The 55,733-nt window shown below is 70.6% G+C and carries 47 protein-coding genes and 1 pseudogene (2 of these 48 cut by a window edge); 27 read left to right on the top strand and 21 right to left on the bottom strand.

Annotated elements, in window-relative coordinates:
• A protein-coding gene (locus tag I7X39_RS08125) for a type 1 glutamine amidotransferase domain-containing protein (RefSeq protein ID WP_198110477.1) crosses the window boundary here: on the bottom strand, nucleotides 1-1,054 show its 5' portion. Its footprint begins 68 nt before the window's first position; only the first 1,054 of its 1,122 coding nucleotides appear in the window; the start codon lies at nucleotides 1,052-1,054; the stop codon falls past the left edge of the window.
• 127 nt (nucleotides 1,055-1,181) lie between these two features.
• On the opposite strand from I7X39_RS08125, the gene I7X39_RS08120 reads away from it, so the two are divergent.
• From I7X39_RS08120 to I7X39_RS08080, 9 genes are all read left to right on the top strand, one after another.
• Nucleotides 1,182-1,700 carry a DUF1697 domain-containing protein gene (locus tag I7X39_RS08120; protein ID WP_198110476.1) on the top strand — a complete coding sequence of 173 codons (519 nt, stop codon included), beginning with the start codon at nucleotides 1,182-1,184 and terminating at the stop codon, nucleotides 1,698-1,700.
• Between the two features lie 17 nt (nucleotides 1,701-1,717).
• A complete protein-coding gene (locus I7X39_RS08115) occupies nucleotides 1,718-2,068 on the top strand; it encodes a DUF2200 domain-containing protein (RefSeq protein ID WP_198110475.1) in 351 nt (116 codons plus the stop codon).
• 100 nt (nucleotides 2,069-2,168) lie between these two features.
• On the top strand, nucleotides 2,169-2,759 hold the full coding sequence (locus I7X39_RS08110) for a DUF6151 family protein (RefSeq protein ID WP_198110474.1): 591 nt from the start codon (nucleotides 2,169-2,171) through the stop codon (nucleotides 2,757-2,759).
• Nucleotides 2,752-3,285, top strand: a complete 534-nt coding sequence (locus I7X39_RS08105) for a DUF4256 domain-containing protein (protein WP_232351812.1) — start codon at nucleotides 2,752-2,754, stop codon at nucleotides 3,283-3,285. Before I7X39_RS08110 ends, I7X39_RS08105 begins: the two co-directional genes overlap by 8 nt.
• A gap of 70 nt (nucleotides 3,286-3,355) precedes the next feature.
• Nucleotides 3,356-3,682 carry a hypothetical protein gene (locus I7X39_RS08100; protein ID WP_198110472.1) on the top strand — a complete coding sequence of 109 codons (327 nt, stop codon included), beginning with the start codon at nucleotides 3,356-3,358 and terminating at the stop codon, nucleotides 3,680-3,682.
• A gap of 58 nt (nucleotides 3,683-3,740) precedes the next feature.
• Complete coding sequence (locus tag I7X39_RS08095; protein ID WP_198110471.1) at nucleotides 3,741-4,889, top strand: methionine aminotransferase; 1,149 nt, start codon at nucleotides 3,741-3,743, stop codon at nucleotides 4,887-4,889.
• A 64-nt stretch (nucleotides 4,890-4,953) separates the two neighbouring features.
• Nucleotides 4,954-6,267, top strand: a complete 1,314-nt coding sequence (locus I7X39_RS08090) for an Hsp70 family protein (protein ID WP_198110470.1) — start codon at nucleotides 4,954-4,956, stop codon at nucleotides 6,265-6,267.
• Nucleotides 6,268-6,392: 125 nt separating this feature from the next.
• Complete coding sequence (locus I7X39_RS08085; protein ID WP_198110469.1) at nucleotides 6,393-6,926, top strand: hypothetical protein; 534 nt, start codon at nucleotides 6,393-6,395, stop codon at nucleotides 6,924-6,926.
• Nucleotides 6,927-7,000: 74 nt separating this feature from the next.
• Nucleotides 7,001-8,146 (top strand): serine hydrolase domain-containing protein, encoded by a 1,146-nt coding sequence (locus I7X39_RS08080; RefSeq protein ID WP_198110468.1) that lies wholly within the window; start codon nucleotides 7,001-7,003, stop codon nucleotides 8,144-8,146.
• Nucleotides 8,147-8,184: 38 nt separating this feature from the next.
• Here I7X39_RS08080 and I7X39_RS08075 read toward each other — a convergent pair whose 3' ends face one another.
• Both I7X39_RS08075 and I7X39_RS08070 read right to left on the bottom strand, forming a co-directional pair.
• Entirely contained in the window at nucleotides 8,185-8,892 is a 708-nt protein-coding gene (locus I7X39_RS08075; RefSeq protein ID WP_198110467.1) for a YecA/YgfB family protein, read from the bottom strand.
• Entirely contained in the window at nucleotides 8,876-9,829 is a 954-nt protein-coding gene (locus tag I7X39_RS08070; RefSeq protein WP_198110466.1) for a hypothetical protein, read from the bottom strand. The genes I7X39_RS08075 and I7X39_RS08070 overlap by 17 nt, the downstream gene beginning before the upstream one ends.
• 157 nt (nucleotides 9,830-9,986) lie before the next feature.
• Here I7X39_RS08070 and I7X39_RS08065 point away from each other — a divergent pair, with 157 nt between their 5' ends.
• The 6 genes from I7X39_RS08065 (at nucleotide 9,987) to I7X39_RS08040 (ending at nucleotide 18,045) form a co-directional block, all read left to right on the top strand.
• A complete protein-coding gene (locus tag I7X39_RS08065; RefSeq protein WP_198110465.1) occupies nucleotides 9,987-13,322 on the top strand; it encodes a S41 family peptidase in 3,336 nt (1,111 codons plus the stop codon).
• Nucleotides 13,323-13,371: 49 nt separating this feature from the next.
• Nucleotides 13,372-14,109, top strand: coding sequence for a substrate-binding periplasmic protein (locus I7X39_RS08060; protein WP_198110464.1), 738 nt, complete (start codon nucleotides 13,372-13,374; stop codon nucleotides 14,107-14,109).
• A gap of 72 nt (nucleotides 14,110-14,181) precedes the next feature.
• Nucleotides 14,182-14,787 carry an outer membrane beta-barrel protein gene (locus I7X39_RS08055; RefSeq protein WP_198110463.1) on the top strand — a complete coding sequence of 202 codons (606 nt, stop codon included), beginning with the start codon at nucleotides 14,182-14,184 and terminating at the stop codon, nucleotides 14,785-14,787.
• A gap of 70 nt (nucleotides 14,788-14,857) precedes the next feature.
• A complete protein-coding gene (gene mmsA / locus I7X39_RS08050) occupies nucleotides 14,858-16,366 on the top strand; it encodes a CoA-acylating methylmalonate-semialdehyde dehydrogenase (protein WP_310739896.1) in 1,509 nt (502 codons plus the stop codon).
• Between the two features lie 60 nt (nucleotides 16,367-16,426).
• A complete protein-coding gene (locus tag I7X39_RS08045; RefSeq protein ID WP_198110461.1) occupies nucleotides 16,427-17,185 on the top strand; it encodes a substrate-binding periplasmic protein in 759 nt (252 codons plus the stop codon).
• Nucleotides 17,182-18,045, top strand: a complete 864-nt coding sequence (locus I7X39_RS08040) for a transporter substrate-binding domain-containing protein (protein ID WP_198110460.1) — start codon at nucleotides 17,182-17,184, stop codon at nucleotides 18,043-18,045. Before I7X39_RS08045 ends, I7X39_RS08040 begins: the two co-directional genes overlap by 4 nt.
• Here I7X39_RS08040 and I7X39_RS08035 read toward each other — a convergent pair.
• Complete coding sequence (locus I7X39_RS08035) at nucleotides 18,042-18,962, bottom strand: DUF6929 family protein (RefSeq protein WP_198110459.1); 921 nt, start codon at nucleotides 18,960-18,962, stop codon at nucleotides 18,042-18,044. The two genes, I7X39_RS08040 and I7X39_RS08035, sit on opposite strands and share 4 nt — an antisense overlap.
• Complete coding sequence (locus I7X39_RS08030) at nucleotides 18,959-19,834, bottom strand: septal ring lytic transglycosylase RlpA family protein (RefSeq protein ID WP_198110458.1); 876 nt, start codon at nucleotides 19,832-19,834, stop codon at nucleotides 18,959-18,961. The genes I7X39_RS08035 and I7X39_RS08030 overlap by 4 nt, the downstream gene beginning before the upstream one ends.
• Nucleotides 19,835-19,935: 101 nt before the next feature.
• On the opposite strand from I7X39_RS08030, the gene I7X39_RS08025 reads away from it, so the two are divergent.
• Both I7X39_RS08025 and I7X39_RS08020 read left to right on the top strand, forming a co-directional pair.
• Nucleotides 19,936-21,006, top strand: coding sequence for an acyltransferase family protein (locus tag I7X39_RS08025; RefSeq protein ID WP_198110457.1), 1,071 nt, complete (start codon nucleotides 19,936-19,938; stop codon nucleotides 21,004-21,006).
• A gap of 1 nt (nucleotide 21,007) precedes the next feature.
• Complete coding sequence (locus I7X39_RS08020) at nucleotides 21,008-21,712, top strand: DUF6445 family protein (RefSeq protein WP_198110456.1); 705 nt, start codon at nucleotides 21,008-21,010, stop codon at nucleotides 21,710-21,712.
• Between the two features lie 136 nt (nucleotides 21,713-21,848).
• On the opposite strand, the gene I7X39_RS08015 is transcribed toward I7X39_RS08020, so the two are convergent.
• Both I7X39_RS08015 and I7X39_RS08010 read right to left on the bottom strand, forming a co-directional pair.
• Nucleotides 21,849-22,352 carry an ankyrin repeat domain-containing protein gene (locus I7X39_RS08015; RefSeq protein WP_198110455.1) on the bottom strand — a complete coding sequence of 168 codons (504 nt, stop codon included), beginning with the start codon at nucleotides 22,350-22,352 and terminating at the stop codon, nucleotides 21,849-21,851.
• Between the two features lie 800 nt (nucleotides 22,353-23,152).
• Complete coding sequence (locus I7X39_RS08010) at nucleotides 23,153-25,780, bottom strand: TonB-dependent receptor (protein WP_198110454.1); 2,628 nt, start codon at nucleotides 25,778-25,780, stop codon at nucleotides 23,153-23,155.
• 289 nt (nucleotides 25,781-26,069) lie between these two features.
• Here I7X39_RS08010 and I7X39_RS08005 point away from each other — a divergent pair, with 289 nt between their 5' ends.
• Nucleotides 26,070-27,209, top strand: a complete 1,140-nt coding sequence (locus I7X39_RS08005) for a glycoside hydrolase family 18 protein (RefSeq protein WP_198110453.1) — start codon at nucleotides 26,070-26,072, stop codon at nucleotides 27,207-27,209.
• Nucleotides 27,210-27,375: 166 nt separating this feature from the next.
• Here the strand turns inward: I7X39_RS08005 and I7X39_RS08000 are convergent, their stop codons facing one another.
• Nucleotides 27,376-28,395: a helix-turn-helix domain-containing protein gene (locus tag I7X39_RS08000; protein ID WP_198110452.1), complete on the bottom strand. Its 1,020-nt coding sequence runs from the start codon at nucleotides 28,393-28,395 to the stop codon at nucleotides 27,376-27,378.
• Nucleotides 28,396-28,512: 117 nt separating this feature from the next.
• On the opposite strand from I7X39_RS08000, the gene I7X39_RS07995 reads away from it, so the two are divergent.
• The 3 genes and pseudogenes from I7X39_RS07995 (at nucleotide 28,513) to I7X39_RS07990 (ending at nucleotide 31,204) form a co-directional block, all read left to right on the top strand.
• Nucleotides 28,513-29,064 carry a cysteine hydrolase family protein gene (locus I7X39_RS07995; RefSeq protein WP_198110451.1) on the top strand — a complete coding sequence of 184 codons (552 nt, stop codon included), beginning with the start codon at nucleotides 28,513-28,515 and terminating at the stop codon, nucleotides 29,062-29,064.
• 152 nt (nucleotides 29,065-29,216) lie between these two features.
• A pseudogene (locus I7X39_RS23175) lies at nucleotides 29,217-29,561 on the top strand (transposase family protein); the annotation flags it as partial.
• 107 nt (nucleotides 29,562-29,668) lie between these two features.
• Entirely contained in the window at nucleotides 29,669-31,204 is a 1,536-nt protein-coding gene (locus tag I7X39_RS07990; protein ID WP_198110450.1) for a sensor histidine kinase, read from the top strand.
• Between the two features lie 95 nt (nucleotides 31,205-31,299).
• On the opposite strand, the gene I7X39_RS07985 is transcribed toward I7X39_RS07990, so the two are convergent.
• The 4 genes from I7X39_RS07985 to I7X39_RS07970 are packed head-to-tail and all read right to left on the bottom strand — an operon-like array spanning nucleotide 31,300 to nucleotide 34,949.
• Nucleotides 31,300-31,971, bottom strand: coding sequence for a potassium channel family protein (locus I7X39_RS07985; RefSeq protein WP_198110449.1), 672 nt, complete (start codon nucleotides 31,969-31,971; stop codon nucleotides 31,300-31,302).
• Entirely contained in the window at nucleotides 31,961-33,310 is a 1,350-nt protein-coding gene (locus I7X39_RS07980) for a TrkH family potassium uptake protein (protein ID WP_198110448.1), read from the bottom strand. Before I7X39_RS07980 ends, I7X39_RS07985 begins: the two co-directional genes overlap by 11 nt.
• Nucleotides 33,307-34,044 (bottom strand): hypothetical protein, encoded by a 738-nt coding sequence (locus I7X39_RS07975; protein WP_198110447.1) that lies wholly within the window; start codon nucleotides 34,042-34,044, stop codon nucleotides 33,307-33,309. Before I7X39_RS07975 ends, I7X39_RS07980 begins: the two co-directional genes overlap by 4 nt.
• Nucleotides 34,041-34,949 (bottom strand): DMT family transporter, encoded by a 909-nt coding sequence (locus I7X39_RS07970; protein ID WP_232351811.1) that lies wholly within the window; start codon nucleotides 34,947-34,949, stop codon nucleotides 34,041-34,043. The genes I7X39_RS07975 and I7X39_RS07970 overlap by 4 nt, the downstream gene beginning before the upstream one ends.
• 55 nt (nucleotides 34,950-35,004) lie before the next feature.
• On the opposite strand from I7X39_RS07970, the gene I7X39_RS07965 reads away from it, so the two are divergent.
• A complete protein-coding gene (locus I7X39_RS07965) occupies nucleotides 35,005-35,601 on the top strand; it encodes a helix-turn-helix domain-containing protein (RefSeq protein WP_198110445.1) in 597 nt (198 codons plus the stop codon).
• Entirely contained in the window at nucleotides 35,598-36,545 is a 948-nt protein-coding gene (locus I7X39_RS07960; protein ID WP_198110444.1) for a GNAT family N-acetyltransferase, read from the top strand. Before I7X39_RS07965 ends, I7X39_RS07960 begins: the two co-directional genes overlap by 4 nt.
• Nucleotides 36,546-36,558: 13 nt before the next feature.
• On the opposite strand, the gene I7X39_RS07955 is transcribed toward I7X39_RS07960, so the two are convergent.
• The gene (locus I7X39_RS07955; RefSeq protein WP_198110443.1) at nucleotides 36,559-39,315 is read right to left on the bottom strand and encodes a site-2 protease family protein; all 2,757 of its coding nucleotides are present in this window, start codon (nucleotides 39,313-39,315) and stop codon (nucleotides 36,559-36,561) included.
• A 4-nt stretch (nucleotides 39,316-39,319) separates the two neighbouring features.
• Nucleotides 39,320-39,880 carry a DinB family protein gene (locus I7X39_RS07950; protein ID WP_198110442.1) on the bottom strand — a complete coding sequence of 187 codons (561 nt, stop codon included), beginning with the start codon at nucleotides 39,878-39,880 and terminating at the stop codon, nucleotides 39,320-39,322.
• A 361-nt stretch (nucleotides 39,881-40,241) separates the two neighbouring features.
• On the opposite strand from I7X39_RS07950, the gene I7X39_RS07945 reads away from it, so the two are divergent.
• Nucleotides 40,242-41,201 carry a hypothetical protein gene (locus tag I7X39_RS07945; protein ID WP_198110441.1) on the top strand — a complete coding sequence of 320 codons (960 nt, stop codon included), beginning with the start codon at nucleotides 40,242-40,244 and terminating at the stop codon, nucleotides 41,199-41,201.
• Here I7X39_RS07945 and I7X39_RS07940 read toward each other — a convergent pair.
• From I7X39_RS07940 to I7X39_RS07930, 3 genes are all read right to left on the bottom strand, one after another.
• The gene (locus tag I7X39_RS07940) at nucleotides 41,187-42,272 is read right to left on the bottom strand and encodes a hypothetical protein (protein ID WP_198110440.1); all 1,086 of its coding nucleotides are present in this window, start codon (nucleotides 42,270-42,272) and stop codon (nucleotides 41,187-41,189) included. The two genes, I7X39_RS07945 and I7X39_RS07940, sit on opposite strands and share 15 nt — an antisense overlap.
• Nucleotides 42,273-42,470: 198 nt before the next feature.
• The gene (locus I7X39_RS07935; protein ID WP_198110439.1) at nucleotides 42,471-43,619 is read right to left on the bottom strand and encodes a phosphatase PAP2 family protein; all 1,149 of its coding nucleotides are present in this window, start codon (nucleotides 43,617-43,619) and stop codon (nucleotides 42,471-42,473) included.
• Between the two features lie 21 nt (nucleotides 43,620-43,640).
• Nucleotides 43,641-45,344 (bottom strand): tetratricopeptide repeat protein, encoded by a 1,704-nt coding sequence (locus tag I7X39_RS07930; protein ID WP_198110438.1) that lies wholly within the window; start codon nucleotides 45,342-45,344, stop codon nucleotides 43,641-43,643.
• Nucleotides 45,345-45,502: 158 nt separating this feature from the next.
• On the opposite strand from I7X39_RS07930, the gene I7X39_RS07925 reads away from it, so the two are divergent.
• Nucleotides 45,503-47,554 (top strand): NADPH-dependent 2,4-dienoyl-CoA reductase, encoded by a 2,052-nt coding sequence (locus I7X39_RS07925; protein ID WP_198110437.1) that lies wholly within the window; start codon nucleotides 45,503-45,505, stop codon nucleotides 47,552-47,554.
• Here I7X39_RS07925 and I7X39_RS07920 read toward each other — a convergent pair.
• On the bottom strand, nucleotides 47,551-50,607 hold the full coding sequence (locus I7X39_RS07920) for a ligand-binding sensor domain-containing diguanylate cyclase (RefSeq protein ID WP_198110436.1): 3,057 nt from the start codon (nucleotides 50,605-50,607) through the stop codon (nucleotides 47,551-47,553). The genes I7X39_RS07925 and I7X39_RS07920 overlap by 4 nt on opposite strands.
• Nucleotides 50,608-50,757: 150 nt before the next feature.
• On the opposite strand from I7X39_RS07920, the gene lepB reads away from it, so the two are divergent.
• Together lepB and I7X39_RS07910 are read left to right on the top strand one after the other, a co-directional pair.
• Entirely contained in the window at nucleotides 50,758-51,411 is a 654-nt protein-coding gene (gene lepB, locus I7X39_RS07915; protein ID WP_198110435.1) for a signal peptidase I, read from the top strand.
• Between the two features lie 10 nt (nucleotides 51,412-51,421).
• Nucleotides 51,422-52,021 (top strand): DUF938 domain-containing protein, encoded by a 600-nt coding sequence (locus I7X39_RS07910; protein ID WP_198110434.1) that lies wholly within the window; start codon nucleotides 51,422-51,424, stop codon nucleotides 52,019-52,021.
• On the opposite strand, the gene I7X39_RS07905 is transcribed toward I7X39_RS07910, so the two are convergent.
• From I7X39_RS07905 to I7X39_RS07895, 3 genes are all read right to left on the bottom strand, one after another.
• Entirely contained in the window at nucleotides 52,002-52,634 is a 633-nt protein-coding gene (locus I7X39_RS07905; protein ID WP_198110433.1) for a class I SAM-dependent methyltransferase, read from the bottom strand. The two genes, I7X39_RS07910 and I7X39_RS07905, sit on opposite strands and share 20 nt — an antisense overlap.
• A 38-nt stretch (nucleotides 52,635-52,672) precedes the next feature.
• Nucleotides 52,673-55,183 (bottom strand): hypothetical protein, encoded by a 2,511-nt coding sequence (locus I7X39_RS07900; protein ID WP_198110432.1) that lies wholly within the window; start codon nucleotides 55,181-55,183, stop codon nucleotides 52,673-52,675.
• Between the two features lie 79 nt (nucleotides 55,184-55,262).
• Nucleotides 55,263-55,733, bottom strand: the 3' portion of a protein-coding gene (locus I7X39_RS07895; RefSeq protein WP_310739895.1) for a nucleotidyltransferase family protein. It continues 120 nt past the right edge of the window; only the last 471 of its 591 coding nucleotides appear in the window; its start codon lies off the right edge, out of view; its stop codon occupies nucleotides 55,263-55,265.

Here is a 55,733-nt window from a genome sequence, read left to right as displayed (position 1 = left end):
CCAGCAGGGCTTGCAGCAGCGCGCGGGCGCGCGCCGGCTCGCCCAGCGCGGCATGGGCCTGCGCCAGCGTCAGGCGCAGCTGCGGGTGCTCGAAATGAGGTTGGGCCAGTTCCATCACGGCAAGGGCCTGGCGGCGGGCGGCGTCATTGGGGGCCGATTTGAACTGGAACACGCCCAGCATCGCGATCAGGTCCGCCTTGTATTTCTGCGGCTCGGCCTGCAGTGCGGCGCGCACGGCTTGGCGCTCGCCCGGTGCGCCGCCCAGCCAGCGCGTCACCAGGCCCATGCTGGCCTCTTCCTTGAAGGGCGTGCGCGCCACCGGCTGGCGGCCCAGCAGGCGCACCAGCTCCTCGGCCGCCTGGGCGGTGGAGAAGGGGTTCTGGCCGGTGACCAGGCGGCCATCCACCACCACCTTGGGCATCATCAGCGCCGCTTCTTCCCAGCGCGCGCCCTGTTCGCGCAGCCGCGTCTCCAGCCAGAACGGGTACTCCTTGGCCCAGCGCTTGCCGAACACGGCCTCCTCCTCGTCCGTGAAACCGGTGAGGCGCCGGCCCTGCACCAGGGGCTTGCCCTCGATCTGCACCGCGGCCAGCGCCGCCGGGCCATGGCAGACCGCCGCCAGCACCCCGCCCTGCTGCAAATGCGCGGCCAGCAGCGCGGCCAGCGCGGGGTCGCGCGGCAGATCGAACATCGCGCCCTTGCCGCCGACGATGAAGACCGCGGCATGCTCGCCGGCCTGCAGATCGGCGGTGCGCCGCGTCGCCTGCAGCAGTTCATGGGCCTCGGGCGGCAGGGCCTGTATCTGGTCCTCGGCGGGGTTGAATTTGTCGGCCACCACCGCACCACCGGCCGGGCTGGCGACCTCGATCTGCAGGCCATTGGCGCGCAGCACCTGGTAGGCCAGCGCGTACTCGTCCATCTCGAAGCCGGGCCGGGTCTTGCCGGCATCGCGGCCTTCGCTGCTGACGATGAGCAGGACCTTGGGCGGGGCGGCGCTGGCGCTGGCGGCAAGGGCCAGCAGCAGGGCGGCCAGGCTGGGTTTGAGCAGGGGCATGGTGGGCTCCTTGGTTGGGTTGAGGGCCGCGATGCTGAGCCTGGAAGATCAAGAAAGGATCAAGCGCTTGCGCTCTACTGCGGGCTGGCCAGCCCCCGCCCCTGCTCTGCCCCCTTGCCTTGCGACGATGAAGCGCTATATCGCCCTGCTGCGTGGTGTCAGCCCGATGAACTGCCGGATGCCCGAGCTCAAGCTCTGTTTCGAGGCGGCTGGCTTCCAGGACGTCAGGACCCTGCTGTCCAGCGGCAACGTGGCCTTCACGGCCCGGCCGGCTGAGGTGCCGGTGCTGGAGCGGGCGGCCGAGCAGGCCATGCAGGCGCACTGGGGGCGGGCCTTCAAGACCATCGTGCGGCCGGCCAGCTTTCTGCAGGCCCTGGTGGAGGCCGAGCCCTTCGCCGCCTTCGCACTGCCGGCCGAGGCCAAGCCCATCGTGGCCTTTCTGCGCCGACCCTATGCGGGCGAGGCGCTCGAACTGCCGATCCGCCAGGCCCAGGCGGCCATCCTGGCCCTGGCCGGCACCGAAGTGCTGGCGGCCTATGTGCCGAACGCGAAGGCGCCGGCCTTCATGGCCTTGCTGGAGCGCCGCTTCGGCAAGGAGATCACGACCCGGACCTGGGACACGGTTCGGAAATGCGCGTTTGCCTAGGCACCCCAGGAGCTCTCATGCGCCTCGAAAAAGTCTTCGCCATCAAGTTCGCCAGCCTCTACCCGATGTACCTGAAGAAGGCCGAGTGCAAGGGGCGCACGCAGGCCGAGCTCGACCGGGTGATTGCCTGGCTCACGGGTTACAGCGCCGAAGGCCTGCGGGCGCAGATCGGCTCGGAGCACGATCTGGAATGCTTCTTCGCCCAGGCGCCGGCCTTCAACCCGAATGCGGTCTTGATCAAGGGCGTGGTCTGCGGGGTGCGGGTGGAGGAAGTCGAGCACCCCTTGATGCGCAAGATCCGCCAGCTGGACAAGCTGGTCGACGAGCTGGCCAAGGGCAAGGCGTTGGAGAAGATCATGCGGCAATGAAGCGCCAGCAGGCCGCCCACTTCCTGCCTCTGACGGAAGCCAGGCCGCGCGTGCTTCGCTACCCTGCGCGCTTCGCCAACACGCCCGGATGCGGGAGAGCATGCCCAGTCTTCAATGCCAATGCAGCGCCCTGCAAGGCGAGCTGCAACCGACCGGGCTCGCCAACCGCCTGCTCTGCTACTGCACGGACTGCCGTGCCTTCGCGCGCTTACTGCAGCGGCCGGAGGTGCTGGACGCGCAAGGCGGCAGCGAGATCGTGCAGCTGACGCAATCGCGCCTGCGCTGGACCCGCGGCAGCGAACACCTGGCCGCCCTGCGCCTGAGCGAGCGCGGCATGCTGCGCTGGTATGCCGGCTGCTGCCGCACGCCGATCGGCAATACCTTGATGAACCCCAAGCTCGGGTTCATCGGCCTGCTGCACAGCTGTCTGGACCGGCAGCAGCTGAATGCGGCCTTCGGCACCGCCGTGGCCGTGGTGAACACCGACACCGCGCTGGGCCAGCCCAAGCCGCGCCAGCGCAGCCTGGGTGGCGCGATCCTGCGCTCGCTGCGCCTGATGGCGGGTGAACGCCTGGCGGGTCGCTACAAGGGCTCGCCGCTGTTCACCGCCGAGGGTGCCCCGGTGGCCCGTCCGCAGGTGCTGGCGCCCGCCGAGCTGGCCCGTCTCAAACAAGAGGATGCCCATGTCTGAACCCGATGCCGCGCTGCTGCGCCAGCTGCAGACCCGTTTTGAACAGCACCCGCAGCGCCACCCCGGCCTGGCCTGGGTGGCGGTGGCCGAGCGCCTGCAGGCCCGCCCGGCGCTGCTGCAAACCCTGCAAGCCATGGAGGCCAGCGGCGGCGAGCCGGACCTGGTGGTGCTGAACGGTGCGCTGGGCGTTTGCGACTGCGCGGCCGAGAGCCCGAGCGGCCGCCGCTCGCTCTGCTACGACCGCGCCGCGCGCGAAGGCCGCAAGCAGAACCCGCCGGCCGGCAGCGCGCTCGAGCAGGCCGAGGCCCTGGGCGCGACCCTGCTCGACGAGTCGCAGTACCGCGCGCTGCAGCAGCTGGGCGCGTTCGACCGCAAGACTTCGAGCTGGCTGCTGACCCCGCCCGAGCTGCGTGCCCTGGGCGGCGCACTGTTTGGCGACCGGCGCTACGAGCGCGTGTTCACGTACCACAACGGAGCTGACGCCTACTACGCCGCGCGGGGCTTCCGCGCCTGGGTCCCGCTCTGAGCGCGAGACCATCCCTTCTGCCGACGCCAATCGCCTCACCATGCCAGCCCGTCTACGGACCCGGTTGCTCATGGCCCTGCCAGCTTTGCCAATCCTGCTGGCCGCGCTGGGGCCTGGCCCCGCGCAAGCCGCCGAACCCGAGTGGCGCCTGATGGCCCGCCATGGCGAATGCGCCCCCTTGGCCGTGCTGGAACGCAAGCTGCCCGGCGCCGCCAGCTTGCGCACGCCGGCGCAGCTGGCCGAGCTGCTGAAGCGCCAGGGCCTGGCCTTCACGCAGAAGGAGATGCCGGCCCAAGGCCAGGAGCGCGGTGTGGCCTTCGAAGTGCCGGCCAAGGAGCTGCACATCCTGCTGGTGACGGCGGGCCTGTGCGAGCCAGCCGGCACGTCGACGCGCTGACCCGTTCCGGAAGCCTGCCTTCTTCCGCCCGGGAGCCGCGCCAGCCCAGAATCGCCCCATGCCCACGCTCCCCGACAAGCTGCCGGCCATCGGCGCCACCATCTTTTCCCGCATGTCCCAGTTGGCGGCCCAGCATGGCGCCATCAATCTGGGCCAGGGCTTTCCGGATTTCGATTGCGACCCCGCGCTGCTCGAAGCCGTGAACCGCGCCCTGCACGCCGGCCACAACCAGTACCCGCCGATGCCCGGCATCCCGCTGCTGCGCCAGCGCGTGGCCGCGCAGCTGCTGGGCGGCCATGGCCGGGCCTATGACGCCGAGGCCGAGATCACCATCACCGCCGGCGCCACGCAGGCCCTGTTCACCGCCATCCAGTGCAGCGTGGGCGCGGGCGATGAAGTGATCCTGATCGAGCCGGCTTACGACAGCTACATCCCGGCCATCCGCCTGGCCGGCGCCACGCCGGTGGGCGTGCCGATGACGGCCGACTACCGCATCGATTGGGACGCGGTGCGCGCCGCGCTGACGCCGCGCACGCGCGCGCTGATCCTCAACACCCCGCACAACCCCAGCGGCCGCGTGGCGTCCGAGGACGATCTGCGCACCCTCGCCGCGCTGGCCGAGCAGCACGACCTGATCGTCATTAGCGACGAGGTCTACGAGCACATGGTGTTCGATGGCCAGGCGCACCAGTCGGTCGCCAAGCACCCGGCGCTGGCGGCGCGCAGCTTCCTGATCTCCTCCTTCGGCAAGACCTTCCATGTCACCGGCTGGAAGGTCGGCTTCGTGGCCGCGCCTCAGGCTTTGAGTGCGGCCTTTCGCAAGCTGCACCAGTACACGGTCTTCACCGTCAACACCCCGGCCCAATGGGGCCTGGCCGACTACATGGCCGACCCGGCACCCTGGCAGGGCCTGGCGGATTTCTACCAGGCCAAGCGCGATGCCTTCCGCGCCGGCCTGGCCGCCACGCCGTTGAAGCTGCTGCCTTGCGAGGGCACTTATTTCCAGACCGTGGACTACAGCGCCGTGTCGGATGTACCCGAGCTGGCATTCGCCGAATGGCTGACCACGCAGATCGGCGTGGCGGCGATTCCGCTCTCGGTCTTCTATTCCAGGCCGCAGGAACGCCGCCAGGTGCGCTTCTGCTTTGCCAAGAAGGCGGCCACGCTGGAGGCGGCGTTGGGGCGGCTGCAGGCGCTGCGGCCCTGAGCTTGCGGCCCTGCAGGGCCGGCCGGGCACAATCCCGGCCCCTTTGAATTCCAGGAGCCCGGTCATGGCCACCCCTTCGTTCTGCGCCATCGACTTCGGCACCTCCAATTCCGCCGTCGCCCTTCCCCAGGGCGATGCCATGGCCCTGGTGCCGCTGGAAGGCGCGGCGCGCACCATGCCCACCGCCGTCTACTACTACGCCGAGGGTGCGCACGATGCCGACGGCCCGCCGCGCGCCTTTGGCCGCGCCGCGCTGGCGGCCTATGTGGACGGGCATGACGGGCGCCTGATGCGCTCGATGAAGTCCATCCTCGGCAGCGACCTGCTGGACCGCCACACCGATGTCGGCGGCGGCCGCTCGGTGAAGTACGCCGACGTGGTGTCCGGCTATCTGAAGCGGCTCAAGCGCGTGGCCGAAGGCGCGCAGGGCGGCCGGGCGCTGACGCATGCCGTGCTGGGCCGGCCGGTCTACTTCGTCGACGAGGACCCGGCGCGCGACGCCCAGGCCCAGGCCGCGCTGGAGGTCTGCGCGCGCGCGGTGGGCTTCGAGGAGCTGAGCTTCCAGTTCGAACCGATCGCCGCGGCCTTCGACTACGAGCGCCAGGCCCGCTGCGAGCAGACCGTGCTGGTGGCCGACATCGGCGGCGGCACCTCGGACTTCTCGGTCGTGCGCGTGGGCCCGCAGCGCCTGCGCCTGGCCGACCGTCGCGCCGACATCCTGGGCCACCACGGCATCCATATCGCGGGTACCGACTTCGACCGCCGCGTCGCCCTGGCCGGGCCGATGCGCGCGCTCGGCCATGGCAGCCTGGGCCCGGCACGCGCCGACGGCCCGGCGCGCGAGGTGCCCAGCGGCATCACCTTCGACCTTGCGACCTGGCACCTGATCAACACCTGCTACACCCCGGCCGTGGTGGCCGAGATGCGCTTGCGCAAGGCCGACTACGCCGACCCAGCCGAGCACCGCCGCCTGATGACGGTGCTGGAAGACCATCTGGGCCACCATCTGGCCGATCTGGCCGAGCAGGGCAAGATCGACCTGAGCGGCTCCGATGGCCGCCGCGCCGCCGAGGACCAGCACGACTTCGACCTCGGCCTGATCGAGACCGGCCTGCACTGGCCGATGCAGCGCGGCGAGGCCCAGGCCGCGCTGGCCGAGGACGTGGCCGCGATTGCCGGCGCCGCCCAGGAGACCCTGCGCCGCGCCGGGCTGGCGAGCGTGGACGCGCTCTACTTCACCGGTGGCTCCACCGGCCTGACCCATCTGGTGGAGGCGATTGCCGCCCCCTTCCCGCAGGCCCAGCGCGTGCAGGGCGACCCGCTGGCCTCGGTGGCGCAGGGTCTGGGCATTCACGCCAGGCGAGTGTTCGGCGGCTGAACGCGGCGCGCGGCATGCGCCCGGCGGGCGCGCGCCGCAATACCTTGGCGCGCGCGCTGGCCTTGCGCCCCGCAGCTTTGCACCATGCGCGCCGCGGCATGTGCCGCGAATCCTGCAGGTGACGCATGAAGGCTCGCCCCATCCTCTCCTCTTTCCAATCGCAGCCGCGCCGCGCGCTGGCTGCGGCCGCCTTGCTGGCCAGCAGCCTGAGCGCCTGCATGGTGGTGCCGCTGGAACCCCATCACCTGCGCCAGCCACCGCCCGCACCGGCCGTGCTGCTGCAGGCCGCGCCCTTGGGACCCCAGGTGCTGCAGGTCCGCCTCTACCCCTTGAACGCCGAAGCCACCGGCGCCGGCCCCTTGAGCGCCGTGGTGATGGACAACCAGAACGGCAAGGGCAGCTTCAGCATCGCCTACCAGGGCCGCAATCTGCAGGGCGAGGCCACGCGGGTGACGCCCGACTACCCCGGCTTCGGCACCCTGCTGAGCCATCAATTCGGCGAGGGCAGCGCGCGCACCAGCGGCCGGCGCGGCATTGCCAATGCCGCCGGCACGGGCGTGAACGCGCAGTGCGAATACATCCTCACCGCTGCCAACCAGGGTGTCGGCGCCTGCCTGTTCTCCGACGGCGCGCGCTACCAGATGCACTTCGGCCAGTAGCCTGCGCGCGTCTTGATCCTGGCTTCACATCCGGGCGGGAGCATGGCGGCCCTGCTGCCACTGCCCACCCGTCCATGCCCGCCCTGATCCTGCTGCTGTGCGCCCTGCTGGCCTTGCCTGTCCATGCCGACAGCCTGCGCCAGCGGATCGAATCCTTCATCGCCGAAAAGCGGACCCCCGGCCTGGTGCTGATGGTGGTGCAGCAGGGTCAGGTGCTGCGCCACGAAGCCTTTGGCCTGGCCGATCTGGAGACGAAGCGGCCGTTGCAGCGCGACGCCATCCTGCGCCTGTACTCGATGAGCAAGCCGTTAACCGCCCTGGCGGTGTTGCGCCAGGTGCAGGCCGGGCGGCTGCGCCTGGACACGCCGCTGCAGGAGCTGCTGCCGCAGTTCGCCAAGCTGCCGACGATCCAGATTCGCCATCTGCTGAGCCACACGGCGGGTTTTGACTACGGCGGCGACCTGACGAGCTGGACCGGCCTGCGCTACCTCTGGGCCCAGCCGATGGACCAGGAGGGCAAGAGCCTGGAGCAGGCCATGGCCGCGCTGGCCGGTCTGCCGCTGCGCCATGAACCGGGCCAGGCCTGGACCTATGGAATGTCCAGCGACGTGCTGGGCGCGGTGCTCGAACGGCTGCACGGCCAGCCGCTCGATCAGGTGCTGGCGCGCGAGGTCTTTGCGCCCCTGGGCATGGTGGACACGGGCTTTCAAGTGCCAGCGGCCCAGCGCCCGCGCCTGGCCACCCAGCACGAGATGGGCGGCATCCCGCTGCTCTACAAGCGCATCCGCGTGGATGCCGACAGCAGCCGCCTGGGCCTGGAGGCGCCGCGTCTGCGCTCGGCCGGCGGCGGCCTGGTGGGCACGGTGGCCGACTACATGCGCTTTGCCCAGGCCCTGCTGCAGCGCCCGCCCAAACTGCTGGCGCCCGCGCTGTTCGAGGCCATGCTCAGCAACCAACTGCCCGCCGCGCAGCCCCGTCTGCCGGCCGAGGTCTATGCGCGCAGCGGCTACGGCCTGGGCTTGGGCATCAAGCTCGAAGACGACGGCCCGCAGGCCGCCGGCACGGTGTTCTGGGCCGGCAAGGGCGGCAGCCTGTTCTGGGTGGACCGGCAACACCAGCTGGCGGTGGTGGCCGCGATGCCGCTGAACGGCGCCGCCCGCGGGCTGGAAAAGCGTTTGATTCCCTGGGTCTACGAGTGGCTGGCGCAGCGCGGGCGCTGAAGGGCCTCACAGCCCTGCGGCCGCGCTCGTCCCGGACATCAGCGCGAGTAGCCCCCGCGTGAGGGCGGTCGGCGCGGCTTGCGCGCGCCCCCGGGCCCGGCCGGTCGCGCGGGCTGGCCGGCCTTCTGCGGCCGGCTGACATCGGCCAGCAGCAGGCTGTGCGCCACCAGGTGCTCGATCGCCTCTTCCAGATTGGCGGCCGGCTCGATGCCCTCGATGGCTTCGAGCAGTTCGTCGGCGTCTTCCAGGTCCTCGGGGTCGAGGAATTGGTAGATGCCGGCCAGGCCTTCGAGCAGATCGGCCTCCTTGCAACCCATCAGGCCGCGCGGGAAGCTGTCGGCGCCGAGCGCGAAGCCGGCCACCCAAGGGTAGACGGCGGCCAGCACGGTTTCCCAGTCTTCGGGGTCGGCATCCTCGCCGTCCTCATCCCCCGGAGCGAACACCCAGGGGTCCCACCATTGGCGGCCGCGGATGGCAGTGTCCAGCTGCTGCAGCCGGCGCATGGCCAGCGCGCGGATCGGCTCCCCATCGAAGCCGGCCGGCGCTGCGCGGCCTTCCTCGCTGTCCAGCACCCAGCGCAGCCACTCGCCCGGCGGGGGAGCCTTGGGCTGCAAGGCGATGGCGGTCAGATAGCCGTCCAGCATGGCCACGTCCAGCGGCTCCAGGGGCGCGGGGACGGCGTCCAGCAGATCCTGCAGGCGGTCGAGGTCGATGGTGGGGGCGGGCTGCTTAGGGGTGGTGCTCATGCGCCGGATTGTGGGCTTCGCGCAGCACGGCGCGCTCCCAGGCGGGGCTGTAGGCCTGCAGCAGCGCCTCCGAGCGGAGGTGGTGGCGCAGCGCCAGGTTCTGCAGGTCCAGGGCGCCCACGAAAGGCCCCGCGCTCCACCAAAGCGTTTGACGCCCTTCGTCCAGATGCACTTGCCGGGTGCGACATCCCATGCCCTCATCGCCCTCCCATAACGTGCGGAACGGGCCCTGCGGAGGGCCCACCACGAGCTGGGTGGGAAAGGAGACAAAGAGCGTGCCGTCGCGCGCCTGCGTCCATGCGCAGGGCCGCTCGGGCCAGCGGTTCAGGCGCACGGCCCGCCAGCCCGCGTCGGCCTTGTGGAGCTTCCACAGCCCTCCCTCAGCGCTTCCCAGATGCGCAAAGCCGGTCAGCGCCAGCACGTCACCCCGGGGCTGGAGCAGCAGACCGAGTGCGGGTTCATCGACGAGGCGCCGCGCCTGGCCACCCTGCGCATCGGCCCAGTAGAGGCCGCCGCCAACGTAGTGCATCAAGCGCCCGTAGAGCCAGCCGTCGGCCACCTGCAGAGTGGCCGTGGTGGTGGTGAGGGCGGCGGCACCGTTAGGCGGTGCAAAGGGAAGCGACGCTTCAGGTGGGTGCGTGAGCGGGCGCGCGCAGAGCCCCTGCGCGCTTGCGTTGAACTCCCAATCCAGGGGTGTGTAGGACTTGCGGGCGTCCCAGAGCCTTCGTTCACGCGTCTGGCTGGGGGCCGGGCGTTGCACCACGGGCCAGGTGTACGGATCGGCACAGCTTGAGAGGGCGTTCCGATGTTCCTGCTGCAAGGTCGGAAAGGGAAAGTCTCCCGGTTCATCGGCGTCCGGCTCGGCGGCCCACAGGGGCGAGCACGCGGCCATCAGCAGGGCGGCCCACCAGCGGACGCAGGGCCAGCGCCTGGCCATGGATGAACGGGGGGATCGGCCAAGGTCACGCATGTCGTCATTGTGGTTGTCGCGTTCCGAGCCGGTCCCGCCTCCGGGTGAACCCGCTGTGACCGACGACCCGCCCGACGCGGCGCCGCCAGAATCCCGCCCTTTCCCGACTCCCCCGGACCGCACCATGTCCCGTCTCCTCCCGCTGCTGGCCGCGCTGTGCGCCGCCGGCCTGGCCCAGGCCAACCCGCAAGGCTTCTACCGCCAGCCCGCTGTGCAGGGCGACACGGTGGTGTTCGTCAGCCAGGGCGATCTGTGGCGCAGCAGCCTGGCCGGCGGGGCGGCGCAGCGCATCAGCTCGCATGCGGGGCAGGAGATCTCGCCCGTGCTCTTGCCCGATGGCAAGACCCTGGCCTTCGTGGCGCAGTACGAAAGCGCCGGCGATGTCTACACGCTCAGCCTGGACGGGGGCGTGCCGCAGCGCCGCAGCTGGCTGGGCAGCGCTTCGGTGCGCGTGTGGGGGCATGACGGCAAGGACGGTCTGCTCATCACCGCGCCCGCCGAGGACGGCCGCCCCCATCCGCAGCCCTACCTGCTCAAGGGCGACAAGCTGCAAGCCCTCCCCGTGGGGGATGCAAGCGACGCGGCCTTCTCGCTCGATGGCAAGCGCATCCTCTTCACCCGCAACGGCCTGCGCGGTGACCACGCCAAGAACTACCGCGGCGGCGCCATCGCCAGCTTGTGGGTGATGGAGCTGGGCGGCGGCGCCGAGGCCCGCCCGCTGCTGGGCGCGGACTTCCCACGCGCCAACAACCGCCGCCCCATGCCCTACCGCGACGCCCAGGGCCGCGAGCGCATCGCCTTCCTGAGTGATCGCGACGGCTTCTTCAACGTCTGGTCGGTGGCCGCCGACGGCAGCGATGCGCGCCAGCACACGCGCTTCAAGGACTTCGATGCGCGCCAGGCCTCGATCAGCGGCAGCACCGTGGTGCTGGCGCGCGGCGCCGATCTGCAGCGCGTGGACCTGAGCGCCGCCGGCGCCGAGGCGCCGGTGCTGCCCATCACCTTGGCGGGAGACCAGCCCGCCAGCACGGCGCGCTGGATCCAGAAGCCGCAGAACTTCCTCGCCGACGTGGCCGTGGCTCCGAACGGTGAGCGCGCGGTGATTGGCGTGCGCGGCCGCCTGGCCACGCAGGGCACGCAGGCGCTGCGCCGCGCCGTGCTGCAGATGCCCGAGGGCGCGCGCTGCCGCGAGGCCGCCTTCAGCAGCGACAGCCAATCCGTCTTCGCGCTATGCGACATGAGCGGTGAGGTCGAGCTCTGGCAGTTCGATGCCTTGGGCCTGAGCGCGCCCAAGCAGATCACCCGCGGTGCGCCGTCGCTGCGCACCGATCTGAGCGTGGCGCCGGATGGGCGCCATCTGGTGCATGCCGATCTGGCCGGCGCCGTCTACCTGACCGACCTGAAGGCCGAGGGCGGACCGGCCACGCGCCAGATCGACCAGCTGCCCGACAACGAAGGCATCGAGTTCGCCTGGCACCCCGATGCCCAGGCCCTGGCCTATGTGCGCCGGCCGGCCGAGGGCGGTGCGCGCGGTCAGGTGTGGCTCTACACCCTGGCCGATGGCGACAAGCGTGCGCTGACGAGTGCCAAGTACCACAGCGCCGCCCCGGCCTTCAGCCCGGACGGCCAGTGGCTGTACTTCGCCTCGCGCCGCCACTTCCAGCTGCAGCAGGGCTCCAGCGTCTGGGCCGAGCGCAATATGGGTCCGGCCTTCGAGCCCGGCACCAAGGTCTATGCGCTGGCGCTGCAGAGCGGGCTGCGCTCGCCCTTCGCGGCCAAGGAAGAACTGCCGCCGCCCGCCAAGGCCGAGGCGAAGCCGGAGGAGAAGAAGGACGCGAAACAGGACGCGAAGCAGGACGCGAAGAAAGACAGCAAGCCCGCCCTGCCGCGCATCGAACGCGCGGGCCTGGCCGAACGCCTGTTCGAGCTGCCGCTGCCGGCCGGCCGTTATCGCAGCCTGCAGGCGGAAGCCAAGCGCTTGTGGTGGCTCGAATCGGACTTCGGCCCCGGCGCGCTCAAGAGCCTGAGCCTGGAGGCCGGTGCCAGTGCCGACACGCATACCGACAAGGTGCGCAGCTTCCAGCTCAGCGGCAATGGCAAGACCCTGCTGGTTCAGCGCGACGCCGCGCCCGGCCAGGCGCCCGAGCTGCTGCTGCTGGACGCCGCGCCCAAGCCGCCCGCCGACACCGGCAAGTTCAGCGTGCGCTGGGCCGACTGGCAGATCCCCGTGAACCCGCGCCAGGAATGGCAGCAGATGTTTGCCGACGCCTGGCGCATGCAGCGCGACTACTTCTACGACGCGCAGCTGCACGGCATCGACTGGAAGGCCAGCCGCGCGCGCCACGCCGCCCTGCTGCCGCGCGTGGGCGACCGCGTGGAGCTGGGGGAGCTGATGGGCATGATGGCCTCGGACCTGAGCCTGCTGCACAGCCAGGTGGGCTATGGCGACCTACCGCCGCTGGCCGAGGAAGCCCCGCCCGTGGCCGGCCTGGGCGCACGCCTGGAGCCACATGAGAAGGGCGCGCGTATCGCGCACATCTACCGCAACGAGGCCGAGCTGGTGAGCGAGCGCGGGCCGCTGCAGCAGCCGGGGCTGGCGCTGCGCGAGGGCGAGGTCATCACCGCCATCAACGGCCAAGCCTTGCGCTGGCCGCAGGGGGCGACCCTGCTGGCCGGCCAGGCCGGCAAGCAGCTGCGCCTGGAGGTGCAGGGCGCCGACGGCAGCGGGGCGCGCAGCGTGATCGTGACGCCGGTGGACCCGCGCCGCGACATGGCGCTGCGCTACCAGGACTGGCGCTTCAGCCGCGCCGAGGCGGTGCACAAGCTCTCGGGTGGCCGCATCGGCTACCTGCACCTGCGCGCCATGGGCGGGCAGGACATCGCCGACTTCGCGCGCGAGTTCTACGCCCAGCTGGACAAGGAGGCGATCGTGCTCGACGTGCGCTTCAACAACGGCGGCAACATCGACTCCTGGGTGCTGGACAAGCTGCTGCGCAAGAGCTGGGCCTACTGGCAGCCGCGCCACCCCGCGGGCGGCCCGCGCTTTGCCAACATGCAGCAGAGCTATGCCGGCAAGCTGGCCATGCTGATCAACGAGAACACCTACAGCGACGGCGAGACCGTGGCCGAGGGCTTCAAGCGCCTGGGCCTGGGCCCGGTGATCGGCAAGACCACCAGCGGCGCCGGCGTGTGGCTGAGCGACCGCAACCTCCTGGTGGACAACGGCATCCTGCGCGCCGCCGAGATCGCGCAGATGAGCCCCGAGGGCCAGGTGCTGATCGAGGGCAAGGGCGTGGTGCCGGACCTTGAGGTGGACAACCCGCCGCGCGCCACCGCGCAGGGGCAGGATGCCCAGCTGGAGGCCGCCGTGCAGCAGCTGCTCAAGCAGCTGCCGGCGCGCGCACCGGCGGCGGACGAACGCTTGCCGCGCGTCAAGGCCTACCCGCGGCCGCGCGGCTGAGGCGCCGGCGCGCTGGCGATACTCGCGGCCTTCATTCCTTGAGGCCGCGATGCGCTGGAACCTGTGCCCGACCCTGTTGTGCCTGCTGCTCAGCCTGGGCGCGACAGGGGCCGCCGAACCCCTGCCGATTGCCTTTGACGCCGGCAACCCGCCGGCCATGTGGGGCCAGGGCAAGGCCGTGCGGGGCGTGCAGCCGGCGCTGATTGCCGCGGCCGCGCAGGAGGCCGGGCTGACGCTGCGCATGAGCGGCATGCCCTGGCCGCGTGCCATGGAAGGCCTGGCGCGCGGCGAGCATTGCGTGGGCGGGGCCTACCGCAATGCCGAGCGCGCAGCGCTCTACCTGTTCAGCGAATCGATCCGCGAGGAAACCGTGGTGGCCGTGGCGCTGGCGCGCAACCCGCTGCCCGCGCTGCACCAGGCCAGCGACCTGCGCGGCCTGCGCGTGGGCCTGCACCGTGGCTGGAGCTATGGCGAGGAGCTGGACGCCGCCTTGCAGGACCCGGCGCTGCAGGTCACCCGCCTGACCTTCGGCAACCGCCTGTTCCTGGCGCTCGAATCCGGCAAGGTGGACGTGGTGCTGACCGATGGCGACAGCGTGCGCCACGAGTCGCGCGCGCTGCGCGAGCCCGTCAAGCAGCTGGCCGAACTCTCGCGCAATGGCACGCACCTGATGTGCCCGCGGGGGGAGCGCTTTGCCAAGGCCATCGCCGCGCTGAACCCGGTCATCCGGGCGCGCCGCGACAGCGCCGCCTGGGCGCAGCTGACGCAGCGCGAGCTGGCACGCTGAGCCGTCTTTAGAAAATCTTCAGGCGGCGCCGCCTACAGTGCGCCCGCCTCAAAAGCACAACAGGGAGAACCCATGCAACTCAAGAAGAGGGGCGGCGCCTTGGCCGCCCTGGCGCTGGCTTTCGCCAGCCTGCCCAGCCATGCCCAGCTGCTCGTCAGCAACCAGCCCGGCGTCTATGGTCAGCTCGGCTTCGGGCGCGCCCACCTCAGTGTGGACTGCAGCGGCCAGGCCGCCTGCGGCAGCAGCGGCGTTTCGGCCCGCCTGGGCGCGGGCCTGCGCGTGGGCGGCGGTTGGGCGATCGAATTCGGTCGCCAGGGCCTGGGCAATTTCGACTACAAGCGCCGTGCCGACGACAGCCACCGCGACATCGAGGTCGAGGCCTGGCAGGTCGGTGTGGCGCAGCACATCGAGATGACGCCGCAATGGCTGCTGGTGCCGCGCCTGGGCCTGGGCCGCATCAGCAGCCAGACCGATGCCGGCTACTGGCCCAGCTCGCACAGCGAGCGCCGCCGCGAGTGGCGGCCCTACGGCGGCATGAGCCTGGTGTGGCGCATGAACCGCGTGCTCAGCCTGCAGCTGCAGGCCGACTACCAGCGCGTGCCGCTGCGCCATGACAACGGCAGCAGCGAGGACGCTGGCGCGGCGAGTCTGGCGCTGGGTCTGGGCTTCAACTACTGAAACCCGGGCCCCTGACGATCGGCAAGGGCGCGCGGGCTTCCTAGAGTGCGGCACCCGCCTGGAGCCGCCCGTGATTCCCGAGGTCTACACCGATCCCCACCCTGTCGCCCACCACATCGCCGGCCAGGCCGTGCTGGCCGGCCCGCTGGCTCCGGTGCACAACCCCGCCACCGGCCAGGTGGCGCGCTGGGTGCATCAGGCCGAAGGCCCGCAGATCGTGCAAGCCGTGGCCGCGGCCGTGGCGGCCCAGCGCCCCTGGGGCGAGATGCCGGTGGCGCAGCGCGCGCGCGTGCTGCAGCGCTTTTTGCATCTGGCGCAGGGCGCCGGCCGCGAGCTGGCGCAGCGCATCGGCAGCGAGCAGGGCAAGACCCTGGACGATGCGCTGGGCGAGGTGCGCCGCGCGCTCGAGTTCGTCGAGTTCGCCTGCGCCGCCCCGGCGCTGCTGGGCGGGCGCTACAGCGCGCAGGCCGCCACGGGTCTGGACCACTGGACGCAGCCGCAGCCCCTGGGCGTGACGGTGGGCGTCACCGCCTCCAGCTGCCCCTTCATGCTGCCGCTGTGGATGGCGCCGCTGGCGCTGGTGTGCGGCAACAGCTTCATCCTCAAGCCCAGTCCGCTGGCGCCCAGCGCGGCGCTGTGGATCGCCGAGGCGCTGCGCGAGGCCGGCCTGCCGCCCGGCGTTTTCCAGGTGCTGCAGGGCGGGGCCGAGACCGTCAACGGCCTGATCTGCCACCCTGAGGTGGCGGCACTCAGCTTCGTGGGCCGCAGCAGCGTGGCGCGTTCGCTCTACGCACGCGGTGCCGAACTGGGCAAGCGCGTGCAGGCCCTGGGCAGCGCCAAGAACCACCTGGTGGTGCTGCCGGATGCCGACCTGGACGCCGCCTGCGAGGCCCTGGTGGGCGCCGCCTTCGGCTCGGCCGGGCAGCGCTGCATGGCGGTTTCGGTGGCCCTGCTGGTGGGCCACACGGCCGATGCCCTGATCCCGCGCCTGATGGACCGGGCGCGCAATCTGCGCGTCGGCCCGGGCTGGCAGGAGGGCGTGGAGCTGGGCCCGCTGAGCAGCGCCGAGGCCATGGCGCGCGTCGAGCGCCTGATCGGCTGCGGTGCCGAAGACGGCGCGCGCCTGCTGGTGGACGGCCGCGGCCTGCGCGTGCGCGGCCATGAGGGCGGCTTCTTCGTCGGCGCCACCCTCATCGACGAGGTGCAGCCTTGGATGCGCATCTACCAGGAAGAGGTGTTCGGCCCGGTGCTGCTGTGCCTGCGCGTGCCCGATCTGGAGGCCGCGCAGGCGCTCATTGCCGCCCACCCCCTGGCGCAGGCCGCCGTGCTCTACACGCGCAGCGGCGCGGCCGCGCGCCGCTTTGTGCAGCAGGTGCCGGTGGGGGCGGTGGGCATCAATGTGCCCCTGCCGCAGCCGCTGGCCTGGATGGGCTTTGGCGGCTGGAAGGGCAGCCTGTACGGCGAGCCTGCCGCCTATGGGCCCGAGGCTTTTCACTTCTACACGCGCCAGAAGGCCGTGCTGCAGCGCTGGGAGCCCGCGCCGGCCGGCGCCGCCTTCGTGTTTCCCGGAGCGCGCTGACAAGCCCGGCGTCAGCCGCCGGGTCTATCCTGGCTCCTCCTTCTTTTGGTGGAGTGCGCATTGCGGCGCCGAGCCCTGTTCCCGATCCTGGCCCTGCCCGCCGCGGCGCTGCCGGCCCCGCCAGCGCCCGCGCTGCGCGTGGTGTTCGGCGTTTCGCGCCCGCCCTTCGTGGACGAACGCAGCCGCAGCGGCATTGCGCTGGACCTGTTCGCCGAGGCCGCGCGCCGCCTGGGCTGGCGCTACGAGATCCAGCACGCACCCAACAAGCGCATGCTCAGCCTGCTGCGCCAGGGCGTGGTGGACGTGGCGGTGGAAGTGCCGCAGGGCGAGGCCGGCCTGCACTTCTCCACGCCCTTCCTGAGCTACCGCAATGTGCTGCTGCTGCCGCCCGGTCATGCGGCCGAGGTGCGCGACTGGCCCGACCTGGCCGGCCTGCGCGTGTGCGCCTGGCAGCTGGCCGAGGCGGCGCTGGGCCCCGGCTTTGCCGCCGCCCGGCCCCGCTTTGCCCAGTACCACGAGTTCGGCAACCAGCGCGACCAGGTGCGCCTGTGGCTGCTGGGCCGCTGCGAGGTGCTGGTGATCGACCGCGACCTGCTGCTCTGGCATTTGCGCGAACTGGCGCGCAGCGAGCCGCAGGTCGCCCAGCCGCGCCCCGAGGCCCTGCGCACCCTGCCCGTGCCGGGCCAGGCCGCGCTGGACTGGTTCGTCGGCTTTCGCGACGCTGCGCTGCGCGACCGCTTCAACGAGGCGCTGGCCGCCCTGCACGCCGACGGCAGCTACCCGCGCATCGTCAACCAGCACCTGCTGGGCACGCCATGAACGCCCGGCTTTGGACGCGCCGCCACGCCCTGGCCGCCGCTGCGCTGCTGCCGCTGTGCGCCAACGCCGCCAGCGGCCCCCAGCGCGTGCTGGTGCCGGTGGATGTGCGCCAGGACTTTGAGCGCTTCCTGGCTGGCCGCGACCCGCTGCAGCTGCAGCAGTACGGCGGCCCGCACGCGCGCCGTGACGTGGCCGAGTTGGTGCTGCTGCTGCAGGCGCTGGCGCTGGGCGGCATCACCGAACGCCCGGAGCGCGTGGCCATGCCCAGCGTGGCGCGGCTGGTGCGCGAGCTCGCGCAGGCCCAGGGCGTGTGCAGCGGCACCACTTACTGGAAGGAGGACGTGCCCTCGCCCGAGGACTTCCTGTTCAGCCGCACCATGGTGGCGGATGGCGAATTCGTGGCCGGCCTCTACACCCGGCCCGCGCGCGCCGACGTGCTGGCGGTGCAGAGCCTGGACGAGCTGCGCCGCCTGCGCTTCGTCTCCAACCGCCACTGGCGCGTCGACTGGGCCACGCTGCTGGGCCTGGGCATTGAGCGCCTGGCCCATGCCGACACCTGGGAGGCCATGCCGCGCATGCTGGCCGCCGGCCGTGCCGATGTGGTGCTGGCACCCTTCCAGCCCACGCCCGACCTGGCGCTGGACGTGGACGGCGTGCGCCTGGTGCCCATCCCCGGCCTCAAGCTCGGGCTGCGTGGCACGCGCCACTACCTGGTGTCGCGCCGCCACCCGGAAGGCGCGGCCTGGCTGGCCGCGCTGGACAAAGGCCTGCAGCAGCTGCAGGCGCAGGGGGCGGTGCTGCGCGCCTACCAGCAGTCGGGCTTCCACCACCCGGCGGTGGCGGGCTGGAAGCGGATTTAGATCGGCAGCCGCAGGTGGAGCAATTGCGCGGCCACGCCGCGCTGGTCTGCATCGGTGACCAGCCAGGCGTCCAGGCCCGCGCCAGCGGGGCGTGCCACCAGGCCCTCGACCTTGAGCGTGCCCGGCAGCCGGCCCAGCAGCTGCAGGCCGCCGGCCGGGTCCAGGCAGCCCAGCACCGAACCGCTGACGGTGCCATCGGCCACCGGGTTGTCGCTGTCCTCGGCGGCGGCGCTGAACAGCAGGCGCCCATCGGCCAGGGCGCACAGATCCGTCAGGCCGAGCGGCACGCCATCGAGTGCGCCCAGCGGGCAATCCAGGGCCTGCATCGGCAGGCTGGGGGCCGAGCGCCCGGCCAGCCAATCCAGCAGCGCCGCCAGCGGCCAGCCCAGCAGGCGGTTGGGCTGGCCACCGGGCTGGCCGCGCTGGGCCAGCCAGAAGCGCTCTCCGGCCACGCAGGCGCCCTCGATGTTCAGCAGCGGGTGCGCCGGGCGCAGCGCGGCATAGAGCGCGCTGGCGTCGAAAGGCCGGGCGGTGCCGGCGGGCAGGCCGGCGGCATCCAGGGGCTGCAGGGCCCAGCTGCAGCGCTGGGGCGTGGAGCCCGAGCCCAGGGCCAGCAGTGCGCCGTGCGGCCAGGCCGCGGCGGCGGGCAGGCTGCACAGCGCCTCCAGATCGGGCTTGCGCGCCTTGCGGGGCGCCGCCTGCTCGGGCAGCGGCGGCGCCGCCACCAGCGGCCAGCAGCGCCCGGGGCGGGCGGGGGCGGCCAGCTCGAAGGCGGCCAGGCCGAGCTCGTCGTCGGCCACCGAGTACAGGCGCTCGCCCAGCAACACCAGGGCACTGGCGGCGCACCAGGGCTGCGGTGCGCCGGCGCCCGGCCGCACCTGTAGCGGGGTCAGAAGCTCAGCCTGCAGGGCCTTCATCGCTGCACCAGCAGGGGTTGCAGCGCCAGCAGGCTGCGCAGGCGTTGCGCGGCCTCCTGGGCGCGCTCCAGGCTGTCAAAGGGGCCAAGCTGCACGCGGTGCAGGCCGCGGTCGCGCAGCGTGGTGAGCAGGGGTTCAAGCTCGGCCAGGTTGCCGGCCACGCGCTGCTTCAGCGCCACCGCGCCCTCCAGTGCGCGAAAGGCGCCGATTTGCAGCCACAGCCCGGGGCTGGCGGCGCGCACCTGCGCGGCGGCTTCGGGCACGGGCTCGGCCGGGGCCTCGCTCGCCTGCGCCACCTGGGTGGGCGGCTCGCCGGGCTCGGGCTCGCGGCGCCAGCGTCCGGTGCGGATGTCCTCGAAGCTCAGGCGCTGGATCTGCACCGGCGCCACGCCGCGCAGCAGGTCCAGCTTCAGCGCGGCGCTGTAGCTGAGGTCGATCACCCGGCCCTTGGCGAAGGGCCCGCGGTCGTTCACGCGCACGATCACCTCGCGTCCATTGGCCGGGTTGCGCACCCGGGCATAGCTGGGCAGCGGCCAGCGCGGGTGGGCGGCCGTCATCGCATACATGTTGTAGGTCTCGCCGCTGGCCGTCTGGCGGCCATGGAACTTGCGCCCGTACCAGCTGGCCAGGCCACCCTCTTCATAGGGCAGGTCTTCCAACAGCGGCACATAGCGCACGCCGTCGATCTCGTAGGGCTTGTTCGCCCCGCCAGGGCGGATGGGCTCGATGCGCGGCACGGCGTCGGGCACCCGCTGCAGGTCGGGCGGCGGCTGCAGTTCGGGGCCGTCGCGCTCGGCCGGGGCCGGCGTGCGCGTGGCGCAGGCCTGCAGCAGGGCCAGCAGCAGCAGGGCGAGCAAGAGGTTCAGGCGCATGGGGGCGCAGCGTAGACGAAGGGCGCCCGGTCGATCATTAATTCCACTCGAATACCAAAGACGCTGTTCGTCTGCAGGTATTTGATTGGTATCTTTCGGGCATGAACGCTGTTTCCTCTCGCCTGGCCTCGGTGGACGCGCTGCGCGGCCTGTGCGTGGCCGCCATGCTGCTGGTCAACAACCCGGGCGACTGGGGCCATGTCTACGCGCCGCTGCTGCACGCGGCCTGGCACGGCTGGACGCCGACCGATTTCGTTTTTCCCTTCTTCCTCTTCATCGTCGGCGTCTCGCTCGCGCTGGCACTGGGCGCGCGCATCGAGCGCGGCCAGACCGCCGGGCTGCTGCGCACCGTGTGGCTGCGCGGCCTGCGCATCCTGCTGCTGGGCCTGGCCCTGCACGCGCTGGCCTGGTGGCTGATGGACAAGCCCGCGCTGCGCCTGCCCGGCGTGCTGCAGCGCATCGGCCTGTGCTTTGCGCTGGCCGGCAGCCTCGTCATCGGCTGGCGCGCACGCGGCCAATGGGCCTGGATCGCCGCCCTGCTGCTGGGCTATGGCGCGCTGCTGCTCGGGGGCGGCCTCACCCCCGAGCACAACCCCGCCAGCCGCCTGGACGCCTGGTTGTTCGGCCCGCACGCCTACCAATGGGACGCCGCCAGCGGCCGCGGCCACGACCCCGAGGGCCTGCTGGCCAGCTTGGGCGCGCTGGCCACCACCCTGCTGGGCTGGCGCTGCGGCGAGGCCTTGCGCCAGGGCGCCCTGCGCACGCTGCTGGCGCTGGGCGCCGGCCTGGCGCTGGCCGGCTGGGCGCTGGACGCCGGCGGCCTGATGCCCATCAACAAGAACCTCTGGACGCCCAGCTTCGTGCTCTTTACCGCCGGCCTGGCCGCGCTCACGCTGGCCGCGCTGCACCAGGGGGTGGACCGGCAGGGCTGGCCGCCGCTGGGCCGCGCTTTCGGCGTCAACGCCATCGCCGCCTATGCCGGCGCCTGGGTCAGCACCGTGCTGCTGGAGGGCATGGGCGCGATGCAACCGCTCTACGCCGCGGGCTTCGGCTGGCTGCAGCGCGCCGCCGGGCCCGAGGCCGCGTCGCTAAGCTTTGCGCTCGCCTTCGTGGCTGTCTGGGCGCTGATCGTGCGCGGGCTGGATCAGCGCCGCATCTACTTCAAGGTTTGAGATGTCCGAGTACACGTTGCGCCTGCCACCTGATGTCCAGTCCGTGCAGATCGGCGCGCACCAACTGGTCTTCATCGACAACTTCCTGCAGGACCCGCAGGCCCTGGTGGAGGCCGCCTGCGCCGCCAGCTACGAACCCTGCCCGGGCGCGGCCGAGGGCAAGGGCTACCCCGGCATCCGCGCGCCCGCACCGGCCGCCTACGCCGAGGCCCTGCGCGAACTGGCCGAGCCGCTCATCCAGATCAACTTCGGCGTGCCTGAAGACCTGCCGATCCGCTCCAGCGTCGACAGCTTCTCGCTCACCACCACGCCGGCCGCGCAACTCGGCCCGCTGCAGCGCACCCCGCACTTCGACGCCAGCACGCCGCACCACATGGCGGTGCTGCTCTATCTGTGCGACGAGCGCCACGGCGGCACCGGCTTCTACCGCCACCGCGCCACCGGCATCCAGCGCCTCACGGCCGAGAACCGCGAGCCCTTTCTGGACCGCTACTTCGAAGAAATCAACCGCCAGCCGCCGCCGTTGCGCTACTTCGCAGAAGGCAACGAGCAGTTCGAGTTCCTCGGCATGATCCCGGCGCGCTTCAACCGGCTGGTGGTCTACCCGGGCAGCCTGCTGCACACGGCGTGCATTCACCCCTCGCTCAGCATCAGCAGTGATCCGCGCAGGGGGCGGTTGACGGTGAATACGTTCTACGACTTTTGAGGCCTGGTGTTGAATGCGCAAGAGGGGGACAGGTTGCTCAGCTTGCGATCCAAGGATTGAGTTGCACAGCCTGCTCGCTGACGAAATGAGATTGACGTTTAAACCGTGGCGCGTCCGTGGCGGCGCGGTATGGGCATCAAACCGGACTCTCGGAGTCGGTTGATTGGCTCGTGATGCTGTCCAGAAGGACTGCGATCTCATCTGCACCTTTCTCACGGGCGATGTCCGCAGCAGTTGAATCGCGGTCGTCACGCAGGTCTACCTTGGCACCCATGACGAGGAGCAGTCGAGCCGACGCCAACTCGCCAAAGGCAGATGCGCACATCAGAGGAGTGACGCCCTGCGCCGTGACACCGTCCACATCCGCTCCGGAGTCAAGCAACGCCTGCATGACCTCTGGCCAGCCAATGGCCTGGTGTAGCGGCGAAAGGCCATGCGAGTCGCGGCAGTCGATGTCAGCCCCGTTGTCGACGAGTAGTCGGACGATTGGCAAATGGCCAGCGGTGGCAGCAATGTGAAGGGCGGTAAAGCCGAAGGGGGTCGCAGCGTCCTTTGATGCGCCACCGGCGATGGCGGCCTGTGCCGCCTCGAAGTCTCCAACTTTTACGGCTGCGAGAAGGAGTCCGTCTTTGTCACGCATAGTGTTTTCGCCGCTGTGGCGATAGTTGGCCTTCTATGAGTAGGAGGCGGCATGCTCGCAGCCCGAATCACCTCACTGAGGTGGCACATGCTGGATTTTGGGTAGTGAGTAGGACCCCGCCGGGTCTCGCCCCGGCAGGCGAGTTCCTTTTGGCTTGACCCAAAAGGAACCAAAAGGTCAAGCCCCGATGCGCAGCCCCGGCCTGTGGCCGGGGTTCCCTGCGCTGCTCACTTGCCTGGGCCGGCCCAAAACTCACTGCGTTCGCTTCGCTCACTCCGCTCAGACAGTTGGGCCGAGTTTGATGGGAACGCGCGCTGGCGCGCGCGGCCCAGACAAGCTGTGCTGCTCGGCCGCGCATAGGGGCAGCAGCCGAACAGCCAACAGCCGGGAAACGGAGCGATGGTTGAAGTTCGGGCTGTTCGGCTGTTGGCTGTTCGGAGCCTCCCCTATGCCAAGCCGAGGAGCACAGAAGAGCGGGCCCGCGCGCGTGAGCGCGCTTCGTGCTCTGACTTGGCGCAACTGTCTGAACGGAGTGAGCTCCGCGAACGCAGTGAGTTTTGCGCCTGGGCCCGCTTTTCGCGCACCGCAGGGCACCCCAGCCGCAGGCTGGGGCGCAGGCATCGGGGTCGCCTTTCTTTTGGTTCCTTTTCTTTGGCGAAGCAAAGAAAAGGAACTCGGGTGCAGGGGTGAAGCCCCTGCGGGCTCTCACGAAGCGACCACTGACCACAAGTCAAGAAAAAAGCCAGCCGGCTGGCGCCGGCTGGCTGGCGATCGAAAGCCCGGGTGGGCGTTGGCTTCGATCAGAACTTCGCGCTCAGGCCCACGCGGTAGGTGGTTTCGCCCTCGAAGTACCAGGTCGGGAAGCCGGCCTTGAGCGAGGGGCGCAGCGTGGTGTTGGCACCGGCGGCCCCGTACTGCACGTCGTCCTTCTTCAAGAGGTTCACGGCGTCGAACGAGAGGCGCAAGGTGTCGGTGAGGTTCCAGCCCAGGCTCAAGTCCAGGCTGCCGGTGGCGTCGTGCATGCGGTTGCCGTACCAACCGCTCTCACGCACCATGTACTTAGAGCGGTAGTTGTAGGCCAGGCGCGCCGAGTAGTCCTTGGTCTCGTAATAGCCCACCAGGTTCATGTTGTGCTTGGACGAGAGCGTGAAGACGTTCAGCTGGTCCTGGTAGCTGGTGGCCGGGGCGCTGGCGTCGGAGTAGGTGTAGTTCGCCGCCACGCCGAAGCCGCCCGCGAACGCGTGGTTCAGCTGCAGCTCGATGCCCGAGATCTTGCCGCCGCCGGCGTTGACGAACTGGTTGATGGTCCAGCTGTCCTTGCCGCTGTCCGGGCTCACCACGCCGACCTTCTGGTTCACCAGCGTCTGCGTGGTGATGAAGTTGCTGATCTTCTTGTAGAAGAAGTTGGCCGAGACCAGATTGCCCTTGCCGTAGTAGTACTCCAGGCCGATGTCGAACTGGTTGGAGGACTGTGGCTTGAGCGCCGGGCTGCCGTAGTTGAAGGCGTCGTTGCTGGCGTTGGTGTCGTCAAAGCCCACCACCGTCGAATTGAACATGTTGGTGAAGTTCGGACGCGTGATGGCCTTGGCGGCGGCGACGCGCAGGATGGTGTCGCTGCTGAGCTCGTAGCCGGCGTTCAGGCTGGGCAGCCAGTCGTTGTAGCTGCTCTTGCGCGAGGTCTTGCTGCGGCCCCAGCCGTTGTTCTGGCCGACGTCGCCCGCGGCCAGCGGCGTGCCGTCGAAGGCGTAGCTGGTGGCGGTGGCTTCGGTGCGGATGTAGCGCAGGCCGAAGTTGCCCTTCCACTTGTCGGCCTCGAAGTCGAACATGCCGTACAGGGCCTGGTTGTCTTCCTTCAGCTGCCCGTAGGCCGAGCGGTCTTCGACCCAGCGGGTGATGTTGGCGCTGGCGGCGGCCAGGGCGGCGCCGATATTGGGCTTGGGCACGCTCCAGCCGCCCACCAGCTCCAGGCTGCCGTCGTACAGGCTGGCGCTGCTGGCCGGCACGGCGGTGGCGGCATGCACGCCGCGGTAGCCGCTCTTGGTGAAGGTGTGCTGGGTGGCGCGGATACCGGTCTTGAAGGCGGTCAGGAAGCCTTCGCCCAGATCGATCGTCAGATCAGCCTGCGCAAAGTTCTCCTTGTCCTCGTTCGGGCCGCGGCCCGAAGCCCAGCTTTCCGGGGTGGAGTTGGCGGGTAGGTTGCCCACGCCGATGTTCTGGTTGGACGAGGGCGTGATGCTGATCTGCTTGCCGGTGGCGTCGATGGTGCCGGTGAAGATCGGCAGGGTGCGCACGCCCGTGCCGTCGTTCCAGCGGCCGTAGGCGAAGTTGGTGGTCTGGTTGGTGCCGCCCTCGGCCTTGGTGCTGCCGGCCACGCCGCTGAGCTTGAAGCCATTGCCCTTGAAGGAGCCGTCCAGCACCAGGCTGTCGCTGTTCATCGAGGCCGAGCGCACCCAGTTCTGCAGGAAGACGTTGTGCAGGTTCTCGTTGGCGGCCGGGCGGTTGAACTGCACGCACAGGCCGTTGGCGGCATTGGTGGCCTTGCAGTCGGCGGCGGCGTTGCCGGTGAAGATGTAGTGGCTGCTGTTGCTGTTGTCGGCATCCAGCTCCAGGCGCAGGTAGTTCAGGCCCAGTTCCACGCCGGTGGCGGGGCGCGCCTGCAGCGAGACATTCAGGCTCTTGCGCTCGCGCTCCTGCACGAAGGTGGTGGGGGCGACATCGCCGCTCCAGCGCATGTCGGCTTCCACCCCGCGGCGGATGTAGCTGCCGTCTTCCATGGCGGCGGCCACCATCACGCCGAAGCTCTTGGCCGGGTTGCGCCAGCTGAACAGACCCGAGACTTCCTTGTTCAGGTCGTCGCTGATGCTGCCCTTGCCCAGGCGCACGCTGGCGAAGCCGGTGCCGGCCGGCAGGTCGAGCGGCTTGCGGGTCTTGACGATCACGGTGCCGCCGATGCCGCCTTCGGTCAGGTCGGCCTGCGAGCTCTTGTAGACCTCCATGCCGCCGATCAGCTCGGGCGGCAGCAGCGAGTAGTTGAAGCTGCGGTCGATGTCCTTCTGGTCATACCAGCCGGTCGAGGCCACGGTCTGGCCGTTCAGGGTGGTGTAGGTCATCTGCGGGTCGGTGCCGCGGATGGAGACCGAGGCGCCCTGACCGAAATCCTTGCCCACCGAGATGCCGGGGATGCGGCCCAGGGCCTGGCCGACGTCGTTGTCGGGCAGCTTGCCCACGTCCTCGGCCGAAACGGCGTCCACCACCGCGCTGGCGTTGCGCTTCACATTGACGGCGGTCTGCAGCGAGGCGCGGATGCCGGTGACGACCACCGTGTCCAGCTGTTCGGCTTTCTTATCGGTCGTGCTCTGGGCCAGCAGGGCGCTGTGGCTGATCAGCAGGCCAACGGCCAGGGCGGCGGGGGTCAGGCGGGGGCTCATGGGATGTCTCCGGATCGGCGGGGGTGGGGGTCGGGCGCTGGTCTCATCCGGTGTGCATCTGGCATGCCTGTTTGAGACCGTGTGCAGTCCACTATAACCATCGAGCAATCCACTTAGCTACCACTTTCCATCAGGGGATTACCCGGATCAGCGCCCGCCGGCGCCCCATGAATTTACGCTTTCTCATAGAGGAGTGAGAGGCTGGGTGCCCATGGGGCTGGACGGTGCTGGTATTTTGGTACGCAAGTGGTATCGTTTGCGTGTTGCTTAAAACCAGCAGACCAATTCCATGCGAATCCTGAGCCTGTGCGCCCTGGCGCTGAGTCTTCTGAGCCTGCCGCCTGCCCGTGCCGCCGAGCCGGTGCGCGGCGTTTACCTGGCCAGCTGGGAAGGCCTGCAGGCCCTGGAGCGCCTGCCCGAGGGGCGCGTCAACACCCTGCTGCTGGCCTTCCTGCGCCTGTGCGGCCCGCATGAACTACCCAAGGACCGCGCCGCCTGCGCGGGCAAGCCGGCGCATGGCCTGAGCGATGGCGCCGTGGAGGCCGCCTTCAACCACGCACTGCGCCAGCGCAAGCAGCGCGAGCCGGGGCTGCGGGTCTGGGCCTCGGTGGGCGGCTGGGGCGGCTCGGACGGCTTCTTCCCCATGGCCGCCAGCGCCGCCACGCGTGCCGCCTTCATCGCCGAGGTCAAGCGCTACCTGCTGGCCCACGACGCCACCGATGGCATCGACCTCGACTGGGAGCACCCGGGCGGCAACGGCGCTGCCAATGGTGTGCCGCTGGGCGGGCCGCAGGATGGCGCCCACTACCTGGCCCTGCTGCGCGAGCTGCGCACCGCGCTGGACGAGCTGGGCCGCGAACAGGGCCGGCGCTACGGGCTTTCGGTGGCGGTGAACGTGACGCGCCCGGTGCTGCAGCGCCTGCACTGGCCCACTATCGTGCCCCTGCTCGACCACGTCTTCATGATGAGCTACGACTACCACGGCGCCTGGAACCCGCACACCGGCCACCACGCGGCGTTGCTGGGGGCTGGCCGGGACGACAGCCTGGAGGAAAGCGTGCAGACCCTGCGCGCCGCCGGCGTGCCGGCGCGCAAGCTGGTAGCCGGCGCCGCCTTCTACGCCCGCGCCTGGCAGGGCGTGCGCAGCCCGCGGCCCGGTACGGCGGCCAGCGGTCCCGGCCTGAATGCCGACGGCGCGCTGGGCTGGCGCGAACTGAAGCCCCTGCTGCTGCAGCCCGGCTGGCAGCGCGGCCACGACGCCGCACGCGCTGCCGACTGGGCCTGGCACCCGCGCCGCGGCATCTGGCTCAGCTACGAGAGCCCGGCCGCCGTGCGCGCCAAGGCGCAGTGGGCGCGCGAACAGGGCCTGGGTGGCGTGTTTGCCTGGGAGTGGACGCAGGACGACGGCACGCTGCTGCGCGAGTTCTAGGGCCTGTTCACACTACGCGGAGCCCCATTCCCTTCGGGTTGCCACCAGACAGAGGCGCCCACTTCGTTGCGAAGCCTCGCCGGGGGGCTACCCCGGCTTCATTTCGCGCCTCGTTGGCGCCTCTTCTGGATGGCAACGCGGTGGCTTCGCGTAGTGTGAACAGGCCCTAGCCCCGGAACTGCCGCCGCCACTGCGTCGGCGTCCGGTCAAAGGCGGCGCGGAAATGGTGGCGCAGCGCCTCCGCCGAACCGAAGCCCGCCAGTTCGGCCACGCGCTCGATGGATTGATCGGTCTGCTCCAGCAGCTGCTGCGCCCGCTGCAGGCGTTCGCTCAGCAGCCACTGCAGCACCGAGGTGCCGGTGAGTGCCTTGAACTGCCGCGTGAAGCTGCGCCGGCTCATGCGGGCCTCAGCGGCCAGGCCGTCGAGGTCATGCGGCTCGTGCAGGCGCTCGCGCACCCGCTCCACCAGGCGCGCGAGCCGGCTGCCGCCCGCTGTGAGCGGCAGCGGCTGCTCGATGAACTGCGCCTGCCCGCCCTCGCGATGCGGCGGGATCACCAGGCGCCGCGCGGCCTGGTTGGCGCGCTCTGCGCCCAGGCGCTCGCGCACGATCTGCAGGCAGGCGTCCAGCCCGGCGGCCGTGCCGGCCGAGGTCATCACGCCTCCGTCTTCGACGTACAGCACATCGGGCTGCACCTGAACCTGCGGAAAGCGGGCCGCCATCTCGCGTGCGTACTCCCAGTGGGTGGTGGCGCGGCGGCCGTGGAGCAGGCCGGCCTCGGCCAGCACATGCGCACCCAGGCACAGCCCCACGACCAGGGCGCCGCGCGCGTGCGCCGCCCGCAGGGCCTGCAGCAGCGCCTGCGGCGGGCGCTCCGCCACATTGCGCCAGCTCGGCACCACCACGATCTGCGCCTGCTGCAGCGCGCGCAGCGAGGCCAGGCCCGAGATCTGGTAGCCGGCACTGGTGCGCAGAGGCTGCGGCTCGGCCGCGCAGATGCGCAGCGTGAACGGGTTGGGCGGCTTCAGGGACTCACCGAACACCACGCCCGGAACCGCCAGATGAAAGCTGCTGATGCCCTCGAAGGCCACCACCGCCACCCCCACCGGGCGCGGCGCCGGCGGCCGTGCCGGGCCGCGGGCTGCGCGAGAACTTGGGCGGGCGACCGGGGGTGCGGAAGAGGCCATGAGCGCAGCCGGAACCGAGTTGGCCCGATCTTAAGGAATGTGGTGATTCAGGCCAGTGGTGAGTAAGCGGGTCGGCCCGAAGAATCGCGCCATTCCCACTGCTTCTTCTGCTGCCCCATGAACGCTTCCGCCCTGATCGTCATCGACGTGCAGAACGACTACTTCCCCGGCGGCGCTTTCGCGCTGGCCCAGACCGAGGCCGCGCTGCAGGCCACCCTGCAGGCCATTGCGGCCGCGCAGCGCGCCCACGTTCCGGTGGTGCTGGTGCAGCATGTGGCGGATGCCAGCCGGGGCATCGCCCCCTTCTTCAACGCGGGTACCGCGGGCGTCGAGATCCATCCGCAGATCCGGGCCGCCGCCCCCGAGGCGCCGGTCGTGGTGAAGCACTTCGCCGACAGCTTCGAGCGCACCACCCTGCACGACACGCTGAGCCGCCTGGGCTGCCGCGAGCTGGTGTTGTGCGGAATGATGAGCCAGAACTGCGTGACGCACACGGCGCTCTCGCGCCGCGCCGATGACTACGCCGCCGTCACCGTGCTGGGCGACGCCTGCACCACCGTGAGCGAGATGCTGCACGCGATCGCGCTGAACGCGCTGTCCACGCGGGTGCGCATCCAGAGCGTGGCGGAGGCCTGTGCCGAGTGGGCGCAGTTTGAGCGGGCGAGCTAAGTGCTGCTTCCAGAGTGCTTGGTCACCCGAGGCCGTTGAAGACGGAGGTTCCAACGCCAAGCCATCCTCATCGGAGCCCCTTGGATGAACAGCGACAAGATTGTCCTGGTCACGCAACACGGACGCGAACAACTGGTCCATGAGGTGGGGCGCTTGGCTCCTCCCAGCCGCTGCGGCATGAGACCGCGAGCAGCGCGTGCGACTCCCTGCCGGCGGCACTGCGCGACGACCGGCAGTTGGGCTTTCGCGTGCAGGCGGTAGTCACCGACGCCGGCATCGCTTGACGCTCAAAGCGCCGCACCAAGCTGCTGTGCCGGCTCCAGCGGAGGTGGCCGAGGCCACGGCCTTGCGCGCCGCGCACCCATGGCAAGGCAGAGTGCTTCATCCAGAAGCTGCTGCGCGATTGGGCTTACGCGTACAGCCACCCCTTCTCAGACGCCAGAACTGCGGAACTGGAGCCCTGGATGCACCATCGCAACCAGCGTTGGCCACACTCTCCAGACTTGGTGCCAAGCGGAACAGCGGCTCGGGAAGCTGCACCGGGGAAGCCGCCGGCAACGCCACGGCGCAAACTCCACACCTTTGTGGCGCCGGGCAGATGCGGATGAGCCCCAACCTCGATCATTCCTACTTCAGACTCTCGCGGCTGGAGACGTCGGCGCGTGAGCGCCTGCGCCGCGTGGTGCGCCTGATGGTGGCGCTCACCGCACTGCTGCTGCTCACCTTGATCAGCCTGGGCCTGCTGGTGGAGCACCAACTGCCGCCGCAGCGTTTCGTGGCGGTGGTCTGCCTGATGCCCACCGTGGCCCTGAGCTACGCGCTGATGCGCCGCGAGCGCCTGCGGGCTGCAGCGGCCACCCTGGCCTGGGGCGCCTTCCTGAGCGTGGCGGCCCAGGCCGTCACCACGGGGGGCTTGAACAACCCCGGGCTGTTTGCCTTTCCGCTGCTCATCCTGTTGGCCGGTGCGCTGCTGGGCCCGGCCCAGGCCCTGGCCCTGGCAGTGGGCGAGGCGCTGGCGCTGGGCTTCATCACCCTGACGCGCAGCCTGGGGCTGCAGCCGGCTGTGCCGGCGCTGCCGGCGCCCACCCAGGGCTTGATCCTGACCTTTCTGGTGGCCATGAGCTACCTGGCGCTGCGCTACTTCCTGCGCAGCCACCAGGAGGACATGGAGGAGATCGCGGGTCTGAACGAGGCGCTCGAAGGCAAGGTGCAGGCCCTGCACACGCAGGGGCTGGAGCTGCAGCGCCGCGATGCCGAGCTGCGCCGGCTCAACCTGGAGCTGGAGGCGCGCGTGGCCGAGCGCACCCAGGAGCTCAGCAGCGCATTGGCCCGCCTGCAAGCCGCGCAGCAGGAGCTAGTGGAAGCCGAGAAGCTGACCGCCATGGGCAGCCTGGTGGCGGGAGTGGCGCACGAGCTGAACACCCCGATTGGCAACGCGCTGGCCAGCGCCACCACCCTGGGCGCCACGGCCAACGAGATGGCCCAATGCGTGGCCGCCGGCCCGGTGCGGCGCAGCGAGCTGCTGCAGCTCACGCGCCGCATGCAGGACGCATCCGAACTGACCGAGCGCTCCATCCACCGCGCCGCCCATCTGGTGCACAGCTTCAAGCAGGTGGCGGTGGACCAGGCCTCCGAGCGCCGCCGCTGCTTTGAGCTGGCGGAAATGCTCGAAGAGGTGCTGGAAATGCTGCGCCCGAACTTCCGCCACCGCCAGATCGAGTTCCAGCGCGAGGTGGTGGGCGAGATCCAGATGGACAGCTACCCCGGGGCTCTCAGCCAAGTGGTGATGAACCTGGCCCTGAATGCGGCGCTGCACGCATTCGAGGGCCGCCCCACCGGTTGCGTGACGCTGCGCGCCAGCACGCTGCCCCAAGGCCTGATCAAGCTGGTGTGTGAAGACGACGGCCTGGGCATGGACGTCGCGACCCAGCGCCGCGTGTTCGAACCCTTCTTCACCACCCGCCTGGGCAAGGGAGGATCGGGTCTGGGCCTGTCGATAGCGCGCAACCTCAGCATGCAGGTGCTGGGCGGGCGGCTGGAGCTGGAGTCCAGCCCCGGGCAGGGCAGCCGCTTCATCTTGACCATGCCGGCGGTGCTGGGCGAAGGCGTGCTGCCGCCCCCCTTGGAGGGTGGGCGCTGAGCGGGCGGGGCACCGCCGTCTGCCGCGCCCGCGGTCGAACCTGCTCACTGGATCCACAAGCCCAGGCCGGGGGGGCTGCATGCGCGCGAGGGCCTTCATACCCGCGCCGCAAAGCGCTCCACCACCGGCGTGGCGCCCGCGACGATGAGCTGGTCGCCGGCCTGAATCACGGTCTCGGGGCGGGCGTAGATGAAGTCCTGGTGGCGGCGCTTGACGCCCACCACCGTGATGCCATGGCGCTGGCGCACATTCGATTCGCTCAGCGGCTTGCCGTGCGTCTCGGCGGGTGCGCGCGTCTTGGCGATGGCGAAGCCGTCGTCGAACTCGATGAAGTCGATCATCTTGCCCGTCACCAGGTGCGCCACCCGCTCGCCCATGTCGGCCTCGGGGTAGATCACATGGTGGGCGCCCAGGCGCTCGGCCACCCGGCCGTGGGCCGGGTTGTTGGCCTTCACCCAGATGTCCTTGCAGCCCATCTGGCTGAGGTTCAACACCGTCAGCACGGTGGACTCCAGGCTCTCGCCCATGCTCACCACGGCATGGCGGAAGCTGGCCACGTCCAGCTGCTTGAGGGTTTCCAGGTCGGTGGCGTCGGCCTGCACCACATGGGGCAGTTCATCCGCCGCGGCTTGCACCGATTCGGCGTTCTGGTCCAGCGCCAGCACGTCGTGCCCGAGGCGTTGCAAGGCCCGCGCCACGGCGCTGCCAAAGCGGCCCAGGCCGATGACGACGACGCTGTCGCAGGCTTTGAAGTCTTTATCCAACAAGCGGCTTCTCCTCGGGGTAACGGTAGGGCCGGCGGCTGGCCTGCTGGGCCAGCGCCACCACCAGGGTGACGATGCCGACGCGGCCCAGGAACATCAGGCCCACCAGCAGCAACTGGCCGGCCGGCGGCAGCTGCGGCGTGAGGCCGGTGGACAGGCCCACGGTGGCGAAGGCGGACACCACCTCGAACAGCACCGCCTCGTAGCGGATGCCGGGCAGGTGCTGCACCAGCGGCACCAGGGTGAGCGTGCCCAGGCCGATCACGGCGCTGGAGAGCACCAGCACCGTGAGCGCCTGGCGCAGCGCGCCCTCGTGCAGGCGGCGGCCGGCGAACTCCACGTCGCGGTAGCCGCGCACCTCGCACCACACGGCCAGCAGCAGCACGCCCGCGGTGGTCACCTTCAGGCCGCCGGCGGTGCCCGCGCTGCCACCGCCGATGAACATCAGCAAATCGTGCAGCAGCAGGGTTTCGGTGTTGAAGGCGGCCACGTCCAGGCTGTTGAAGCCCGCGGTGCGGGCCGACACCGAGGTGAACAGCGCACCCCAGAAGCGGCCCGCGGCATCCAGGCTTTTGAGCGTGCCGTTCCATTCGCTGTTGGCAAAGGCCAGCGCGCCGCCCAGCAGCAGCACGGCCGTGCCGGCCAGCGTGAGCTGGCTGTGCAGCGACAAGCGCACGCGGTCGCGCCGGCGCAGCAGCAGCTCGTGCAGCACTGGGAAGCCCAGGCCGCCGATGACGATGGCCGCCATCAGCGGGCTCAGCACCCAGCCATCGGCCACGAAGCGCATCACGTTGTCCGGGAAGGTGGAGAAGCCCGCGTTGTTGAAGGCCGAGACGGCGTGGAACAGGCCGTGCCAGGCGGCGTCGCGCCAGGCCATGTCGTAGCTGAAGGCAAAGCGCAGCGTCAGCGCCAGGGTGGCCAGGGCCTCCACGGTGAGGGTGATGACGGCCACCAGCTTGGCCACGCTGCGCACATCGCCCAGCGAGAGCGCGCGGTTCTCGGCCTGCAGCAGCAGGCGCGAGCGCACGCGCAACTGCGAGTTCACCAACATGCCCAGCAGGCTGGCCGCCGTCATCAGGCCGAAGCCGCCGATCTGGATCAGGCCCAGGATGACCGACTGGCCGAACAGCGACCAATGCGTGCCCGTGTCCACCACCGCCAGGCCGGTGACGCACACCGCCGAGGTGGCGGTGAACAAGGCCGTGAGCCAGCCGCCGCCCAGGCCACTGCGTTGTGCCAGCGGCAAGGCGAGCAGCAGGGTGCCGGTGGCAATGGCGGCGGCGAACAGCAGCACCAGCACGGTGCTGGGGTGGAGTGGGTGGGGGCGTGTGGCGGGGTTCATGCGTCCGTCAGCGGGGGCTGGGCGGCGGCATTGTCGAAGGGCTGCGGGCTGGCCTTGGCCAGGGCCAGGAAGGTGCCGTGGTCGATGGCGTGGGGGCGCTGCGGGGCCGGGCGGCCCAGCTCGAAGTGGGTGGGGTGGGCGATCCACACGCCAAAGCCTTCCGGGATCTCCTGCACCTCGGCAATGCCGGCGGCCAGCACGAACCAGGTCTGGCTGGACAGGGCGGCATAGGCGGCGCGCTTGTCGGGGCGGCGCAGGTCGGCCAGCAGGTCGGCGCGGCGCACCTTGATCTCGTGGATGGCCACGGCCAGGCCCTCGGGCTTGCTGCTGGGGTAGAGGGAGTAGACGTCGGGCTCGCAAAGCAGCCAGCGCTTTGGGGGCGGCGCGCTGGCGGCGGGCAGCAGCTCGGGGCGCTCCGGGGCGGGCTCGCGCGCCAGCCCGGCGCGCAGGCTCAGGCGGGTCCACACCAGGCGGCCGGCGCGTTGCAGTTCGGTGGCGGTGCGGGCCACCAGGTCTTCGTGGGCATCGCGGCGCGCGCGGTTGCCTTGCAGGCCCAGCACGGCGGCCTGGACGCCAGCGTCCGTCAGGCGCAGGCGTTCGCGCCCGTCCGGGTCCTGCAGGCGCTCCAGCCAGCCGGCGGCCAGCAGCTCCAGCTCCAGGCTGTCCAGGCAGGGCCAGCCGGCGCTGCGGTACATCTCGCGCAGCCGGCGCGTCTGGGCGGAGGTGGGTTTCATTCGCCCGGCGGGCTGTCAATGGGCGGCTTGCGGCTGCCGAACTGCGCCAGGGCCACGCCGGCCAGGATCAGCGCCGCGCTACCCAGCTTGGCCAGCGTGAAGGCTTCGTCCACGAACAGCCAGGACGCCAGCCCGGCCACCACCGGCATCAGGTAGATCAGCGGCGCGGTGCGGCCCACGCCGCGCCGCGCGCCCGCATAGCCCCAGGCCAGCCAGCCGATGAAGCCGCCACCGATCACGCTCCACAGCGTGCCTGCCCAGGCCCAGGCCGGCAGCGTGCCCCAGGGCACGGTGGCCAGCGCGGGGGTGCAATAGGCCAGCGTGGGCAGGGCGCCCAGCAGGGTGCCATAGGCCAGCACCGCCACGCCGCCATGCGCCTGGATGAGCGGCTTGCTGGCCACCGAGTAGTAGCTGAACAGCGCGGCGGCCAGCAGCAGCACACCATCGCCGGCGCTGGCGGCCCAGGCCCCGGCCAGCAGCTTCTCCGCCGTGAAGGCCAGGGCCCCGCCCGCGGCCACCGCCACGCCCAGCCACTGCGCCCAGGTCAGGTGCTCCACGCGCAGGGCGCGCAAGATCAGCAGCGTGAACACCGGCCCGCAGGCCAGCAGCACGCTGGCCGAAAAGGGCGTGGAGCCCTGCAGGCCCACGGCCGCCAGCACCAGGTGCAGGGCCTGGCCGATCAGCGCCACCGGCAGCAGCTTCCACCAGTCCGCGCGCGCCAGGCGCGGCCAGTTCCAGCGGAAGTAGATGCACAGCAGCAGCACCGAGCAGACCGGCGCGATCAGGTAGCGCAGGCCCACGAAGGCCACCGGGCCCATCAGGCCGAACAAGGCCTTCTGCAAAGGGAAGTTCAGGCCCCAGACCAGGATGGTGGCCACGGCGGCGAGCAGGGGAAGCGAGGGCATGGCGCGCATCATGCCTTGACGGCATTTCTCAAAACTGACTACCATTGTCTCAAATATGAGAACTGCCGCCGACACGACCGAACCCCCTGAGGACCCCGCGCTGGAGCGGCGCCTGGCCCAGCGCCTGGCCGCGCTGCGCGCCGCCGCGGGCTGGAGCCTGGACGAGCTGGCCACGCGCAGCGGCATCAGCCGCGCCACGCTTTCCCGCCTGGAGCGGGCCGAGACCAGCCCCACCGCCAGCCTGCTCAACCGCCTGTGCGCGGCGCATGGGCTCACCATGTCGCGCCTGCTGGCCGATGTGGAGTCGGCTCCGGCCCGCCACCTGCCCGCCGCCCAGCAGCCGCTGTGGCAGGACGAGGCCAGTGGCTTCACGCGCCGCATGCTGGCGCCGCCGCTGGCCGGCTTTGCCACAGAACTGATCGAAGGCCGGCTCAAGCCCGGCGCGCGCATCGCCTACGAGCACCCGCCGCTGCCGGGCCTGGAGCAGCACCTGTGGCTGATCGCTGGGCGGCTGAACCTGACGCTGGGCGAGCAGCTGCACGAGCTGCGCGCCGGCGATTCGCTCAGCTTCAAGCTCTGGGGCCCCTCCGCCTTCGAGGTGCCCGGCGCCGCCGAAGCCCGTTACCTGATTGCCATCACCAACCCCCGATGAAGCTCGTTCCCCTGCAAGACCTGAACCCTGACGCCCTGGTGCCGCTGCTGCGTGACACCGTGGCCCTGGGCGCCAGCATCGGCTGGACGGCCACCCCGAGTGAGGACGCTGCGCGCGCCTTCTGGCAGCGCTGCCAGGACAGCTGCCGGCGCGGCGAGCGCCAAGGCTTCGTGGCCGTCGCGGGCGATCAGGTGCTGGGCAGTGCCCAGCTGGTGCTGGACACGCCGGCCAACGGCGCGCACCGCGCTGAGGTCTGCAAGGTCATGGTGGCGCCGGCCGCGCGCCAGCGTGGCCTGGGGGCGCAGCTGATGCAGGCCGCCGAGGCGGCCGCCGTGCAGCAGGGCCGCCGCCTGCTGGTGCTGGACACCGTGCGCGCCAGCCCCGCCGAGCGCCTGTACCGGCGCCTGGGCTACCAGGTCTGCGGCCACATCCCCGCCTACGCTATGAGCACCGCCGGCGCGCTGGAGCCCACGCAGGTGATGTTCAAGCGCCTGGGCGCGCGGGGCGAATGGGTGCAGCCGGTGGCCAGCGATCACCCCGAGGCGCTGGCGCTGCAGGACGCGCTCTCGGCCCTGCTGATGCAGCGATTCGGCAGCGATGGCCGCGCCAATTTCCAGGGCGCCACGCTGTTCGTGCTGGCCCGCGCCGCCGATGGCACGGCCCAGGGCTGCGGCGCGCTGCGCCCGCTGGCAGGCGAAGCCGGCGTAGCCGAGCTCAAGCGCATGCATGCGCTACAAGCCCGTCAGGGCGTGGGCCAGCGCCTGCTGGACTACCTGGAACACGAGGCCTGGCTGGCCGGCTGGCGGCAGCTGAGGCTGAGCACGCGCCGCGCCAACGCGGATGCGCTGGCCTTCTACGCCGCCGCCGGCTACCGCGAATGCGCGCCCTACGGGGCCTACGTCGGGCGCGCGGAGTCGATCTGCCTGGACAAGCGCCTGGCCTGAGGAGCGGGCAGGCTCACTGCAGGCCGTAGCGCTCGTACAGCGCGCGGCGGGCCTGCTGGATCAGCTGCTGGCGGCGGGCCGCCAGGCCGCTGGCATCGCCCAGGTCCGGCAGCTGCAGGCTGCTGCGGCCGCTCTGTTCCCGCCAACGCTGCGCCGCCGCCGCGGCGGCCGCGAAGTCGCCGCGCCAATGGGCCTGCTCGAGCGCCCGCAGCGTGCTGTGCGGATTGGGCGCTTGCGCACCGCTGATCCAGAGCAGGAAGCGGCGCGACCAGGACGCTGGACGGCTGCCGAGCTTCGCCTCGGGCAGCAAGGGCGCCTGGGTCTGCGCCCAGTCGGCCCGGCCGGCGGACTCGGCCAGCCACAGACCCTGGCGGCGCAGGCTGGCGCCCGGATGCGGGTCCGGCCCCGCCATGGCCTGCAGGCTGGGCAGCACGCGGTCCAGCCAGTCCAGGCCCGCGGCAGCGCCGCGCGCCGCGACGGTGGCATCGAGCTGCAGCTGGGCCAGGTCTTCATGCAGCAGGGGGTCGGCGGGAGCGGCGGCCTGCCAGGTCTGCAGCAAGGCGAACAGGGCGGCGGACTCGCCCTGGGCGTGCAGGGCGTCCAGGTGCTGGCGGCGCAGCGCGGCGGCATCCGGCCCGGCCGCCAGGCCGGCACCGCGCGCCAGGGCGCGGTCGATCAGCGCCTGCCGCCGCTCGGGAGCGCGCGTCCCCTCGGTCTCCAGCCAGCGCGCGGTGGCGCGGAACAGCAGGGCCGGGTCGGAGGCGGCGGATTCGGTCCTGTCGTAATGCGCCAGCGCCTGCTCCAGCAGGGCCAGGCGCTCGGCCGCTTCGGCCTTGGACTGGAACTGCCACAGCGCCAGCTGCACCTGGCGGGCCACGGGATCGGGCAGGCGTGGGGCCAGCTGGACGGCATCGCGCAGCAGGGCCTCGGCCGCGGGCAGTTGGCCGGGCCGGTGCTCGGCCAGTTCCTCGCTGACGCCGTCCAGCTCCTCCTCCAGCAGCCGCCACTGGGCGGCCGGCTCGGGCAGAGCCGCCAGGCGGGCGCGCAAGGCCTGCAGTTCGGCGTTTCGGGTGCGCAGGTACTGGGCCGGGTCCGTGGCCTGGGCGGGGGTGGAACGGCTGGGCAAGCCGGGCTGGCCGTGCAGGGCGACAGCCAGCAGCGGCAGGCTCAGGCACAGGGCGTAGAGCAGCAGGCCGGCAGCGCGTGCGGGCCGGCGCAAGCGAGGGCGCTGCGCCAGCGGCAGCAGGGCCTCCACCAGCAACTTCTGCTCGGCCCAGGCGCGGCGCCCATAGCCCAGGGTCTGGATCGCCTGGAACAAGGCCTGCAGCGCCGCCTCGCGCGTCAGCCCGCCCCAGCGGCCCTGGGCGCGCAGATGGCTGGCCAGGCGTGCCTGGCGGGCCTGTTGCCCCAGCCCCAGGGCCATCAGCAGCAGCGCGCCCAGGAACACCAGGCGGCTGGCGCCGCCGCCGGCATTCAGCACCCAGGCGGCCAGGGCCAGCAGGCCGAGCGCGCGGCCGGCCAGGGCGGCCCAGGGCCAGCGACTCAGCAGCAGCAGCTCGAACACCTTGCCGCCGTCCAGCGGATGGAAGGGCAGCAGATTGGCCATGTTCAGGAACACGGCGAACCAGGCGGTGCTGCGCAGCCAGGGGGCGTCGATGGGCGGCCAGAGCAGGGCCGCCAGGCCCAGCAGCAGGCCGGGCAGCGGCCCGGCCAGCAGCACGAAGAGCTCCTTGCCGACGCCGGGCTGCTGCGGCCGGCCGCTCACCGCGGCCCCCATGAAGGGCAGGAAGAAGACCTGCAGATCGCGGTAGCCGCACAGCCGCATGGCGGCCAGATGCCCGAGCTCGTGGAACAGCAGCACACCCAGCAGGATGGGCAGGGACTTCCAGTCCATGCTGAAGCCGAAGGACAGCGCGGCGGCCGCGGCAGTGGCCAGGAAGAGCAGCCATTTGGCGCGCGCCGAGCGCTGTGTGCCCTGCGCCGCCTGCTGCTCGCGCTCAAAGGTCTCGATCGGATGCTCCGGGCGGGCCGGATGCGCGTCGGGGCTGACGTCGTCCGCCATGCCCCGCTGCGAGGGCCCGAACACGGCCCAGGCGCGCCCCAGCATGCGCAAGGCGGCCCGCGCGCCGATGCGGAAGCTGCCGTCACCCGCGGGCAGGTAGTCGCCGCGCTGGACGCGCAGCTCGAAGGCCTGGCGCTCGGCCAGCGCACCGGCCGCCACCCAGTGCTCGGCCGGCCAGCGCAGCCAAGCCGAGGCATCGGCGCGCAGCGCCCGCATGCGGGCGCGGTGGGCCTGCCAGACGGCGGCCCAGCTCGGCAGCCACAGGTCCTGGGTCTCGGTGTCGGGCAGGTCCAGCGCTCCGGCGATGCTGGCGCGGTTGCGTGTCACCAGGGTCTGGCCATCCGCCGTGCGGCTGACGAAGTACAGCGCGAAGACGCGCCCCCGATCCGGCACCGCCAGCTGCAGCAGGTAGGCGGCGGCGCCGTCGGCATGCGTCAGCACCAGCGCATGCTGCGGCAGCGGGCGCCCGGCGCTGCTGAGCGCCACCACGCGCAAGGCCTGTGGGGCGCCGAAGCCCAGCGCCTCGACCAGGGCCAGGCCCGGCGCCAAGGCGCTGCTGGCCTCAGCCGGCAGTTCGGCCAGGGCCTGGGTTTCGGGCGGCAGCAAGCGCAGGCGGCGGATGGCCGTCAGCGTCATGGCACTGGCCGCCAGCCCGAACAGCAGCAGCGCGGCGCCGGCCGCCAGCAGCAGACTCAAGGCCAGGTCCATGGCGTCAAGCCTGACCGTAGACCTGGGCCTCGCGCCACCCCAGCGCCGCCATGTCGGGCTCACGCAGATGGGCCTCGCTGGGCATCATGAATTCATCCAGCTGCGGCGGCGCTACCGCGGTGCTGCTGAGCATGGCGTGCACCTGGCCGCGGTGGTGCGTCTGGTGCATGAACAGATGGGCCAGCAGATGCGCCACCCGGTCCACTTGCACATGGTCGGCGCGCGGGATGCGCACCGCCGCGTCGCAGCCGGCGGCATCCAGGCCGGCGCAGAAGGCGATCAAGCGCTGGTCCACCGCACGCTGCGCGGCATCCCAGTCGACCAGGGTCTCGGGGTTGCGGAAGGTTTCGAACACCTGGCGTGCATTGGCCTCACCTTCAAGCACCGCCACGTAGAACAGATCGACTTCCAGGATGTGCCCCAGCGTGGCGGCCAGGCTCGGAAAGAAGCCCACGCGCGGGGCCTGGAACTCGGCCTGCGCCAGGCCCTGCATCGCGCGAGCCAGGCGCTGGTTCATCAGGTGGTTGGCGTGGGCTTGGATGCGGAGGTAGTGGCTGAGATCCATGGGTCAGAGTTGGCGTCGTGAGTGCCCAAGCCTCAAGACGCGCTGGGCTGACCTGAATTCAACGACCGGATGTCGTAGGGCGTGGCCAGAAGCACGGCGAGGGGAACGAGCGTGGGCTGAATTCAGTAGGCGGGTTTGCCGAGAAGTGCGAAGTGGCGCCCGTGCTGCGCGCGTACTTGCATGTCGTAAAAGTCTAGGGGGAGCAGGGCCACATTGGCATCCGCAACTTGGCGCTGGTCGTGAACTCGCTGCACCGCCAAACTGACTACCCCATGAGTCAACCAGGGAGGATGCGATGCGAGCCTGCGTGTGGATGGTCCCAATGCTATTGGCCGGGTGCGCACAACTTCCGGAACTCAAGTTGCGCTACTACCTCCCGACCAGCAGTTTGAGCTTGACCGTGGTTCGGAGTGTGAGTTGTGATGCGGCAGACCGAGCGCTTGTGGCGACCTCGGTCGTCCCCAACCTGCAACATCGGGCTGATCCCAAGGCGGAAGAGTGGCTGGATTTGAGCGAGTTGCGAGGAGCCTGGGCTGACGTTGATGTCAAGCTGGAGTGGACAGAGGACGGACGCTTGAAGGGCATCAACACCGCCAGTGCGGGCCAGGGCGACTCGATCATCAAGGCCGCAGCGGGTTTGGCGACAGCATTGGCGGGTGCAGCGGTGGTGCCCTTCGCAAGAACTGATCTAACTGACACGCAGAAGGCCTGCGCGTGGGTTCGACAGGCCGGGGATGGACACGCCATCGCGATCACGCTGCGCGCCGGCATCGCACTAGACGGCGAGCCGGGACCGTTCATGGACTTCAAGCCAACGGCGGATAGCGCGCATGCCTTTGAACAGGTGAAACCCCTTTTGAGCGAACTTCGCCATCAGGTAATGGGGAGCGAGACGGACTCACCGCCCCTGCAATTGGCGGGCGCCCCGAGCGGTCCCCAGATCTGGTCCCGTTGGCCAGGGCGCATTAGGGTCCAGGTTGTGGATTTGGGTCTCGAAGGCAAAAGCAAGCCTCAGGTGATCTGGAATCAGGCCTTACCGATCGCGCAGCTGGGCAAACGTTTCGCGCTGCCATTGCCCAAGCCTGCGCTCTTTGGCAGCAGTGGCTTCGCGGTTGGCTTCGCAGACTCTGGCGCTGTGACCAGTGTTCAGCTCGGCAGCAAAGGCGGGTTGAAGGCTGGTTTGGATGGACTCTCGACGCTCGCCAAATTGCCCACCGACATGACCAGTGCGGAGGCGGCAGCGCTCAAGGCTGAAGCCGACAAGCTTGCCCAGCAGCAGCGGCTTGCCAACTGCCTGCTCAAGCCCTCAGATTGCAAGTAGCCGCTTGACTTCCTGCCAGTGCCCTTGCCAGTCCCCGTGGCGGTTCGGCTCTCTGCCCTGAGCTGACATCTGGTTGAACAAGGCGCGGCTGGCCAGGGCCGCCGCAGCACTGCTGCCGCCGCAGGATCTGAGCTCGCCACTCAGGCCCGCGGTGGCTGGAATCCCTCCGGACGGGATCGGCCATGCCAACACGCCATCTGGAACATCGCGCCCCTGAGCCATCGTCACGCCGGCCGAGGGACTTCCCGCTAGGCCATTCCACAAGGTCCGCACCGGTCGCCGCCCGCGATCTGCCCTCAGCCACCCCCGTTGCGGGGGGCGCATCAGCCAGAGTTGCAGACGCATGGCAGAGCGTGCTTGCAGCTCCCAGTGCCAAGCGCTGGTGCTCGCTGGTTCGAGAGTCAGTACCGCTTCACCACTCGCCGCTTGTGATCGGCAAGCTAATCGAGCCCCTTCGTTTGCCAACACTGGCTCATGAGCGTCAATCCAGGGAGCTGCTGGCAACTCGTGCGCTTGGAGCCGCCAGCAAGGCGGCTGTGCGGACGACCACCATAGGCCCAGGTGCTCTTCTCGATCGAGCGCGGCTTCGGGTTGCCACTCGATGTGCAGGGTTTCACCGGCCTGCAGTTCCGCAAGCCAGCCTGCGCCAGCCATTCGCTCTGCGCCACCTCCCGCCCATACCACCATCAGTCGCGGATGCGCTTTCAATAACGCCTCCACAGCCAACTCGAAGGGTGTGCTTCCGTCGCGTGGACCCCAGCAACAGCCCATCGCAATGGTGACCAGCACGGCCGAGCTGGTGCAACCAAGCAGGAATCGCAGTGCGGCCAGGATGTCCGGGCCGGGCGGGGCGTCACCCAACTGGCTCGCGTTCCGAGGGCGCAGTGCAACCAAGGCCAGCCGCGCTCGTGACGCCGCGTCATCGGCATGCGGCCCAGCCATCAAGTCCAACATTTGGGTGGCATGGTCGATGGGCCGCGCCGGTGGGAAGCCTAGAAATCCATAGTGATGCAGTTCGTCCTGAGGGTTCAGGGTCGTGCGCGCCAGCTCATTGAGGCCGAGGCTGTCCATCCATCGCCCTTGGCCCGGTGCGCTGTGCCAGGGAGCCGAAGAGGCAACTTCGGCTTGGTCCCAAAGGGCCACCAAGCGTGATCTACCGCTACGGCGCAAGCCTTCGAACAAGAAGTGGCCCCCGACGTCGATCAGTGCCAGCAAAGCGGCGCTGACGGGCGGGCCGACGCTGGGCACGAGCAGGCTGTCTGCCACCGGCTACAGCTTCAACTTCCACTCCTCCAGAACGGCCTCGCGTAGCAAGCGCGTCCAAATCGGCAGTGCTGGTGCATCGGCCGGCGATCGCTGGGCTTCGGTAAACGCCGCCGACCATGGCTGCAAAGCCGCCGGCAAGCCCTGGCTCTCGCCGAAGTCCGCTTGTGAAAACTCTCCGGAGGAAGACGATTGGTTGGCGTCGAAGGTGTAGCTTGTGATGGGCGGGGCGGAAGAGAGGCCCGACAGCAGGACCTGGGCCATTACGGTTCCCAGCAGCGCCCCCGCCACGTTGTCGGCAGGGTAGTGCAGGCCCGCTCGAACCCGGTTGTCCGCAATACGTGCCGCAGCTCGCAGAAGCTTCTGGTTGCGCACCCCTGAGCGTCCCGCCAGTGCACCGAGCCCGATCACCAGGTTCGCGTGTAGAAATCCCATGCAGGCATGACCCGCAGGCATGGCGCCATGGCCAGGCACCCTGACGACCGTGGGCATGCTTTCGACCTCATGGGGGCGAGGGACCGCCAAGCCATGCTTCAGTCGCTGCAGCACCGGCATCACCAGCGCTTCGGCCAGGCGAAGGCATGCCAAGAGGGGACTCTCCTCATCAAGCGACAGGTCGGCCAGGGGCGCCAGATGCAGCAGCAGCGACCCCTTGGCCTGGGCTGCGATCTCGGTTTCGCAGCCGCCCGAACTTGCTCGGCCAGCAACCGCCTTTGCCATCGCGGAAAGCTTTGCCTCGTTAGGCCGGGTCAGCCGCAGCAGTGCAGGCTTGCCTCGCACGCCGAGCTCCAAATCGCAGCCGGACTGGGCCGCGATCTCAAGCTGGCTGATCAACTCGAACTGAAGAACGGCCAGTTGGGGCACTCGATCCCAGTCAAAGACCTTGGCCGGACTGTCAACCGGAGCCAGCGCGCTTGCCCCTGCAATCTTCGGATGATGAGGGCGCGTCTCTCGGTCGGAGGTGCTGTTCTTGATCGCCTCAAAAAGGCTTCCCCGCGCTTCGCACAGCACCGCCAAGTCGGCGGCTTGGTTGGATTCGATCAGTGCGATCGAAATGTCGTTTGGTGGCTCCGGCGCCAGGGTAATCAGCGGCCCGTAGTCGGGCGGCGTGGGGCAGGCAGGTGTTGAGGGAAGGCGGCAGTTCGGCGCAAGCATCGTTCGCTCCTTCAAGCGGAATTAACTCAATGGCACGCCGGCTGCTTCCATCAGCAGCGCTTCGCGTTCCATGGCGGGGAAGTGCAAGGCATCGGTCACACGGCGGTACCGCGCGACCGTATAGCCGGGCCGCAGTTGCAGCAGGCGGTCGACCCACCGGCGAGCCTCATCGCCACGGTCCAGAGCCTGCAAGATGGTGATGAGTTGCCGGACGGCTGGCCCGTGCGTAGGGCAGAGCTGCAAACTGCGCCGGCAACTCTCCAGCGCCTCTTGCCAGCGCCCGGCGCTGGCCAAGGCACTTGCGGTGACCAGATCGAAGGTATGACTCCACGGGTCCAGCGGTGAGAGCCGCTGGCCCAACATGGCTGCCTGACTGGCTTCTCCCCCGCGGTCTAGTACGGCCAGCGCCAGCCCACGGAACAGCCAGGCCATCGGCTCATTGGGGTTGGCACGCAAAGCCTGCTCGCTGTGGGGCAGGGCCAGATCGGGCCGACGTCCCACCGCGGTATGCAAATGAGCCAGGGCGGCATGGGCGAGCGCCTGTTCCGGATTCAACTCCAAGGCTGCTTGCGCGGCGCGCAGCGCGCATTCTTTGCCTACCTGAATGTCTACGCGGCCGTCGAGCACCTGCATGTTGTGCCAGATCGCGAGCCAGGCCAGCACAAGCGGACTGCGCGGGTGCCGGGCCTGCAGTTCGTCAAGCAGCTCGCGGGCACGCTGAAACGCGGCCTCGCTCAGGCGGAACAGCAGGGTTCCAGCGCCGATCAGGCGTTCGAAGTCGCGCAGTTCGCTCCAGGTATTGCCGGCCACGGCCTCCAAACTGCACTGCAGCAGGCTGTGCGCGAGTTCACTGGCGCAAGGCCCCACCAGATCCAGATCACCTTGAATCAAGTCATCCACTAGGCCCTGGTATCGCCCTTGCCATAGCTCCGCGCCGCTTGTGCAGTCATGCAGGTTGAGTTCCAACTGCAGGCTGCGTCCCAGGCCTACGGAAAAGCGTCCACTGAGCACATGGCTGGCGCCCAGCCCGGCCTGAAGTCCAGGAAGGTTGCCGACCTGTTCGCGCAATTCGGTGGTGGAGCGTCGAGACAGGACACGCAGTTGGCTGAACTGCGACAGCTGGTTGATCAGCGAATCTGCAAAGAGTTCGCCCACGGCATTGAATTCGATGGGCCCCGAGCGTCGCCGCAGGGGCATCACCGCAACAACCGGCACCAGGCCGGGTGGATCGACGAGGTGCGCTCGTGGCAGGGGGGGACGGTAGGAGACGCGATCGCCCGGGCTGCTGGCTTGCCAGGCCAAGGCCAGAAGCTCATCTGCCAGCGGCAGCTGCGCGCTGTCCATGCTCCACTCGCCTGGCGCTCCGGCCAGGGCAAGCTGCCGAGCGCGCTGCCCTGCCCGATGGCTCGGCTCGCTGTCGGTCACCAAGGCCAAGCCGAGACGTATGAGAGCAGGCAGCGCACTGTCGACGGGGCAGAGCGCCAACAAGGACCGTGCGAACTCATGCGCAAGGGGCAGGCTGGCCGTGGTGATCACCAGTTGATCGACCGACTCGGTCGCATCAAACGCAGCTCCCTGCGCCTCGCGCTGTTGCACGAGCCAGTCGTGCAGGCGGATGCGCATGACTTGAGCAAGACGCGGCAAGACCTCATGGTGCAGATCCATCACCGCGACCAGAACTGCCCCCAGCACTGGCTGCTTGTGAACCACCTCCGTGGACTGCATCTGCCGTCTCCCGATAGCCCGATAGCGCGCGGCGATCTTCGGTCTCCGGGCGCTCACGCCGCAAGGCTTGAGTCTTCCAGTGGCGTTGGCGTAAACCCGGGTTGCGCTTGGGCGCCTCCCCCTAGAGCCGCATTGCCTCTCGCGCCTAGCATCCATGGATGACCACCTACCCCCACCTTCTAGAGCCCCTGGACCTGGGCTTCACCACCCTGCGCAACCGCGTGCTGATGGGTTCGATGCACACCGGCCTGGAAGACGGCCGCAAGCATTTCGACCGCGCGGCCGCCTATTTCGCCGAGCGCGCGCGGGGCGAGGTGGGGCTGATCGTCACCGGTGGCTTCGCGCCCAATGTGGCGGGCTGGGTCAAGCCCTTCGCCGGCATGCTGACGACCAGCGGGGCGGCGCAGCGCCACAAGGTGATCACGAACGCGGTGCACGCCGAGGGCGGCAAGATCGCGCTGCAGATCCTGCACGCGGGCCGCTACGGCTACCACCCCTTCATCGTGGCGCCCTCGCGCATCCAGTCGCCCATCACGCCCTTCAAGCCCTTCGCCTTGAGCGAGCGCGGCATCGAGCGGCAGATCCGCGCCTTCGTGCGCTGTGCCCAATTGGCGCGCGAGGCCGGTTACGACGGCGTCGAGGTGATGGGCTCCGAGGGTTACTTCATCAACGAGTTCCTCAGCCCGCACACCAACCAGCGCACGGATGCCTGGGGTGGTGCGTACGAGAACCGCATGCGCCTGCCGGTGGAGATCGTGCGCCGCATTCGCGAGGCCTGCGGGCCGGACTTCATCATCATTTACCGCATCAGCCTGCTCGACCTGCTGCCGCAGGGCCAGCGCTGGGACGAGGTGATGCAGCTGGCGCAGGGTGTCATCCAGGCGGGCGCCACCATCCTCAACAGCGGCATCGGCTGGCACGAGGCGCGCGTGCCCACCATCGCCACCAGCGTGCCGCGCGCCGGTTTTGCCTGGGTGACGAAGAAGCTGCGCGAGGGCCTGCGCGCGCAGGGCCTCAGTACGCCGGTGGTGGCCACCAACCGCATCAACATGCCCGAGGTGGCGGAGCAGGTGCTCAGCGAAGGCAGCGCCGACATGGTCAGCATGGCGCGGCCCTTCCTGGCCGATGCCGAGTTCGTCAAGAAGGCGCGGGAAGGCCGGCGCGACGAGATCAACACCTGCATCGCCTGCAACCAGGCCTGCCTGGACCACACCTTCAAGAACAGAATAGCCAGCTGCCTGGTGAACCCGCGCGCGGCGCACGAGACCCTGCTGCGCATCACCCCGGTGCCGGCGAAGAAGAAGGTGGCGGTGGTGGGCGCCGGGCCGGCCGGCCTGGCCGCGGCCACCACGGCGGCCGAGCGCGGCCATGCCGTCACCTTGTTCGACGGTGCGGCCGAGATCGGCGGCCAGTTCAACCTGGCCAAGCGCATCCCGGGCAAGGAAGAGTTCTACGAGACCCTGCGCTACTTCGGCAAGCGCATCGAGATCACCGGCGTGGACCTGCGCCTCAACACCCGCGTGGGCGCCGAGGACCTGAAGGGCTTCGACGTGGTGCTGCTGGCCACCGGCGTGACGCCGCGCAACCCGCGCATCCCCGGCCAGGACGACCCGGCGCTGGCGCACAAGGTGCTGGGCTACATCGATGTGCTCAAGGGCACGAAACCGGTGGGCCAGAAGGTGGTGGTGGTGGGCGCGGGCGGCATCGGCTTTGATGTGAGCGAGTTCCTGCTCGAGGCCGGCCACAGCCTGACCCTGGACCTGCCGGCCTGGAACAAGCACTGGGGCGTGGGCGACCCGGCCGAGACCCCGGGCGGCTACCTCAAGCCCCAACCGGGCAAGCCCAGCCGCCAGATCACCCTGCTGCAGCGCAAGGCCGGCAAGCCCGGCGGCACGCTGGGCAAGACCACCGGCTGGATCCACCGCGCCATGCTGAAGATGGCCAACGTGGAGATGCTGGGCAGCGCCAACTACGAGCGCATCACGCCCGAGGGTCTGTTCGTCACCTGGGGCGAGAAGCGCGAGAACGGCCAGCTGATCGAGGCCGACAGCATCGTCATCTGCGCCGGCCAGGAGCCGCTGCGCGAGCTGCAGGCGCCGCTGCAGGCGCTGGGCATCCCGGTGCACCTGATCGGTGGCGCGCTGGAGGCCGGCGAGCTGGATGCCAAGCGCGCCATCCGCCAGGGCACGGAGCTGGCGGCGGCGCTTTAGGGCGCCATGCCACTCTGCCCGCGCCGCACCTCCAGCCGCGGGTCGCTGAGCCAGCGGCCCAGCTGCTGCGGCACGTCCTGCGGCGCCAGGCCCTTGGCGCGCACGGCGCCCAGGTAACCGTCGCGGCCCTGGGCCTTGGCGGCGTAGAGCGCGGCATCGGCCATCTGCAAGGTGGCGGCCCAGCCCCAGGCCTCGGGGCGTGTGGGGTCGAGCGGGAAGGCCACGAAGCCGATCGAGGCGGTGACCCGCACCGTCTGCCCGCCTTCCAGCACGAAGGGTGCGCTGCGCACGGCCTCGCAGACGCGCGCGGCCAGCTCGGCGGCGTCGTCGCGGTCGGTCTCACGCACCAGGGCCAGCACCTCTTCGCCGCCCCAGCGCACCAGGGAATCGCTGGCGCGGAACACGCCGCGCAGGCGCTCGGCCAGCTGCACCAGCACGGCGTCGCCGGCGGCGTGGCCGTGCACGTCGTTGACGTGCTTGAAGTGGTCCAGGTCCAGCAGCATCACCAGCAGGTCGCTGTCGCTTGGCGGGGGCTGGTTCGCGTGGCGGCGCAGGCACAGGCGCAGGTCGTCGGGCAGGCGCAGGTCCAGGTAGCGGCGGTTGCGCAGACCGGTCAGGGCGTCCGTTAGGCTGGCCTCGCGCAACTCGGTGGTGCGTGCCTCCACCTGGGCGCGCAGCTCGGCCTCGCGCCGGCGCAGGCTGCGCGTGCGCCAGCGCACCACGCCCCAGAGCGCACCCAGCGCCAGCAGCGCCAGGGCGGTGTGCGCCCAGCCGGTCTGCCACCAGGCCGGCCGCAGGTCGAAGGGCAGCTCCAGCAGCTGGTCGCCCCACTGGCCGGGCAGGGCCGAGGCGCGTACCTGCAGGGTGTAGTGGCCCGGCTGCAGCGGGCCGAAGCTGGGGTTGCGCTGGCCGGCATCCACCTCGGTCCAGGCTTCGTCCAGACCGCGCAGGCGGTACTGGTAGCGCAGGCGGCCGGGGTCGGCGTAATCCAGCCCCGCGAACTCCACGCCCAGGCTGCGCGTGCCGGCCGGCAGGGGCAGGCCGGCGGCCGGCACGCTGGCCGGCACGGGTTGGCCGTTGATGCGCAGGCTGCTCAGCACCACCGGGGTGGAGCGCGGCGGGCTGTGGTAGGCCAGCGGCGCCACTTGCAGGATGCCGGCGCTGCCGCCGAACAGCAGGCGGCCGTCGGGCAGGGCGGTGTTGCTGAAGAACCAGTAGGTGCCGAAGGCCGCGCCCTCGGCGGGGCCGAAGCGGTCGATGCGGTGCTGGCGCGGGTCGTAGACCAGCATCTGGCTCCAGATGCGGCCCAGGCTGTCCTGACGCAGATTGCCGCCGAAGCGACCGTCCACGCCGAGGGACTCGCTGATGCGCTCGAAGCGCGCGCGCTGCGTGCCGTCGAAGCCGCGCAGGCGGTGCAGGCCGCTCACCGCGGTGTCCACCCACAGCGTGCCGTTGCGCCCCACCAGCAGGGCCATGACGATGGGGGAGCCCAGGCCCTCGCCGGGTGCCTCGGCCACCGGGCGAAGCGCGTCCTGCTGCCAGCGGAAGAGGCCGAGCTGGCCCCCCACCCAGACGCTCTGGTCGCGCGGGTCTTCGGCGAGCGCGTGCACGGCGCCGCTCAGCGGCTGGCCGCCCGCCGGCTGCACGCGCTCCAGTGCCGCGGCCTGGGCGCTGCGCAGGCGGTACAGGCCCTCCTGCATGCCCAGCCACACCTCGCCGTTGGCGCGCGGCAGGATCTGCTGGGCGCGGCCGCCGTCGAGCGGCCAGTCGTGCAGCAGCCGGCCCTCGGGGGTGCGTTGTTCGAGCCGGCCGGCGCTGGCCATCCACAGGCTGCCGTCCGGCCCCTCGGCCATGAATTCGACGATGGTGTGGCGCTCGCGCGGCCAGATGCCGCGCGTGGCCAGGCCCTGCTCGGGGCGGCCGTCCAGTTCGACGACCAGGCCGGTCTGCGTGGTGACGAGCACGCGCCCATTGCGCAGGCCCAGCACCGAGCGCACATCGGGTTCGGCCAGCGGGGCCTTGGGTTCCAGGTCGGCCCCGCGCACCGTGAAGGCGGGGTGGTGCTGGTGGCGCTGCAGGCCCACGCCGAAGCCGGCCACCCACATCGCGCCGTCCTGGTCGCGCAGCAGCTGGCTGATGTCGCTGCCCGCCAGTCCGAGCGGGCGGCGGGCGTCCGGGCGCAGGCGCTGGCGGATGGCGCCGCTCACCGGGTCCACCCACAGCAGGCCGCTCTTGGTGCCGACCCACAGCATGCCGTCGCGCGCCTGCGCCAGCGCGTGCACGGCCACCTGCAGCTGCGTCAGCACCCAGCGCGCGCGGCCGCGCTCCACCACGCCCAGGCGGCCGTCCTGGGTGCCGAACCAGAGCCGGCCGTCCTCGTCCTCCAGCAGGCTCAGCACGGTGGCGCCCTCGGGGGCATCGGGCAGCGGCAGGTCCTGCCAGCGGCCGTTGACCCGCTGCGCCAGGCCGTGCCAGTGCGCGGCCCAGAGCTGGCCGCTCGGGCTGCGGTGCAGGGCCATCACGCGGCTCTCGGTCTGCTCACGCCAGGGGATGGCCTCGGTGTCGAGCTGGCCGGTGGCAGGGCGGAAGCGCTGCAGGCCCTGGCCCACGGTAGCGATCCAGACCTGGCCCTCGTCGTCTTCCAGCAGCGCCCGGATGACGGCGCGCGCAGTACCGCTGGGCGAATGGCTATCGACGCGGTCGCGCGCCGGGTCGTAGCTGAGCAGGCCCTGCGTGTCGCTGCCGATCCACATGCGGCCATCGCGGCCGGGGCTGAGCGCGCGGATCCAGCCGAGGTTGCGCCGCACCGCCGTGCCACTGCCCTGTTCGATCGGGCGCAGGCGGTAGCCGTCGAAGCGCATCAGGCCTTCGCTGGTGGCCACCCACAGGAAGCCGCGGCGGTCCTGCGCCAGGCTGGGCACCAGGTTCTGCGGCACCGGCACACTGCGGAACTGCACCTCCAGCGCGCCGGTCTCATGGTGCGCCTGCGCCGCACCCCAGGCCCCGGTCAGCAGGGCCAAGGTCCAGGCCAGACGGGGGACAGCACAGCGCATGGGCGCGCATCCTAGCGAGGCCCCTGGTGCCCTTGGGCCGCCATCCGTGCATTCCTGCCCGCCATTCGCCGCGCCGTGCGTGCAACCATCGCGCCGGCCCCCACGGCCCGGGCGGCCCCTCCTAGCCTGCGGGCTTTCAAGGAGGCTCCCATGACCCGCACCTGGTGGCGCGAACAGCGCGGTTTTCTGCTCTTCCTGGCCCTGTTCGGCCTGTTCCGCACCGCCGTGGCGGACTGGAACCCGGTGCCCACGGCCTCGATGCGGCCCACCGTCATCGAAGGCGACGTGGTGCTCGTCAACCGCCTGGCCTACCAGCTCAAGCTGCCGCTCAGCGACCTGGTGCTGGCGCAGTGGCAGGAGCCGGCGCGCGGCGACATCGTCACCTTCGGCTCACCGGCCGATGGCACGCGCCTGCTCAAGCGCGTCGTCGGCCTGCCGGGCGACCGCGTGACGCTGCGCGCCGGCCGGCTCTTCATCAACGACCTGCCGGTGCCGCTGAGCGAGCCCGAGTGGGCCGAGGAGACGCTGGGCCCGGCCTTGCGCGGCGTTGAGCAGCTGGGCGCGCGCCGCCATGCGTTGCAGGCGTTGCCGGCGGTGCCGGCGCGGCGCGACGGTGAATGGCAGGTGCCGCCCGGCCACTACTTCATGCTCGGCGACAACCGCGACAACAGCCACGACTCGCGCTACTTCGGCCCGGTGCCGCGCGCGCTGCTGATCGGCCGCGTCAGCCGCCTGCTGGCCTCCTTCGACCCTGAGCGCCATTACCTGCCGCGCCTGGCGCGCCTGGGGCGGGCGCTGGAGTAAAACCGGCGGCATGCCCGCACCCCATTCCCCCGCCGCCGAACGCAACCAACAGCCCATCCTCGAGCAACTGCAGCGCCTGTTGCCCGCGCAGGGTCAGGCGCTGGAAATCGCCTCCGGCACCGGCCAGCACGCCCGTCACTTCGTGGCCGGCCTGCCGGGCTGGCTTTGGCAGCCCACCGAGGCCGACCCCGAGCTGCTGCACTGGCTGCGCCAGCCCCCGCGGCCGGCGCGCTGGCGCCCGCCGTTGCCGCTGGACGTGGCCCAGCCCGACTGGGGCCTGGGCGAGGCGCGCTTCGAGCTCGTGTACTGCGCCAACCTGCTGCACATCGCCCCCTGGGCCTGCTGCGCCGGCCTGATGCAGGGCGCCGCCCGCCACCTGGCGCCGCAGGGCCGGCTCATCACCTACGGGCCCTACCTGGAAGCCGAGCTGCCCACCGCGCCCAGCAACCTCGCCTTCGACGCCGACCTGCGCGCCCGCCACCCCGCCTGGGGCCTGCGCGCGCTGGCCGATGTGGCGGCCGAGGCCGCGCGTGCCGGCCTGCGGCTCAGCGAGCGGGTGGCGATGCCGGCCAACAACCTGCTGCTGGTGTTCAGCGCAGCCGGTAGCTGACCCACCAGAAGTTCTCCAGCATCCGCCACTCGATGTCGGTGGCGCGGTCGGCCAGCAGCTGGCGCCACTCGGCCTCGGTGGGGAAGTTCTTCAGCACCGGGTGCACCACGCCATCGTGGGTGCTGCGGTGCTGGAAGGTGTTGCCGTGGGCGTCGGTCTCGGCGATGGGCCAGTCGCCCAGCTGCACCTCGTTGTTGTCGATCATCACCACGCGGGCGCCAGGTTGCAGCCGACCATGCAGGCCGTCCAGAAACTCGGCCTGGCGCTCACGCGGTACGTGCGAGAACCACAGGCCGGCAAAGGCGGCGTCAAAGCCCTGCAGCTCTGCCGGCAGCGCGTAGGCATCGGCCTGCTGGAAGTGCACCGCTTCGCAGCCCGGGCGGGCGCGGGCCAGAGCGAGCGGTTCGGCAGTCCCATCGGTGGCCACCAGGCGCTGGGCGGTGCGCGCGATCCAGGGCGTCCAGAAGCCGGTGCCGCAGGCGATCTCCAGCACCTGGTGGCCGGCGAACACCTCGGGCAGGGTGGCTTGCAGCCAGGCGATGTCGGCCGCGCGCTCGGGCTTGGCGTAGACGGCGTCGTAGTAGGGGGCGCGGGTGGCGTAGTAGTCGTGCATGGGGTCTGCGAAGCGGATGCAGGCTGGGAGCGGCCCGATCAGGGCTGCAGTGTGGTCATGCGGAAGCTGCCGTCGCGCAGCCGGGTCAGCACGGCCAGGGTTTGGCCGCCCAGAGGGCTCAGCGCGATGGGCTCGCCTTCGGCCAGCAGATTGCCCTCGAGTTCGAGGCTGTTGGCGTTGTAGAGCGCCACGCGCGTGTTGGCGCCGTTGGGCAGCAGGGCGGCCAGGCGGCCGTCCAGCAGCCACTGCACATCCAGCCAGGCCTCCTTCAGATCCTTGAGCACGCGCAGATCGCTGGTGGAAAGCACCAGGCCCTGCCCGAGGGCGATGCGCGCGCCGCTGGGTGACAGGGCCATGGCGCCGTAGAAGCTGTGCTCGCCGTGGTACGGCGTTTCGCCCTTGCTGGCGATCTTGCCGCTCACCGGGTCCAATTCTTCGTAGTGCAGATCGTTCGGGCTCTGGCTGGAGCGATAGAAGTACACGCGGTTCTGGGTGGGTGCCCAGAGGTAGTGCGTGGAGTAGTAGTTCCAGTCCTGGCTGTCGCGCAGCACGCCGTTGGTATCGAACACGCTGTGCGTGTCCCAGGCGCCCGAGGCGTCCTGCACCAGCACGAAGTTGCCGGCCGCCACCAGGCCGCCCACCGTGCTGGCCACATTGGCGAACTGGCGCTCGGCGCCACCGGCGCTGTCCATCCAGCTGACCAGGCCGTTGTCGTAGCCGAAGTACAGGCGGCGGCCATCCGGGCTCAGGCCGAAGACGCGCGGACCCTGGCGCACGCCGGCGAGGTCGGGCTGGCCGATGACCAGGGGCGTCAGGAAGCTGGCGCTGCTGGCGGACCAGCGGTACACGCGCGCGGCTTGCGTATCCAGCAGGTAGACCATGCCGCGGCCGTCCGCCAGCACCTTGGTGGGCACGGCCTTGGGCGCGTAGAAGCTGGGGTTGCAGACGCTGCCGTTGCCCTGCTCAGGAGCATGGCAGGCGGCGTCCAGCGGGTAGGCGTCCAGGCTCAGGCCGGTGGTGCTGTCGGCCTGGCTGCGCCCGGCCAGCCAGGCGTCGGGGTGGCTGTCGCCGTCGCTGTCCGCAGCCGCCGCGGGGTCGAGCGGAAACTTGTCCTGGCCGTTCGGAACGCCATCCTTGTCGCTGTCGTCCGAGGGCGTGAACACGCCCACTTGCACGCGGTCACCGTACTGCAGCAGCCAGTGCACATCACCACCGCGCCGCACCAGGCCCAGCAGCTGCCCGCCGGGCGGCAGGTCCATGGCCTCGACGAGCTGGCGCGTGCCGTCGAAGCGCTGCAGGCGCACCCGCGTGGCGCCCCGCGAGGCCACCACGGTGTCGCTGTCGTTCAGCCAGAGGGCGTCGGCGATGGATTCGGTGGGCAGCTTGCCGGCCCAGCGCAGCGTGTCGGTGCTGTAAAGATTGCCCGAACCCAGCAGCAGGCGCGTGCCGGCCGGGTTGAGACGCACCGGATCCATGATGGGGTAGTCCCCGTGATAGGGCGATTCACCCCCGCCCTTGATCTTGCCGGTGGCGCTGTCCAGCTCGGCATAGACCACATCGGCCGGGCTGATGCCGCGGGTCAGGTAATACAGGCGCGAGTTGGCCGCATTCCATTCGGCTCCGTCGATCGACGCATAGAACACGCCACCGCTGCCGGTCTGGATGCCGAAGCGATCAAACACCGTCAGGCCGGAGCTGTCCTGCACCATCAGATGCTTGCCTGCCATTGCCAAGGCGTTCACGGCGAACTTCACCTCGGCAAAGGGCTTGCCGATCTCGACGAAAGCTTCGTTGATGGCGTGCACGCGGCCCTGTGCGTCGCCCATGTAGAAGCGCGCCTGCTCGGCCGAATACACCATGGCCGTGGGCACGAAACCGCTGAGCGCCACGCGGGCGCTGAAGTGGCCGCTGCGCAGGTCATAGGCATAGACCAGGGCCTGCTCGCCCAGCGCACTCAGGTACAGCAGGTCGCCGCTCTGGCCCAGGATCTTGACCTTTGCGCTGCCCATGCTGCGCCAGTGGCAGCTGCCCTGGTAGGCGTCCTGTGCCAGCGCGCACAGCGGGTCGCTGGGTGCCACGTCCTGGGCATTGGCAACCCCATCGCCATCGGAATCCAGGAACTGGCCGATCGTGCCGACCAACAGGGGCTTGTCGCCGTAAGGGCCGCCCATCAGGTAGACGCCTTCGGCCTGGTACTCGGTGCTGGGGCCAACGACGATGCCGAGATAGATGCCACTGGCCGGGTAGTAGCGGTAGTTCAGGGCGCCGAACAGCCGGGTGGGGCTGCGCCCTGGGAACAGCTGCGGGTACTGCTGCTCGGCAAACTCGAACAGCTGCTCGGCCTGCAGTTCGAGCGAGGGCAGGGCCGCCGCTTGCACCCGCAGGCCGCTGGCACGCCGCCTCAGGGTCTCCGCAGCCTGCTGGGTCAGATCCGCTGCCGCGACCTGTGGGCTTGCCGCGGGCGGTTCCGAGCCGCCCCCGCAGGCGACCAGCAGACTGAGGACGCAAGGCAGCAAGGCCATGCGCCAAGTGAACAAGTTCGTGCCCATGGGGCTCCCTGAAGATGTGCCAAGTGCTTGCCGACCCCGTCCGGCCTCTGGTGGGCGAGTGGGTGGCAAAGGGCGCGGATTATCTGCAGCCCTGGGCCGCTCCATCCCGCGGCATACGCAAGCCGGGCCAGCGCTGCAAAAACCGCTTGTCGACCAGGCGCTGCTGAAACTGCGCCACGCTGCCGCCCGCCGGGTTGTGGCGCAGCACGCCGTCGAACAGATCCTGCAGGCCCAGAGGCGCCAACACGGTCAGGCGGTCGTCCGGTTCCAGGCGCAGCCCCACGGCCGTGGCGGTTTCCGGCCAGCGGGCCAGGGCGTCATCGAGTGAGCGGTATGGCGGCAGCACGCCGCCGTAGCTGGCTTCGTACCAGTGGTGCACGCCGGCCTGGTTGACGACTTCCCAGTCCCACTCCGGAGCCATGGCCCTCAGCTCGGCCTGCAGCGCACGGTCGCGCTGCGGGTCCGTGTCGGTCGCATCGAAGTACACGAGGTCCACATCGGCAGTGGGGCTGGTACAGCCGAACAGCCGGTCCCATACCGGGTTGCGCAC

Origin of the sequence: Inhella proteolytica, from assembly GCF_016093275.1 — a bacterium.
Taxonomy (GTDB): Bacteria; Pseudomonadota; Gammaproteobacteria; order Burkholderiales; family Burkholderiaceae_C; genus Inhella; species Inhella proteolytica.
This window is presented reverse-complemented; position numbering and strand designations above follow the sequence as displayed.

Excerpts from the sequence above, each read along its gene's own strand:
- I7X39_RS08065 (WP_198110465.1), top strand. The coding sequence starts at position 9,987 with ATGTCCCGTCTCCTCCCGCTGCTGGCCGCGCTGTGCGCCGCCGGCCTG.
- I7X39_RS07910 (WP_198110434.1), top strand. The coding sequence starts at position 51,422 with ATGCCCGCACCCCATTCCCCCGCCGCCGAACGCAACCAACAGCCCATC.
- I7X39_RS08020 (WP_198110456.1), top strand. The coding sequence starts at position 21,008 with ATGTCCGAGTACACGTTGCGCCTGCCACCTGATGTCCAGTCCGTGCAG.
- I7X39_RS07900 (WP_198110432.1), bottom strand. The coding sequence starts at position 55,183 with ATGGGCACGAACTTGTTCACTTGGCGCATGGCCTTGCTGCCTTGCGTC.
- I7X39_RS08095 (WP_198110471.1), top strand. The coding sequence starts at position 3,741 with ATGCCCACGCTCCCCGACAAGCTGCCGGCCATCGGCGCCACCATCTTT.
- I7X39_RS08030 (WP_198110458.1), bottom strand. The coding sequence starts at position 19,834 with ATGCGCCTGAACCTCTTGCTCGCCCTGCTGCTGCTGGCCCTGCTGCAG.
- I7X39_RS07995 (WP_198110451.1), top strand. The coding sequence starts at position 28,513 with ATGAACGCTTCCGCCCTGATCGTCATCGACGTGCAGAACGACTACTTC.
- I7X39_RS07955 (WP_198110443.1), bottom strand. The coding sequence starts at position 39,315 with ATGGACCTGGCCTTGAGTCTGCTGCTGGCGGCCGGCGCCGCGCTGCTG.
- I7X39_RS07930 (WP_198110438.1), bottom strand. The coding sequence starts at position 45,344 with ATGCAGTCCACGGAGGTGGTTCACAAGCAGCCAGTGCTGGGGGCAGTT.
- I7X39_RS08105 (WP_232351812.1), top strand. The coding sequence starts at position 2,752 with ATGTCTGAACCCGATGCCGCGCTGCTGCGCCAGCTGCAGACCCGTTTT.
- I7X39_RS08115 (WP_198110475.1), top strand. The coding sequence starts at position 1,718 with ATGCGCCTCGAAAAAGTCTTCGCCATCAAGTTCGCCAGCCTCTACCCG.
- I7X39_RS07975 (WP_198110447.1), bottom strand. The coding sequence starts at position 34,044 with ATGAAACCCACCTCCGCCCAGACGCGCCGGCTGCGCGAGATGTACCGC.
- I7X39_RS08110 (WP_198110474.1), top strand. The coding sequence starts at position 2,169 with ATGCCCAGTCTTCAATGCCAATGCAGCGCCCTGCAAGGCGAGCTGCAA.
- lepB (WP_198110435.1), top strand. The coding sequence starts at position 50,758 with ATGACCCGCACCTGGTGGCGCGAACAGCGCGGTTTTCTGCTCTTCCTG.
- I7X39_RS07965 (WP_198110445.1), top strand. The coding sequence starts at position 35,005 with ATGAGAACTGCCGCCGACACGACCGAACCCCCTGAGGACCCCGCGCTG.
- I7X39_RS07935 (WP_198110439.1), bottom strand. The coding sequence starts at position 43,619 with ATGCTTGCGCCGAACTGCCGCCTTCCCTCAACACCTGCCTGCCCCACG.
- I7X39_RS08025 (WP_198110457.1), top strand. The coding sequence starts at position 19,936 with ATGAACGCTGTTTCCTCTCGCCTGGCCTCGGTGGACGCGCTGCGCGGC.
- I7X39_RS08090 (WP_198110470.1), top strand. The coding sequence starts at position 4,954 with ATGGCCACCCCTTCGTTCTGCGCCATCGACTTCGGCACCTCCAATTCC.
- I7X39_RS08055 (WP_198110463.1), top strand. The coding sequence starts at position 14,182 with ATGCAACTCAAGAAGAGGGGCGGCGCCTTGGCCGCCCTGGCGCTGGCT.
- I7X39_RS07960 (WP_198110444.1), top strand. The coding sequence starts at position 35,598 with ATGAAGCTCGTTCCCCTGCAAGACCTGAACCCTGACGCCCTGGTGCCG.
- I7X39_RS08035 (WP_198110459.1), bottom strand. The coding sequence starts at position 18,962 with ATGAAGGCCCTGCAGGCTGAGCTTCTGACCCCGCTACAGGTGCGGCCG.
- I7X39_RS08040 (WP_198110460.1), top strand. The coding sequence starts at position 17,182 with ATGAACGCCCGGCTTTGGACGCGCCGCCACGCCCTGGCCGCCGCTGCG.
- I7X39_RS07940 (WP_198110440.1), bottom strand. The coding sequence starts at position 42,272 with ATGGACAGCCTCGGCCTCAATGAGCTGGCGCGCACGACCCTGAACCCT.
- I7X39_RS08085 (WP_198110469.1), top strand. The coding sequence starts at position 6,393 with ATGAAGGCTCGCCCCATCCTCTCCTCTTTCCAATCGCAGCCGCGCCGC.
- I7X39_RS08100 (WP_198110472.1), top strand. The coding sequence starts at position 3,356 with ATGGCCCTGCCAGCTTTGCCAATCCTGCTGGCCGCGCTGGGGCCTGGC.
- I7X39_RS07905 (WP_198110433.1), bottom strand. The coding sequence starts at position 52,634 with ATGCACGACTACTACGCCACCCGCGCCCCCTACTACGACGCCGTCTAC.
- I7X39_RS08070 (WP_198110466.1), bottom strand. The coding sequence starts at position 9,829 with ATGGCCAGGCGCTGGCCCTGCGTCCGCTGGTGGGCCGCCCTGCTGATG.
- I7X39_RS07970 (WP_232351811.1), bottom strand. The coding sequence starts at position 34,949 with ATGCCCTCGCTTCCCCTGCTCGCCGCCGTGGCCACCATCCTGGTCTGG.
- I7X39_RS08060 (WP_198110464.1), top strand. The coding sequence starts at position 13,372 with ATGCGCTGGAACCTGTGCCCGACCCTGTTGTGCCTGCTGCTCAGCCTG.
- I7X39_RS07990 (WP_198110450.1), top strand. The coding sequence starts at position 29,669 with ATGAGCCCCAACCTCGATCATTCCTACTTCAGACTCTCGCGGCTGGAG.
- I7X39_RS08010 (WP_198110454.1), bottom strand. The coding sequence starts at position 25,780 with ATGAGCCCCCGCCTGACCCCCGCCGCCCTGGCCGTTGGCCTGCTGATC.
- I7X39_RS08015 (WP_198110455.1), bottom strand. The coding sequence starts at position 22,352 with ATGCGTGACAAAGACGGACTCCTTCTCGCAGCCGTAAAAGTTGGAGAC.
- I7X39_RS08005 (WP_198110453.1), top strand. The coding sequence starts at position 26,070 with ATGCGAATCCTGAGCCTGTGCGCCCTGGCGCTGAGTCTTCTGAGCCTG.
- I7X39_RS07980 (WP_198110448.1), bottom strand. The coding sequence starts at position 33,310 with ATGAACCCCGCCACACGCCCCCACCCACTCCACCCCAGCACCGTGCTG.
- I7X39_RS08120 (WP_198110476.1), top strand. The coding sequence starts at position 1,182 with ATGAAGCGCTATATCGCCCTGCTGCGTGGTGTCAGCCCGATGAACTGC.
- I7X39_RS08075 (WP_198110467.1), bottom strand. The coding sequence starts at position 8,892 with ATGAGCACCACCCCTAAGCAGCCCGCCCCCACCATCGACCTCGACCGC.
- I7X39_RS07920 (WP_198110436.1), bottom strand. The coding sequence starts at position 50,607 with ATGCGCTGTGCTGTCCCCCGTCTGGCCTGGACCTTGGCCCTGCTGACC.
- I7X39_RS08000 (WP_198110452.1), bottom strand. The coding sequence starts at position 28,395 with ATGGCCTCTTCCGCACCCCCGGTCGCCCGCCCAAGTTCTCGCGCAGCC.
- I7X39_RS07950 (WP_198110442.1), bottom strand. The coding sequence starts at position 39,880 with ATGGATCTCAGCCACTACCTCCGCATCCAAGCCCACGCCAACCACCTG.
- I7X39_RS07925 (WP_198110437.1), top strand. The coding sequence starts at position 45,503 with ATGACCACCTACCCCCACCTTCTAGAGCCCCTGGACCTGGGCTTCACC.
- I7X39_RS08080 (WP_198110468.1), top strand. The coding sequence starts at position 7,001 with ATGCCCGCCCTGATCCTGCTGCTGTGCGCCCTGCTGGCCTTGCCTGTC.